Origin of the sequence: Sporosarcina sp. P20a (assembly GCF_002743175.1) — a bacterium.
Classification (GTDB): Bacteria; Bacillota; Bacilli; order Bacillales_A; family Planococcaceae; genus Sporosarcina.
In genome coordinates this window covers 56871-114541 of the sequence record NZ_PDYT01000005.1, presented here as the reverse complement: position 1 = coordinate 114541, position 57671 = coordinate 56871, and the positions used below count along the sequence as shown (strand labels likewise).

The following is a 57671-nucleotide window of genomic DNA, read 5'->3' as shown; positions in this document are numbered from 1 at the left end:
CTCCAAACCCACATGTTAAATTGGAAGAAATCACCTACAGTTCTGACGGTTTGCTTGTAAAAGGCCTGCTTGCTACACCAAAAGCAAAAGGACGGTACGATGGATTGCTATATTTACGGGGTGGCATCCAACATGTAGGGATGGTTAGACCGGCGCGTATTGCACAATTTGCATCTCATGGGCTTGTAGTGTTCGCTCCTTATTATCGCGGCAATCGTGGCGGTGAAGGAAAGGACGAATTTGCTGGAGAGGATCGCAATGATGCAGTGACAGGTGTAGAAGTTCTTAAACAGCAAAGCACTGTCAATTCAGATCGCATACATCTATTTTCTTTTTCCAGGGGCGGGATTATGGCATTATGGACAGCCATTATGCGCGATGATTTAACATCTATGGTGACATGGGCAGGCGTTTCAGACGTGGTCTTCACGTACAAAGAGCGACAGGATATGCGCCGTATGATGAAGCGTGTCATCGGTGGCACGCCGAATAATCAACCAGATGCGTATCGTGAGAGAACAGCCTTATTCCGCATGGAGGATATCGATATACCGACACTAATTATCCACGGAACTCTCGATACGAATGTGTCTTTTGAACAGGCGTTATTGCTGGAGAATGCATTACGTGATGCGAATAAAAAGTATGAAACTTGGTATTTGGAAGGCTATACGCATTACATTCCTCCTGAAATGAATCGGCGGCTTGTAAAAGATGCAGTGGATTGGATGAAGAGGCAATGAAGAAGATAGGCTAGGTTAAATGTGTTTGATCAGTTATTCAATGACAATTTGCGTACCTTACCCAACCTGGAAACGCGGTTGGCGGGAAGACTATGCGGCTGCGGGTCTTTTTCACTTTTGGTTGTGGTCGTTGCTCGACTGGTTGTTGTTTACTGAAGTTGGTGAGTGTCTGCTTTCTGGACTCGCGCAGGCACGTGGGGGATTGCCTACAGCCATGAGCCAGCTGGCAAAGTGCCGCCAGTTGTCTCATGGCCACGGCCTACCCCGCAGTTGTGCCTGCGCTGCTGAGCGGTATTTATTTTGGTTGTGTTTCTAAAAATGATAAATTGCGAACCTTACCCAACCTGCAAATGCGGTTGGCGGAAAGACTATGCCGCTGAGGGTCTTTTTCACTTTTCGGTAGGGTCGTTGCTCGACTGGTTGTTGGGGACTGAAGTTAGTAAGTGTTCGTTTTCTGGACACGCGCAGGCACGTGGGGGATTGCCTACAGCCAGGAGCCAGATGGCGATAGTGCTGCCAGTTGTCTCCCGGCCACGGCCTACCCCGCAGTTGTGCCTGCGCTACAGTGGGGTATTTAGTTAATTTGTGGTTCTAATAGGAAAAAGATCAGTGATTTGGTGATACTGATCTTGTACTTTTGAAATAGAAGTATACGAACTGCCCTATACCCAATCCAACGAAGGCGCCTGCTGTGGTAGGCGTAGCGATGAGACAAAGACAGGTGAACTTTCCTGTCTCTGGCTCATCGCGAAAGCCATCCACCAGCGCCGAAGTGGGGACAATGGACTTGCCACTTACATTGGTAGCTAAACCACAACCTCCCGATTGAACAGGAAAAAGAAAAGCACCTGCTAGAACCAAAACCCCGTGCTGCTTATTACGCACCCATTACAGAAACGTAATCCGATAGCACTTCCACGACTAAAAACACCTATCTAAACTGTTCTACCCGCAATCCAACGAAGGCGACTGCTGTGGTAGGCGTAGCGAGGAGACAAAGACAGGTGAACTACCTGTCTCTGGCTCCTCGCGAAAGCCATCCACCAGCGCCGAAGTGGCGACAATGCACTCTCCACTTATATAGGCAGCTAAACCACAACCTCCTGAACAAACAGGAAACAGAAAATGCACCTGCAAGAACCACAACCCACCGCCGCTTATTACGCACTCTTAACAGAAACGTAATCCGACAGCACTTCAACGAGTATAAACAACTAGCCAAACTGCCCTACACCCGAAGCTATAAGAAAATTAAAACCAAAAAAGAGGCTGACCAGGAATTCCTGGTCAGCCTCTTTCATATAACATTATTTAATGACGGGAGGTCCGCCTTTAATTGCGATGTCTTCTGAAACATGTGAGAATTTCTTGAAGTTCTCACGGAAAGCATCAGCTAAGCGATTTGCTTCTTTATCGTATTCATTCGGATCTTCCCAAGCGTAACGAGGGTGTAGAACATTACTCGGTACACCTTCGATTTCAAGCGGCATGTTCAATCCGAAGATTTCGTTCTTCTTTGTTTCTACATTATCCAATTTACCAGCGATTGCAGCGCGTACCATTGAACGTGTGTAGCCTAAGTTCATACGTGAACCTACACCGTAAATTCCGCCAGTCCATCCTGTATTCACAAGGAATACTTTTGAACCATGCTCATCGATTTTCTTTCCAAGCATCTCTGCATATGTTGCTGCAGGAAGTGGTAAGAACGGTGAACCGAAGCAAGTAGAGAATGTTGGTTCAGGAGCAGTAATTCCACGCTCAGTTCCAGCAAGTTTGGAAGTGAAGCCGCTCAAGAAGTGGTACATTGCCTGTTCTTTTGTAAGAATCGAGATTGGAGGCAATACGCCAGAAGCATCAGCCGTAAGGAAGATGATGTTCTTCGGGTGACCCGCAACAGACGGTGTCACAATATTATCGATATTTTCGATTGGATAAGCAGCACGTGTATTTTCTGTTAGTGATTTATCATCATAATCAGGAATGCGCGTTTCTTCATCCAGTACTACGTTTTCTAAAACAGCACCGAAACGGATTGCTCCGAAGATTTCAGGTTCTTTTTCGGCAGAAAGGTTGATACATTTTGCGTAACATCCACCTTCAATGTTAAATACGCCATTATCAGACCATCCATGCTCATCGTCTCCAATAAGTTTACGGTTAGCATCTGCTGAAAGTGTAGTTTTACCTGTTCCAGAAAGTCCGAAGAATAGAGCGACATCGCCTTCTTCTCCAACGTTTGCTGAACAGTGCATAGATAGAATATCTTGCTCAGGAAGCAAGAAGTTCATAACGGAGAAAATAGACTTTTTCATTTCTCCAGCATACTCTGTTCCACCGATCAAGACAATTCGCTTTTCAAGCGAAACAATGATGAACGTTTCAGAGTTTGTGCCATCCACTTTTGGATCCGCTTTGAATGAAGGGGCAGCCAAAATTGTGAATTGCGATTCATGTACTTTTAATTCTTCTTCGGTAGGACGGATGAATAGTTGGTGAACAAACAGATTTTGCCAAGCTAATTCATTAATTACTTGGATAGACAATTGTGAGTCTTTATCTGCTCCTGCAAACCCTTTAAATACAAAGAGTTCATCTTTTTCCTTCAAATGATCGATGACTTTCGTGTATAATGAATCAAAGATCTTTTCTGAAATCGGACTGTTCGTACTACCCCAATCTACTTTATCCTTAGACACTGCATCTTCAACGATGAATTTGTCCTTAGGTGAGCGTCCTGTATATTTACCTGTACGTGCAGTGATTGCACCATCAGCAGAAAGTTTAGCTTCGTCTCTTGCTACTGCTTTTTCTGTTAATTCCGCCACAGACGCTTGGATCGTCACGTTGCTTCCACTAAGAAGACTTTTTAAACTATCATCAATTTTTGCAGATATCATGTTTACATACCGTCCTTTGCGTAGTCGATTTATTTTTATTTTGATGAGAATATCCTAATTCGTAAATAGTATAACACATTAAGAATATTAATCTATACTAATGGAAAACTCAAGTGATTTAGGATAAATAATTTGACAAAATCCAAACTTTTTAATACGATGTGACATGAACGGATACTCTTATCCCGAGTTGGTGGAGGGTACAGGCCCTGTGAAACCCGGCAACCTGCAATAGACGGAAGTCTAACGCGAAGGTGCCAAACCTGAAGCAAGGTTTAATTCCTTGGACGATAAGAGTGAAAGGTGCTGCGCGTGAAATTTTGCCTTTTACTCATGGATTGAATATGAGTAGAGGGCTTTTTATATTGTCTAGCCCTGAATCCTTATGGTATATGCTTGACGTCTAGGCGTGGAACTTTACCAGGGACTTATGAGAGTACCGTATCATGATGCTTAATATAGGGGGAAACAAAATGACAAACCGTCGACTGTTTACATCAGAATCAGTTACAGAAGGCCATCCTGACAAGATGTGCGACCAAATTTCAGACGCAATTTTAGATGCGATCCTAACGGAAGATCCAAATGCGCGTGTGGCATGTGAAACGAGTATCACGACTGGACTCGTATTAGTAATGGGAGAAATCACTACGACAACGTATGTGGATATTCCAAAAGTTGTTCGCGATACGGTTAAGGAAATTGGCTATGTTCGTGCAAAATACGGCTTTGATTACGAAACATCCGCTGTACTTACTTCCATTGATGAGCAATCACCTGAAATCGCTGCAAGTGTTAACGTGGCGCTCGAAGCACGCGAAGGTTCTATGTCTGATGAAGAATTAGATGCAATCGGTGCAGGAGACCAAGGTCTAATGTTTGGATATGCATGTAATGAAACGCCGGAATTAATGCCTTTACCAATCAGCTTATCTCATAAATTGGCACATCGCCTGGCTCAAGCTCGTAAAGAAGAACTGATTTCTTATTTACGTCCGGACGGTAAAACGCAAGTAACGGTAGAATACGATCAAGATAATAATCCTGTGCGAATTGACACAATCGTTATTTCCACACAACATCATCCTGAAGCAACACTCGAGCAAATTGAGAAGGATATAAAGAAAGTTGTCATTGATGAAGTAGTTCCCAAAAACTTATTGGACGAGGATACTAAATACTTTATTAATCCTACTGGCAGCTTTGTTGTGGGTGGACCTCAAGGAGACTCCGGTCTGACTGGACGTAAAATCATCGTCGATACGTACGGTGGATATGCCCGTCATGGTGGCGGTGCATTCTCAGGTAAAGACGCTACAAAAGTAGACCGATCCGCTTCTTATGCAGCTCGTTATGTTGCAAAGAACATTGTCGCAGCAGGATTAGCTGAGCACTGTGAAGTTCAGTTGGCTTATGCTATTGGAGTAGCAAGCCCGGTTTCTATCTCGATCAACACATTCGATACGGGTAAACTATCCGAAACGCAATTAGTGGAGTTCGTACGTGAATTATTTGACCTTCGTCCGGCAGGAATTATTAAAATGCTTGACCTACGTCGTCCAATCTACAAACAAACAGCTGCATACGGTCACTTCGGCCGCACTGATATCGAATTGCCATGGGAGCAGACGGATAAAGTGGAAGCGTTGAAAGAACTTGCTAGTAAAGTACGTGTGAAACAATAAAGTCATGAAGTGCAGAAAGGGGATTACTACCTCTTTCTGCACTTTTTATTTGGTTGCAGGCGAAAAATGAAAACGAATTACTTCATAGTCTACCTCTGTATAAGCTACTTGCAATCCTTTATCCTTAATATCTTGTTTCAACACATTCTTTTGCTTCACTTCCATATCAAACGAACAGCAAAATGGATAATCCTCTACCTTAATAGTGTGTTGATCTGCAAAGTATATCCCAATTCGTCCTATCGGTAATGAATGGAAAATACCCGGGGAAGGAATGCCGTTACGAAAAAATGCATGTTCATTCGCTTTATCCACCCCAGAATCATTCACACAACAATATAAAGAAAAATTATCCCCAAGCTGAAGCAAAGCGAAATGTTTTTCAAATAATTCTTTAGTATAACCCTCGACTTCTCTAGATAATCGTTCCCGACGATTTTGTTCGCCCTCGATAAAAAGGTTTGCTGCTTTCTCATTGCTGCTTTGCATAAACTGTTCATAATGAAAACTGCAAAGCATAGCTGCGTAATGATCTATCTTTTCAACCTCATCGATTCCTTGACGATAAAGGACGGTTTTAGGGAGAAGAGGGAAGTCGGTGAATTGAAAAGGTGCAGACGTCGTATCATTCCAAAAAGGTTGTTCGTCAAAAGAAGACCAGCCGATGTCGTGGTTCCTAATGGCGGTTAGTACAGAAGGGCGCCATTGATCATCAGGAAACATATCCTTTTTCCAATGTTTCATTAATTCTTCAGCTAGGTGTCCATGATGATGTTGTTGTACGAAGATAAATGACTTCTCGTGTTCACGTACAATCATCTCAGTTCATCCTTTCTTGTCGGGTGGAAAGCCGTCATTTTGTATAATTGTTTCTTTGATCTTTTCTTCTATTCGCTCGATTTTCTCCACTTCTTCTTGATACATTTCATCTGCTTCTGTTGTCCCTGGAATGAGAGGTTCTTCATTGAAGTCGACACGTTTGCCGTATCGAAGAAGTTCATAAATAATCATACCGTTATTTGGTTTGCCATTGACCGTTTTCATTGGAATGGAGTCGTATAGCACAAAATAGAATGCGTAGAAAATAAAGCGATTCCAGAATGTCTTGGAATCTTCAAAGAATCCATTTGCGATTAAAGCATTCATCGTGAGAGCCACTACTACGTTAATTAATATAGGACCGGCATAAATACATATATATGCAAAATTGCTCTTTCTTTTAACTGAATCGAAGGAGAACCAGCTGTTGACATGATAATACTTACGTATATCTAAAACACCTAATTTTAAAAGTCTGGGTCCAGATCCAATCGTGAGTCTGGCATTTTTCACGCCAAAGAGCCCACTAATTAGGAAATAACCAGATTCTCTTAGAAACGTAACAACAGGTAAAATGATAAAACTAGAAATAACTAAGCCAATGAGATCTGATAAACCGAACATAATCACGTCGACTCCTTCTATAAAATCTATTTCATATAATAACTCTAAGGCTGTAATAGTAAAATACCCACTTCCTACAAAATGAATCGTCTAATTATTACCAGTCAAACACACATTGCATTAGACGCTATGTTTAATTTAATTGTGGGTGGGGAAATACAAAGTATTAACGAATATAATCATGAACTTAGGAGGAATAGAACATGGCGAAAATCGCAGTAGAAGTACCATTTGATGATGTGAAACAAGCACTAGAGGAAAAGGGTCACGAAGTAAAGATGTTTGAAAGTGATGAAAATTTAAGTGGATACGATATGGGAGTTGTACGCGCGTTGAGTGATGTCAACATCGACCAATTCGACTTCCCGGTAGTTAGCATTGAAGGGAACTCCGTACAAGACATCGTAGAAGATGTGGATAAGAGATTACATCGCTAATAATTGAATAATGATATCTTAGACTGAAGACGAGCCCAATAGGGTTTGTTCTTCAGTTTTTTTGTAAAGAAAATGATAGGTGTTGAATGTAGGGATCGAGTAAATCATTCTATTAAAAATGATTCCGCGTCATTTGGATGTTGACAAGATGCCAGTAAGACAGTAAACTGTTCAACATTGACTCGTGAGTCAATCAATAAAAAGAAGTGAGTTGAAAATCCTTTATGTCACCCCGAAAGAATGAAAAGGTTCAAGAAATTCGCGATACTCGGCAACATGATTTAAAAGAAGCCGCTATCGTATTATTTGGTACGAAAGGATATGCAGCAACAAAAATTAGTGACATTACAAACAAAGCTGAACAAAGTCATGGCTTGTTTTATCACTATTTCAAATCAAAAGAAGACCTATACGTCACAGTAATTCTTGAGTTACTTACTTTACTCATTGATACAGTGGATCAAGCAGAGGAAAAACATGACAGTCCTTTAAAGCAATTGGAATGGCTTACTGAAGCAACTCACTCCGGCTCATTGCGTGATGGAGTGCACCGCCATATCCTGATTATGCAAGCTTTGTATTCTGATTATTTAACACAAGAAGTAAAAGAAGAAATTGTGGAAAAATATCGATTCATGGTCGAAAGAATTGAACATATTATTATTAAAGGACAAATTGCTGAGGAGTTTATTGAAGGAGATGCAGAAGAATTAGCCGTGTATCATTTATCATTAGTGCATGGCTTATTATTAACAAATGCTCGCAAGATTTCACCTATTAAAGTATCAGCTGAAAAAGTATTACGCCAACTAAAACGTCATCCAGAACAGGGGGATGACCAATGAACCGCATGTTGAAACCAACGATCATATCCATTTCGATGGCCACGGTTATGGCAGGAGCCGCTATATCTCCAGCCCTTGGATTGATTGCCGCAAACTTCCCAGAGGCCAGTCCCGTATTTATCAAATTGATATTAACGGCACCTTCATTATTGATCATTCCATTTACATTCATCTCTAGTTGGTTAACGTCAAGGATACCGAAACGTACAGTTGCCCTAATCGGCTTATTCATATATGTCTTGGCGGGGGTAGGCGCACAGTTTACCAATACGATTGAAATGTTACTAGCCTTTCGATTCGTGCTAGGAGCTGGTGTCGGCTTAGTCATGCCGCTTGGGATTACGTTAATTAGTGATCATTTTAGAGGCCGTGAACAAGTGAAGATGATGGGGTATAATTCTGCATTCAGTAACTTCGGTGGAATCATCACTATGATGCTAGCAGGTTACTTAGCAGCTATCAGTTGGAGAGCTCCGTTTAATGTGTATTTAATGGGTGTCGTGATTTTCATTCTGGTCTTTATATTCTTACCGAAAGACACACCGGTTAAACAAGATAAGAGTGTAGAGAAACGGAAAATGCCGCTGACTGTTTTTGGCTATGCAGCTGCTTCCGCAGGTATTATGTTAGTTTACTATTCGGTTGCCACGAACATGGCACTCTACTTGGAGCAAAGCGATATAGGTGGCTCAGCATTGGCAGGAACAGTGATTTCTTTTACAACTGTAGGGGGAATGATTACTAGCCTGACATTGATTCAGCTACAAGATATCTTGAAATCCTATATCATGCCGATCAGTATATTCTTAATGGGGGTTGCATTCACTGGTTTGGCTTTAAGTCATTCTGTCCCACTAATTTTAGCCTGTACATGCGTAATTGGTTTTGGGCAAGGAATTTTGTTCCCATTGATCAACGTTAAAGCGCTCGGCCTAGTTAATCCTCTTCATAGTGACCGCGTGATTGCAATCGTATCTAGTTCGATTTTCATTGGACAATTTAGTTCGCCTTTAATATTGGACGGAATTGCAGCGATAGCAGGCTCTCCGACAATTCGTTTCCAGTATTCCGTGATAGGAATTGCGCTAGGAATCACGGTTTTACTCATTATTTTGTTTAAGATTTTAAGAAAGTCTAAAGTTTCAGCTATAGAAGCGTAAATAAAAATGAGACGTGCCCAATTGGGTACGTCTCATTTTTCATTACATTTGAATATCGGTTTGACCGAATGCTTCGTATTCTTTCATTAATAATTGAAGCGGTAATTCGTACAGTTGTTTCCCATCAATTTTAAATACCCCTTTTGAAACGAGTTCTTCAATCATTTTGTCTCGTTTTGACTCACATACCTTTTTGTTTGTTTTCATCGTACATTTCCTCCTTGATTCCCCCTCTAAATATAGCCGATATTTTTTCTAATTAAACCGAATAATCCATAGTTGAAACTTTCGAACCGTTCAACTAAATATTTTATTTCGTTTTGGTAGTGTAATAGGGACTTGTGATTTATAGTAGATTCACACTAGTGAAAGAATTCTGTGTGGATGTTGTCATATACGACACTGAATGACAGAATCATTCGATCGGAAGCGTATTTTGTCTGATTACGAAATGGACCTAAGAAGCGGTGAATCTGATGAAATGGCATCGATTGCCTCATAACTTACTTCGGTAGACGTGACAGTTGTGAACTGTAGTAATAGCAGGGCAGATGACGAATCAGTGGCATAGTAAGAACGGAGAAAAGGATAATTGCATTTTAGCGGCTATTTTTATGTTAAATGACGCTTAGGGGTACCATTATGAGGGAAGAATAGATATAATCTAGTTCGTGCATTAAATTGTTATTTACCATAGGAGGTCGCTATGTTTTTCATTGAAGCAAAACGGGTGACGGTTGTAATTTTAGGATCGCTACTTATGGCTCTGTCATTAAATTTCTTTCTTATCAATGCAAATGTCTATGCGAGTGGGTTTGCGGGTGCAGCCCAGTTAGTATCAAGTGTTCTAAAGGACCACTTGGATATGACCGTCAGTACAGGTATTTTATTATTACTTTTTAACATACCAGTCTTTATTCTTGGTTGGTTTAAAGTAGGGAAAGGTTTCACAATTTATAGTATTTTATCCGTTGCGTTCACTACACTATTTCTTGAATTATTGCCATTGCGTTCTATGTCGGACGACATTATGCTGAATGCGGTATTCGGTGGAGTGCTAGCAGGGGTTGGTGTAGGGATATCTTTGAAGCTAGGTGCATCTACCGGCGGAATGGACATCGTCGCCATGATTCTATCACGTATGCAAGATAAACCAATCGGTATATACTTTCTCTTGCTAAACGGTATACTTATCGTATTCGCAGGCATTCTATATGAACCGGAAAATGCACTGTACACAATGGTTGCGTTATATGTAACGACGTCAGTAATAGACATGATTCATACGCGACATGAAAAAGTAACCGCGATGATTATCACACGGCACGCAGACGATCTTCAACAAGCAATCCATCGTCAAATGGTACGTGGAATCACTATACTACCTGCTAAAGGTGCTTACTCGAAAGAAGATAAGAATATGCTGTATGTTGTCATCACAAGATATGAACTATATGATTTGGAGCGGATTATTAATGAAACAGATCCGCAAGCCTTTACTAATATCGTACAAACAGTAGGGATTTTTGGTTTCTTTAGAAAAGAAAATGAGAAGCTAGCCTAGATCAGAAAATCTATCGTAAATTTTCTCTATATTATTTTATAAGAAGGCAAACTCCTTAAAATGAGTTTGTCTTCATTTTATATACCGGGATTTTACTGTAAAAGTCTTAATCAAGTAATACCACTCTGTTTTTTCTTTTTACTCTGTAGATGAAACTTTTCTTTTCTATCGTAAGTCATTGATAGAGCGAAAACTTGTAACTGCTAGTTAGAATAGATAAAGTAAAACTCTTATCATTTATAAAAACAGCCTAAACGAACTGCAGGCGAATAAATGATATGTTAGTGAAGTGTGTATCAACAAAGGCGACTTGGCCAACATACGATTCATATGTTTGCATGATAGAGCGCAGAGTTCATGCATATATTGGAGAGGATGATATATAAGTAGTGACACTCAAAATGTCCGCAAAAATCGAAGGGTAACTAAAATAAGCACCCGCAAGTCACGGGCGCCTCGATTAATTCTCTTCTTGCAGCGCTTTATATAATTGACCCTTACGAGCATACTCATTGACGATTCTTGTCATGTCTGCTCGGTCTTCGTCAGTCAAATCACGAACGACACGAGCTGGAGAGCCGAGTGCTAATGTGTTAGGTGGGATCTTCTTGCCTGGAGTTACCAAGCTGCCAGCACCGATGAATGCACCTTCACCAACCTCAGCCCCGTCGAGCACGGTGGCGCCCATTCCAACGAGTGCACCTGTTTTAATTGTGCAGCTATGAAGCATTACTTTGTGGCCGATCGTCACGTTATCTTCTAGAATTAATGGAAACTTTGGGCTCTGATGTAGACAACAGAAATCTTGGATATTTACTTTGCGTCCAATAATAGTAGGCGATACATCCCCGCGTATAACGGTGTTGAACCATATAGATGATTCGGGTCCTATCGTTACATCTCCTGAAATCGTTACGTAATCTGCAACATAGACGGATGGATCAATCTCTGGTAATTTACCTTCATATGGATAGATCAATCAAATCTCCTCTTTTCTAAATAATCATGTATAATTTATCGTAACAAACATTTAGTTTTTGTGAAACATAAGAATGAAATAGATAGAATAAGATAGCTAAATAAGGAGTGATAACTTTGTGGAAATGGGAAGCAGAAGGTAAGGCAAAAGGTGTGATTGTTCTTGTACATAACGCCTATGAACATCATAGAAGATATGAATGGCTTATACAGAAATTTCAAAGTGATGGTTTTCACGTTGTAGCGGGAGATTTACCTGGTCACGGTAAAGAAAGTGTTGAGGTACATGCAGAAGCATTTAAGGACTACCGCAGATTTATCAAGAAAATGATTCGAAGCGGCTTAGATGATAATTTACCCGTATTTTTATTTGGTCATGGTTTAGGAGCTACATTCTTACTTCGGTTATTACAGATGGAACGTATCGAATGTGCGGGAGTGATCTGTACATCACCTTGGCTACACTTGGAACATCATCCACCAATACGGGCGAAAATGTTTACAAAATGGTCTCAATCGATGACTTTGGATCATGAAATTACGCCTGAACTTTTATCGCGTAATCCCGAATTCTTAGAGCAATACGCAGAAGATCCAATGTATGTTCCGATAGTGACAGGCGGCTGGTACCGAGAATTACAGACCCTTATGAAATCGGTCTTGCAGCCAGATTTAATTATTCAAGATGTGCCGTTATTACTTCATACGGGAGAAGCCGATCAAATTACGAATACCGATTACACACGGAAGTGGGCATTTGCTCAAAATTTATCTGAACTACAATGGAAGCGATGGAGAGATGTTGAGCATGATGTGATCCAAGCACCAGAGCGTGAAGGGGTTTATTTATATACACAATCATTCATCAATAATGTACTTCATTCACTCGGATATATTATCGAATGAAATAAGGTCGTGAACATATGAGAAAGCGTCTGTACATAGGTGTGGCTGGGGCTTTTGGAGCGAGCACAAGGCTGCTGATCGGTCAGCTGTTGATCGTCAGTGGTTCTTTTCCTGTCGCAACATTCTTAGTAAACATGGTCGGTACGTTTGTACTTTGCTATATAGTGGAACGTGCTCGTCTTGGAGGAAGTCTTAGCGCACTAGCAGTGACCGTAATAACTACAGGATTCCTCGGTGCATTCACGACGTTTTCAGCAGTCAGTGTAGAGACGGTTGAATTGCTACGTGACGGATTTTTTGGACTTGCTGGTGCCTACGTCGGTAGTAGTGTATTAGGTGGACTGGCTATGGCAGCGCTTGGTTTTTCATTTGCTAGGAGGCGATCGTCATGATCTGGCATCTCATAGCAGTGGGGTGTGGCGGATTTATAGGAGCACTTTTGCGATTCGAGGTATCTGCCAAGCTCAATCGTGATCGTTTCGCCTATGGAACACTAGTTGTTAATTCTATTGGCAGTTTCTTCATCGGCTGGATTATAGGTTCAAACCTTTCACTCGGTTGGACATTATTTTTGGCAACTGGCGTGGCAGGTGCTTTGACGACCTATTCTACATTAATGAAAGAGATTTGGACGTACTGGACTAAAGGTCAAAAACTCCAAGCCGTTGGTTATACACTTGTGACGTTCATAGTTGGAATAGGCTTGGCCTTTTTAGGTTTTAGCTTATAGGAAAGAGGTCCTAATGAATAACAAAAAAACTCAAAAAACGACACAAAACAAACGTAAGAAAATGATTACTTCATTGTTAATCGCAGTAGGGATTGCGATTGGCGCCATATATTTCCCTGAACTTTTTGAAGATGAGGAACAAGAACCGAGTCGTCAAGGTTTGATTCCTGTTGAATTAGTGAAAACAATTGACGGCGATACGATTAAGATTATGTATGAAGGTAAGGAAGAAAATGTACGATATTTATTAATTGATACACCAGAAACGAATCATCCACGTCTTGGCAAGCAGCCGTATGGACAACAAGCAAAGGTTCGTAATCAGGAACTGTTGCAAAAAGGTCAGCTCGAAATTGAGTTTGATGTTGGCGGGAAATATGATAAATACGGCAGATTATTGGCGTATATTTACATAGACGGAAAGAGTGTGCAAGAACAGTTATTGAAAGAAGGATTGGCGAGAGTCGCTTATGTGTATCCACCTAACACACGGCATCTAGATGCATTTGAAAAAGCGGAGCAACAAGCGAAGAAATCGGGTATCGGAATTTGGACGTTGGAAGACTATACAACCGACCGAGGTTTTGACAGTGAGAAATATCCTGCAGATTCTGTGAAGATTCCTGTATATGGTGAAACCCAGGACTTCAAGAACTGTACAGAGCTTCGTAAAGTATATCCGCAGGGCGTTAAAAAAGGCCATCCGGCATATAAAGAACAGATGGACGGCAATAAAGATGGACGAGCTTGTGAATAACATAAAAACTAAATAAGTAGTATGGCACCTTGATGCTATGTGACACTTACGATCAACTACCTAAGTGTTCTTATAGGCAAACGCTAATGAAAAAATAATAAGAATGAAGACAAGTCCTCGTTATCCAGGATTTGTCTTCATTCTTTTTTCATCAAAAGACTTCATTATAATTTGTCAGTTCTCGTAGTGCACGTTCTTCAGTAGGAATCCGGACGGACAACATCCAGATATTCAGCAATAGAAACAGTCCCGCCGTTAAGTACGCACTGAATAGTAAAGGCAATACAATTAGTTCGGTTGTTACAATGACATAATTGGGGTGACGAATCCAACGGTAAGGTCCTTTTTTCTGTACGTTCGCTCCAGGTAGTATAAGAATTTTAGTGTTCCAGAACTTCCCTAACGACGATAGACACCAGACACGCAGTACTTGCATCAATAGGAAAATTGCGAGTAAGGTCCCCCAGACGGGTAATAGTGAGCGATCGAATACAAGGACTTCGACTAGCAAGGAAATGAAAAATGCGATATGCATCAAAACCATCCATTTATAATGAGACGCGCCGATTTCTATTGCGCCTTGATTGCGGATCCACTTCTCGTTACGATTAGCGACGACCAATTCGACTAAGCGTTGAACGACGACGATGATAAAAACGAACAGGAAAAGCCTGCCCATCTTACTGCCACTCCAACAACAATAATTCTCCGCAGAAACCTGGACCAAGTGCTGCCATTAAACCGAATTCTCCTTCGGCAGGCTGTTGCTCGATAAAATCCTTGAGTACATAGAGCACAGTAGGAGACGACATGTTTCCATGATATTGCAGTATCTTTTTCGACGTAGCGGTTTGCTCTTGATCCATATCCAATGCTTTTTGATAGGCATCTAATACTTTTTTACCCCCTGGATGGGCAACAAAATGCTGTACATCCTCCATTGAAAGATCATGTTCTTCCACGAATTGATGGACAAATGGTCCTAACCAACTCTTAATGACGTTTGGAATGCTCTTTGAAAATACGACATGCAAACCATCATTTTTAATGTCCCAGCCCATCACATCCTCTGAATCAGGCATGAAACGTGAAGAAGTAGCACGGATATGAGGCATTGGATGTGTGCTTTTAACGGAAGACTGTTCTCCAGAAACAAGTGCGCAAGCTACACCGTCAGAGAATAACGATACACCGATCAAGTTACTTTTTGATACATCATCTCGTTGAAACGTTAAGCTGCAAAGCTCTATAGCGAGAACGAGAACATTCGACTCAGGATAGGCTTTACAGTAATCAAAAGCACGACTCATACCCGAAGCACCACCTGCACAACCAAGACCCCAAATAGGGATACGTTTAATATCATGTCGAAATGGTAATTGATTAATAAGACGCGCATCGATACTTGGTGTGGCGATTCCGCTACTTGAAACAAAGAATATCGCGTCTATTTCAGCTGCATTCACTGGACGCTCCAGTGTTGTCGTATTGTTGAGGCATTGCTCGACCGCTTGCTTACCAAGTGCAATAGCATGCTGAATATATAAGTTGTTTTTCGTTTCGAAATCATGTGGCTCCGCGTACCATTCCAACGGCATACATACTTGTCGTGAATCAATTTCACCGTTTTGAAACACTTGTAATAAGCGGTCGATATCCTTGAATGAATCCGAAAATAAAGAACGAGCAAATGTCATAGCCTCTTCCTGTGGCAGATCAACAGGCGGGCTTACTGTACTGACAGATTGGATGATTGGCATAGGGTAACCTCCGTTTATATTAATATCGAGCTTGAGCAGTGAATTATGCCGTGGCTTCTTGTAGACTATATGCAATAGAAGAGGAGGACTTGTCTTGAAGATACAATTAAGTATATTAGATCAATCTCCCATTACATCCGGCAGTGATGCTCATGAAGCTTTTCAGCAAACTACCTGCTTGGCGAAGAAAGCCGAAGAATTAGGCTATAGCCGCTTTTGGGTGTCTGAACATCACGATGCTCCAACACTAGCAGGTTCATCCCCTGAAATTCTGATGGCGCATTTGGCTACAGTCACTTCGACTATCCGAATCGGGTCAGGCGGTGTCATGCTACCTCACTATTCCCCTTATAAGGTGGCAGAAAACTTCAAAGTGTTAGAAGCCTTGTTTCCTGGGAGAATTGATGCGGGGATCGGGCGAGCTCCGGCAGGAATGCCTCGAGCAACTTATGCTCTTAACAACGGTGAATATCTAAATCGTGAGCAATATCCTCAACAAATTGATGAACTACACATGTATCTTCATGATACATTGCCTAAAGATCATCCATATGAAGGATTGAAAGCAACCCCTATCACAACTAGTGCACCACCCGTCTGGATGTTAGGCACAAGCAAAGAGTCAGCGAGTTTAGCTGCTCAAAAAGGTTTACCTTATATGTTTGCACAATTTATCAATAGTGAAGGGGGGAGGGAAGCAGCGAGATATTATCAAGATCATTTTCAAGCTTCTGTATATACATCTTCCCCTAAACAAGCGGTAGCGGTATTTTTGTTTTGTGCAGAGACTGAAGAAAAGGCGGATTGGATGGCGTCCTCCTTAGATCTGTTAATGATTATGCAACAACAAGGAATGAAAGTAGATGGTACACCTTCACCAGAACAAGCGGCAGCGTATCCATATAGTCAACTGGAAAGGGAACTTGTTCAATTGAATCGCGAGCGTATGATAGTAGGTACGCCAAAATCAGCTCGTAGGCAGTTGGAACAAATAGCGGAAGATTTTGGAGCAGAAGAAATCATGCTCATTTCAATTACATATAACTTTCATGATAAACTGAAGTCGTATGAACTGATTATGCAAGAATTTTTGAAAGGGGAGAAAAGTAATGAATTTGATTGATACAAAAAATCAGCTAACTGAAAAGAAAAAGCATGTGGAGAAAGTAGCGAATGTCGACAATGCAACCTTTATGAATATTCAATTGCGTGCAGGAGAGGAAGTAGCAGAGCATGATGCGAATAAAGAAGTATTCATCATCGTGCGTAAAGGAAAAGTGCGGTTCATAGTGGAAGGCAAGTCGGTTGATGTAACACCAGATAATGTCTTGCATATGGTGCCATTAGAAAGACATAGTTTACATGCGGTGGAAGACTCTGATGTTTTAGTTATTCAAGTAAAGCCGTAAAGATAATACAACAAGAGATCGCAAGGATTGTTTGCGATCTCTTGTTGTATGATATGGACTAATTTATGATTGAATGGTTTTACATAATTCACGCAAACTAGATATGAAACCTTCATTTTGTTCAGCAGTTCGTTTTTTGGGACCGCGCAAACGACCTCCTGCTCGACGGATTTTCTGAGCTTTATGACGTGCCGCAAGTAATTGATCAATATTGTCATTTGTATACCATCTGCCGTTCTGATCAAGTGGCAAACCTTGTTTTGCCAACGCCATAGCGGCCAATCCGTAGTCTTGAGTGACGACGATATCCCCTTTTTTTATACGGTTCACCAATACAAAATCGACTGCGTCTGCACCTTTGGAAACAGTAATCGTTTCTGCGCCTTCCCGGTGCATTTCATGTGCAGTGTCACATATTAACACACAAGGTATACCGTACTCTTTGGCAATCGTAATCGTTTCATTGATTACTGGACAGCCATCTGCATCCACTAAAATCGTTGTCACGTAGTACCTCTCCTTCCGCTACACTTAATAGGTTTAGTATAACAAATAACGGGAAACATAAGTGAAAATGTACGATTGAGGTGATGAAATGGCTGATTTATCAAAAGAACAACGAACGACTGTAGAACAACGTGAGCAATATGGGCGCCAAATGGATGCGAAGAATGCTGCCATGGAGAACATAGAAGTTCCACTTGAAAACAGAGAGTTGGCAGATCATGAAATTCCTCCGCCGTTAACAGAAGAGGAAGTGCGTGCTAAAGTCGGTAATCAGAACTTCCAAAATGCGACTGACGATAATGCACCCACATCAATAGGCAGTTAAAAAAGTCATGCGTAAAAAAGGACATCATGGATGTTCTTTTTTTGCGTTAAAAGCTAATAATGAAACTAACTTGTTAGGTAAATCGTATACATACTATACAACTAGATAACGGAGTGATAAATAATGAATGAAGGATATTTCGTAGGATGGGGTACGTTAGCTTTAATCAATGCAGTATTAGCGCAAGGAAAAAACAGAAGCGGATTGAACTGGTTTATACTTTCTTTGTTTCTAGGACCGCTGGCAACTCTCTTCTTAGCGCTATCAGGTAAAAAGTGATAGACTATTTAGGAAACTGAAATAGTGAAGGGAGCTATTATAACTATGAAAATTGATGTAGAAATTTTATTCGCAACTGATGCACAAATAACGAAGAACCTATTGGTGAAACAATTTGTCGACAATCAAGCTGGAGGATTTTCCACGTTTGTACATGATGGAAAACAGCTAGTCGTTATAAAAGATAAAGAATGGAAAACAGCAGATGCAATTCGCAGTATTGCAGGTGAAATCTCTCGCAGTCTTGCGTCACAAAAAGTAGATTCTGCTTCGATTCAAGCAGATCAGCTAGGACAAAAGTGGTCATCTCAAGATGAAGCAGTCACAGCTTTCGTCGAAGGATGGCATCTTGGTGCCTATAACTTTGACCGCTACCAATCTAAAAAAGCGGACCCTGTCACTACGTTAGATGTTAAAGGTGCAGACAATGCAGCGGTTAAATTAGGAGAAGTGCGTGCGGCAGCTATGGCTTTTTCTCGTGACTTGATGAATGAACTTTCCGATGTGCTAAATCCAGAGACATATCCAGAAGTATTAAAAGATCATTTCAAAGGAACAAAAGTGAAAATTGATGTACTCGGCAAAAAAGAGATTGAAGAACGCGAAATGAACGGTGTATTGACAGTTTGCCGTGGCAGTAAATATGAGCCTTCATTCGTAGAGATGACATTGCAGACAGATGCATCGAAACCACTTGTAGCTCTTGTCGGAAAAGGCGTAACGTATGATTCAGGCGGTATTAGCTTGAAAGGCGGACGCGACGACAGTGACATGCGTATGGATATGGGCGGTTCAGCAGCTGTGAGTGGTGCATTGTCACTACTAGCTCACTCAGATGCCAAAGTGAATGTAGTCGTGTTAATTCCAATGGTTGAAAATACACCGGGACCTGACGCTGTCATGCCGGGCGAAGTGATTCAATATAAGAACGGCATCAGTGTACAAGTCGGTAATACCGATGCAGAAGGCCGTTTGATTTTGGCCGACGGATTGATTCGTGCAGGTGAATTAAACGCAGACTACACTGTGGATATCGCGACATTGACTGGCGCAGTTGTCGCGGCGCTTGGTACGGAAGTCGGAGGAGTCTTTGGTGATGAAGAGTTGTCTAATAAACTGAAGAAAATTGGCGATCAAAACGGTGACTTCGTTTGGCCACTTCCTTTAATTGATGAGTATGAAGAAACACTTGATAGCGCCTATGCAGATTGTAACAATATGAGTTCTCTAACTGTTGCAGGTTCGATCACAGCTGGTCTCTACTTGCGTAAGTTCGCACCGAAGAACAACTGGTTGCATGTGGACATGGCGGGCGTTATGGATAAGCAGAAGTCAAAAGGGTATTATACGAAGTCAGCAACAGGCTACGGAGCACGTTTGCTTGCGGATTATACGGTGTCATTGACTAAATAAGTAATATTTAAAAGGATGCCCTAACTGGGCATCCTTTTTTGTGTTGGTTGGGAGTATTGGAAGAGGAGCGCTAAATAGTATCTGCGAGGGGATGGAAGCTCCAGTTGGCGGACGCTTTCCCATGGGCCTGCGGTGAGCCAACCAGTTCGCTAGTGCAAAGATGTGCTCCCAACACTTACTCCATGCTCTATATCTACAATCTGCAAATCATGTAATCAAGAACAAAAAAGTGATCGAAGTCATAAAATTACGACTTCGATCGCTTCTTTTCAAAGACTCATAAAAACAAGGTCAGGGAGGCGATTCCTGAGAGGATGATCAGCAGGGATACCGACGCAATAATGGCTGGCTTCATAAATGCAGGCTCTTCCTTCACGAGCTCCTTGATCGCATAAATTATAGAAATAACAAAAACGAACGGCCAGATGAACCATGTCCATAGATAAAGAACACTCAAAAGCTTCATAATACTAATAAACATAGACTTCACTCCTTGGAAAGTAATAAGAGCTCACTGTAAAAAAGAATGATGTGATAGATAAATGCTCTGATACTTTTGTTTCCCCTATATTATAAAATTCACACTCTTCCAATAAACTTTTTATAAGTAGGATATCCAAGTCAGTAGAACTACTATACTTTCTTTACTGTTTTTGTAAACTCAAACAAATCGCATTACTTCTCTAAATTTCTTGGTGTTTTATTACTGAAAGGTAACAACAGAAATGTATGAAAATAAATATTTGCTGCCATAAGACCAATACCGCCATATAAGACAATCAGCGACGCTAAATTCAGTCCAGGCAGTAGAGCAAGAGGGAATAGCGCACCAATTAGAAGACCAGCCACTGAATAGAAAACTAGCTTCTTTATGTACTGTGATTTGTTATTTTCTATTAACTTATCAATCATAATTGATAGGGGAGTTCCAATTAGTAAAAAGATAGGTCCCGCGTATAACATAACAAATACTATAGTTTCAGTGAATCCGAAATAATAGGTATTCGGTTCCCGCTGTGATTCAGGTGCATAGGAAATGGCGGAGTATACAATTGAAAATAAGATAGTAGCTATAATTGCTGATAAAAAACGTTTCATTAACGTCCCCCCAATCTTCCTTTATCATATTTTAAAAAGCCTTTAGATACAATAAAAAAACGAGTGAGAGAAAAATCCTCACTCGTCTTTTTTATTTACATAGCACTACTTCACGTGAAAAGGTTCCTTTGTGTGCAAGGCAACGATCCGCAATCTCAAATCCAGCAACTTCGAGCATTTCATCCATATTCTCTATCGTGATGATTAAACAGCTCTTAGCAAAACGACGAGCTTCTTTCAAAATCTCGAGTTGGCCTTCTGCTGTAATATGTGTAAATAAATTATAGGGCATATCGATAATTGCGACATCATACTCTTCGTCGACTTCAGCAATAGGACCTATAGTAACATTGCCTTCCAAATCGAAGTAGTCAATATTTTTCCGTGAACCATAGACGACAAGCGGGTTAATATCGCGACCTTCAATTGGGATACCCATAGATAGTGCTTCAACAAGGACAGTTCCGATTCCGCAGCAAGGATCGATGACGCGTTTCCCTTCAGGATGCGGTACTGCAATATTGACGGCAGCTCTGGCTAAACGTGTACCAAGCGCAGTGGAGTACATGTGCGGCTTCTGTTGGTGTACGTGCCAATCAGAAGAACTGTAAAGTACATTTCCTGCGTACCAACGACCGTCCAATTGCATGATGCCGATGAACACTTCAGGATGGTCAAGTTCAGGCTCGCCTTTGATCTGTAATCCAATTGTACGCTCAATATCACGACGAGTATCATGACCAATCTTAGCCGTTGTTGAAAGTGTCATATCGTTCAAGCAGACGGTTTTAAATAATTGATCGATCTCCAGCTTAGAAACATTTTCTGTCAGCAATTCTAGACTGTCTGCATCTAATAAGACCTCGAGTCGAGTTTGTATGAACGGACTTCGTGATGGATCAACGCCAATATCACTTACAATCACGTTGTCTTCTACGTCGTAACCGAAAAAAGCTCGCATTTCCATTCGACATAATTCCTGTTCATCTCGGTGTCGAATATACGTATATATAAATTGTGAAGCCATTAGTTATTTGCTCTCATTTTATGCAAATCGCCAAGTATTTCATACAGAAGTTGTAATGCATCTTGGATAGACATCGTCTCGTCAAAACCTTTAAGAGAATCAAACGGAACATTCAATTCCCAGAAACCTTCGTTATCGGAAAATGAAATACTAAAACCATGTAGATTATGCTGAAGTTTTTCTTCGATAAACGTACGAATTGTTTCGCCTTCTTTTTTCTTACCTTGTAAACCAAATAAAGCCATATACGTTTTGAACATGTCATCTACTTCAAGTGCCAGCGAATCCACTTTGATCTCATCGAAGTCAGGGGACTCGACAAAAAGAAATTCAGCTATATTAGATTTCAAATAAGAGATGGGTTTCTGTAAAAAATGCTCATCTGCAAAGCGTACGGTTTCCTCTGTTTCCTTTACACATACTTCAATTGTTTTGATTGTTACTGTACTCATTTTATTCACTCCTCGTTAGTAAGTATACCGGATTGTTTTTCGGGATACCACGGATTTAAGTGAATTAATACTTCATCGACGTCATCATTTTTCGCCATGATCAAATTACGTAATCTACTTGAGATGATATGGCCTTCTTGTATCGTTAAATCACCATTAATACCGATTCGAATATCCACCAATACATAATGTCCATGTTCTCTTGCGCGTAAGCGATCAATTCGTTTTACTTCCGGAATGGAATGAATCAATTCTTCAAATGCGATTAAACGCTCATCACAGACGCTTTTTTCCATCAATATATCAATACTATCCTTGCCGATATCCATAGCAAGTTTAAAGACAAGAATAGAAACGATAATCCCGGCGATCGGATCTCCATATGTGAGTAGCGGCCATGCGTAAGCATCTCCAATTAAGGCAAGTCCAATACCTATTACTGCGGCAAGCGAGGCATAGACATCAGCCAGGTGATCATAAGCCGTCGCGATCAGACCTTTACTGTTCTCGGCTTGACCGATACGAATTGTGTAGATATAGAGTAGATACTTCCAAATTAGTGACACGATCGCAGTGAGTAAGGCAATCTTACTTGCTGTAGCGGGATCTTCAAATAATGCCATGATTGCTTCGAAAGCAATATAAATCGCGGCTAACCCTAAAATAATAGCTACGATACTCGAACCAATTACCTCCGCTTTTCCGTGTCCGTATGGGTGATCTTCATCAGCCGGTCGTTTTGAAATTTGCATAGAAGTCAGTGCAGCTGCAGAAGCTACCACATCACCTGCGTTGTGGAAACCGTCTGCAAGTAAAACAGGACTTCGGAAAACGAATCCGACTATCAGTTTTAATACAGTCAAGATCACATTACTTAATAAACTGATCCAGATAGCTAAGATAGCAGAAGTGGAATGTTCGCGTACATGAATGGTCATAAAAGTTTCCCTCCTCTAACAGTGTTTCCTCTAAGCAACAAAAAAACCTCGCTTAATTTGGGCGAGGTCATACATAATTTTAATTGTTGGATTGGGACAAAGTTTCTCATTGTCATCACTCATTCATTTGTAGTTCAATTATTATCCCATAACTATGAGTTTTGTGCAAGTAAGTACCATATCATTCAAAGTAGAAAAATGTCGTCTACTGTGTCAAAATAAAAGAATAGAAAAGATACGAGATAATAATGAACATAATTTCTATACAATAATACGTATAAAAATACTATTCGAGAGGTTTGATGAATAATGAAACTTTGGGGCGGACGGTTTAGTAGTAAAGCAGATGAGATCATGGAGAAGTTTAATAGCTCTTTACCAGTTGATTATCGATTATATAGAGAGGATATCGCGGGTAGTATCGCACACGTAACGATGCAAGTTCATTCAGATTTATTGTCACCTGAGGAAGGTGAGTTGCTAGTGAACGGCTTGCAGTCGATTTTGGCGGATATCGAATCAGGAGAATTACAAATTGAAGGTAATTATGAAGATATTCATTCGTTTATTGAAATGAATCTGACGGAGCGAGTAGGGGAGACGGGTAAGAAATTGCATACAGCCCGCAGTCGAAACGATCAAGTAGCTGTCGATATGAGACAGTATGCTAGAAATCAAACTTCTGTTGTCATGGATGCGCTGCAGGTCTTAATTGATTCACTTGAGGCAAAAGGAAAAGCAAACAACGTCATTATGCCAGGCTACACACATTTGCAACGCGCGCAAGTCGTCACTTTCGGACATCATTTAGGTGCTTATGCACAAATGTTCAAGCGCGATAAAAAACGTGTACAAAATGCTGCTGAGATTCTGAATGAAAATCCACTCGGCTGTGGTGCGCTTGCTGGTACGACGCATGATATTGATCGCCAAGTGACGACCGCATTACTAGGGTTCGATAAGCCGGTAGATAACTTCCTTGACGGCGTCAGCGATCGCGACTATTTAGTAGAATTGATGTCAGACTTCTCACTCATTATGATGCATATGAGCCGTTTAAGTGAAGAACTCATTCTTTGGAGTAGCCAAGAGTTCCGTTTTATCACCATTTCAGATGCCTATTCAACAGGAAGCAGCATTATGCCACAGAAGAAAAATCCGGATGCAGCAGAACTAATCCGTGGTAAAACAGGACGAGTATATGGATCTTTATTCGCATTACTGACGACGTTGAAGGGTTTGCCATTAACATATAATAAAGACATGCAGGAAGACAAAGAACAATTCTTCGACGCACTAGATACTGTTCTTGATTGCTTGGAAATCATGTCTAAAATGATTGACACTCTACAGGTAAATGCAGAGCATATGAAAGCTGCAATTAAAGGTGGATTCTTGAATGCGACAGAAGTGGCGGACTATTTAGTCGCAAAAGGTACGCCATTCCGTGATGCTCATGAAATCGTTGGAAAAGTCATCATTTATTGTGAACAGGAAAACAAAGCAATTGAAGATCTGACAGTGGGAGAACTCAAAAAGTTCAGCGGCCATATCGAAGATGACATCTATGAATATATCGATTACGAATCTATTATTACAAAAGGGAATAAGGGATTGATGAAAGAAATGTAATAAGTATATAAAAAGCCTGCGGAATGTCCGCAGGCTTTTTACTATTCAACGCGTGGCTTACCTTGAACGGAAGCGACAATAAAACCTATTGCGCCAAACGCTATAGCAGGCAAAATCCAACCGACGCCTTGCTCATATAAAGGTAAGAATTCCAATATATATGTAACCGGTACCAGATCGATATTGAATGCTCGTAACACATCGAAGAACCCAATAAGACCTGCTGCTAGTAAACCATAATTATATACTTCATGATAGCCTTTAAATAACGGGTGTAACAATCTAAAGGTAATTAAGACAATGGCTAGAGGATATACTCCACCTAGTACTGGAATCATCACTGCAAGCAACTGCGTGAGGCCGACATTCGCGACTATCGTAGAAAACAAACAAATAATAAAAACGAACGTTTTATAAGAAATCTTAGGCGCGATTTTAGAAAGATAGGTAGCACTTGCAGTCGTCAATCCAACCGAAGTCGTTAAGCAAGCTAGTGTTACCGCAAGCCCAAGTAAGTATAAACCGTTATTACCCATCAAGGCATACGCAAGCTTTGCTAAAATATCTCCGCCGTTCGTGGCGCCTTCTGCTACAGAGCGGCTCGTCATCCCTAAATAGGCCAATCCAGCATAGACAAAACTCAGCCCGATGACTGCAATGGATCCGGCTTTCATCGTAATAGAAGTTATCGCTTTTCTATCTGTAATTCCTTTCGCCTTCACGGCATTAATGACGATAATAGCGAAGACTAGCGCTGCCATTGCGTCCATTGTTCCGTATCCTTCAATAAATCCTTTGTAAAAATAATCTTCTGCATAAGATCCTTGTGGCACGCCCGCTTTGCCTACGGGGTTGATAATACCCGTCACGACGATGAACGTTACGATAGCTAGCAATATCGGAGTTAAAATACTTCCGAAGCGATCGACTATTTTATTCGGCTTAAATGAGAGCCAAATCGTCACCGCAAAAAATACAATGGAGAAGAGCACCAATGCTAATCTAGAATACGAATCCGGTACAAATGGTGAAACGGCAATTTCGAATGAAACAGTCGCTGTACGCGGAACACCGAAGAACGGTCCAAGTGCTAAATATATAACTAATGGAAATATCATGGCGAATACAGGTGATGCTCTTCCAGCTAAATCATTTAATTGATTGCCACTCATAGTGACTGCAATTATGCCAAGATAGGGAAGACCGACTCCTGTAATTAAAAAACCAGCCAGCGTGATCCATGTTTGTGTTCCTGCTAGTTGACCTAGCAGCGGTGGGAAAATCATATTTCCAGCACCAAAAAAGAGAGCAAACATCGTCAGCCCCAATTTGAACGTATCGAATTTGGTAAATCTATTCATTTGGAATTCCTCCTGGAGTACTTTGAAAAGTGTATGTATTTAGATAATTAATTATATATAGTGGAAAGAGCTCATAAAAAAGGATTCTCCTAAGAGAATCCTCAATAAGATTACCCCATAATGTGGTAGCCAGCATCTACATAGATAACTTCACCTGTCACACCACTGGATAAACTACTTAGCATCGCCACAGTCATATCTGAAACTTCTTCAGGTTTGACGTTACGTTTTAGTGGCGCGCGTTCCTCAATTTGACTGAGGATGGTATTAAAGGAAGGTACACCTTTTGCGGACAATGTACGAACCGCTCCGGCAGAGATTGCATTGACGCGAATATTTTGTTCACCTAGCTCAGATGCCAAGTAGCGTACAGAAGCTTCAAGAGCTGCTTTTGCAACTCCCATTACGTTATAGCCCTCAAGAACTCGTTCCGCTCCTAAATAACTCATCGTAATGATCGCTCCACCTTCTGTCATATAATGACGGGCTTCACGTGCTGCCGCTACCAATGAATAAGCACTGGAATCTTGTGCGAATGCATATCCTTCACGAGTCGTTTCCACGAATGGATTATGCAAGTCTTGTTGATGTGCAAATGCGATAGAGTGAACTACGCCATGAATAACACCAACTTGTTCGCCAATCGATTTGAAAGCCTGCTCTATGCTTTGATCACTATTCACATCACACTGTACAATTTGTGTGGCTGTAAATTCACTTTTAGCTAAAGCTTTTTCTAATTTATCACGAGAGCGATCTTTACGGTATGTAAAAATGACATTCGCACCAACGGAGAATAATGCTTTTGCGACTCCCCAACCAATACTACGTTCATTTGCCACACCCATAATCACAATGTTTTTACCGGATAATTTTAATAAATCTACCATAATAGCCTCCTGAAAGTTTCTTATTCATTTGATCATATTATACTCTCCATAATAATAACATATAGTGAAGAGGAAGTTACAGATTTTCTATAGAAGAACGAAAAGAGAATTTACAAATAGACTGTTAATAAATAAAAATACAGTTGACTTTATAATTATACATACGTATACTTGTCTTTAATGAATAAAGAGGTGAGGGCGTTGAAGGTTGGAATCGTAGGAGCGTCTGGATATGGTGGCCTAGAGTTGTTACGGTTGCTGCAAAACCATCCGGAAATTGAACAGATAGATTTATTCACTTCCTCAGAAGTGGGGACGGTCTTTTCTCAAAAATATCCACATCTTGTGAATATTCACGATCAGCCGATGAAGGCTATAGAACCTGAACATATTAGCAAGTTGGACACAGTTTTTTTCAGTACACCAGCTGGCGTTACAACTAAGTTACTTCCTCCATTGGTGGGAGCAGGTGCTAAATTGATTGACTTATCGGGAGACTTTAGACTGAAAGATCAAGCGGCTTTTGAGCAGTGGTATCAAAAGGATGCACCACCACTTGAACACTTGGAGAAAAGTGTATACGGACTTCCAGAATGGAATAAACCGGACATTGCGAATGCAGAAATAATTGCGAACCCAGGGTGTTACCCGACAGCGGTTCTTCTATCTTTACTGCCGTTATTGAAAAATAATTTAATTGACGGTAGCCGATTAATCATTGATGCAAAAAGTGGTATATCTGGTGCAGGCAACAAGCCAAGCCAAGCGACCCATTTCAGTGAAACGAATGAAAATTTCTCTATATATAAGATTCATCAACATCAGCATATACCGGAAATTGAACAGGCAATGAATATATTTGCTGATCAACCCGAACCTATTACGTTCACAACGCATCTTGTTCCCATGACAAGAGGTATCATGACGACGAGCTATGCGAAAGTGAATGGACAAGTTACGGAAGAACAGCTTAGAAATTGCTTGCAAGAAACATATAAAGATAGTCCGTTCGTTCGTATTTTGACAGACGTACAAAAGGTCAGTACGAAACAGGTGTATGGCTCCAACTATTGCGATATCCATGTCAAGGTGGATCCACGAACGAATCAAGCAACGATTATAGCAGTCATTGATAATGTGGTGAAAGGCGCCGCTGGACAAGCTATACAAAATATGAATATTCAATATGGTCTACATGAAAAAACAGGAATCGATATTATTCCATTATGGATTTGAACTATTAATTTGAACACAAGAATTGAGGGGAGCACTACTATGGAAACCATCGAAAGCATGAAGCGCATCTCGCGTAAAAATATTATCTCACCAAAAGGATTCAAGGCAGTCGGCATCCACTGTGGGCTAAAACATAAGAAAAATGATTTGGCTCTACTAGTCAGCGAAGTTCCAGCGAGTGTTGCGGGTGTCTTCACAACGAATGTAATCCAAGCGGCTCCACTTCAAGTCACAAAAAAAGTCGTCTATGAAACGCAAAAGATGCAGGCGATTGTCATTAACTCCGGTAACGCGAATGCATGTACAGGTAAGCAAGGCATGCAAGATGCAATGACTATGCAACGAAAAACCGCAGAGCACTTAGGAATCGATTCCAATCTTGTAGGCATTGCTTCTACAGGTGTGATCGGTGAACAAATGAATATGGTCCCTTTACTATCTGGTATTGAAAAGCTTCAACCGATGGACTCATTAGAAGGTTCCATTCAATTTTCACAAGCGATTTTAACTACAGATACCGTAACGAAAAATACTGCCTATGCAACGGTGATCGATGATCGTGAAGTCGTGGTAGCGGGTGTTGCAAAAGGTTCAGGAATGATTGAACCGAATATGGCGACAATGCTTGGCTTCATCACAACCGATGCCAATATCGAATCAGAACATTTACAAACAGCGCTAAAAGAAATTACAGATGTGACATTCAACTCTATTACGGTAGATGGTGATACATCAACGAATGATATGGTACTTGTCATGGCAAACGGACTAGCGGGTAACCACTCATTAACTCCAGATCATCCCGAGTGGCAATCTTTCGTCGATGCATTACATGCTGTATCACGTGATTTAGCAAAAATGATTGCTAAAGATGGGGAAGGTGCTACTAAATTGATCGAAGCGAAAGTGACAGGTGCAGTTTCGGATGAACAAGCACGTCAAATCGCAAAATCTGTAGTAGGCTCACCGCTTGTCAAGACGGCGGTATTTGGTTGTGACGCCAACTGGGGAAGAATTATTGCAGCCATCGGATATTGCGGTGCCACAATAGATCCTGAAGATATCAAAATCTATATCGGCGATACAGTAGTAGTAGAAGGTGGGGAACCTATTCCATTTTCAGAAGAGAAATTGTTAATATATCTTAAACAGCATGAAGTGAAATTTGCAATTGAACTAAACCAGGGAGCTGGTCAAGGAATGGCATGGGGGTGCGATCTTACTTATGACTACGTCCAAATCAACGCAACATATCGTACGTAAAAGACAGGTTATTAAACTAGGTGGTAGTATGCTAGACGAATTAGGCGATAATTTTTTCCAGGGTGTGAAAAAATTACAGCAAGATGGTGTTCAAGTAATTATTGTTCATGGTGGGGGACCAAACATTAATCAAGAGCTTGAAAAGCGTGGAGTCACTTCGACTGTTGTTAAAGGGTTCCGTGTTACGTCTGCTGAAGCAATCGATATCGTCCAGTCGATCATGATTGGCCAAGTGAATCCAGCGCTCGTTCATCGCTTCAATAGCGAAGGGGTCAAGGCGGTTGGATTGAGTGGATTCGATGCAAACTTATTTACGTGTGATGTACTTGATTTTGCAACGTATGGTTATGTGGGAGAAATTAAAAACGTTAAAACAGAAGTTGTAGATACGCTTTTGGATGCAGGAATTATTCCAGTTATTTCGTGTATCGGTGCAACCGTATCTGGAGATCCATTGAACGTTAACGCGGATACAGTCGCGAGTCGAATTGCATTAGCTGTTGAAGCCGAAAGTTTATTATTGGTGACAGATACATCTGGAATCCGGATTCAAGATCAGCCTCAGACAGAAGTGCAACCGCAAGCTATTTACGGCTGGATTAAAACAGAAGATATCTACGGAGGAATGATTCCGAAAGTTATGGCGGCAATTGATTGTCTAGAAGCGGGTATTCCATCTGTACAAATCGTCTGTCAGGAATTAAAAGGCACGGTCATTACCAATGAGGAGGCAATTGTGTGACGTATTTATTCAATAACTATGCAAGACGTGCGGTACATCTCGTAAAAGGACAGGGGACCGTAGTGACAGACGATAAAGGGAAGAATTATTTAGACTTTACTAGCGGCATCGCGGTCGTCAGTTTAGGACATGCTCATCCTGCAATCGTTAAGGCATTGCAAGAACAAAGCGAAAAGCTATGGCATATTTCCAATCTATTTGAAAGTCCAGAACAGGAAAAACTTGCTGAATCATTAACAAAAGATACGGATCTATCGTATGCATTGTTTTGTAACAGTGGGGCCGAAGCGAATGAAGCAGCGATTAAATTAGCGCGTAAACATACAGGCAAGCACCATATTTTATCGTTTAAACAGTCATTCCACGGGCGGACTTTTGGCGCAATGGCTGCCACGGGTCAGGATAAAATTCAACAAGGATTTGGCCCGATGCTTGAAAGTTTTGAAGCATTGCCATTTAATGATGTCGAAGCTTTGAAACAAGCGACTAACGATAACGTGGCTGCTATCATGCTGGAAGTCATCCAAGCGGAAGGTGGAGTTAACACTATCGAACCGGCTTTCGCTGAAGCGGTAATGGCTGCATGTAATGAACATAATATCCTTCTCATTATCGATGAAGTACAGACAGGTATTGGACGGACAGGAACACGTTATGCCTACGAGCAAACTGCACTAAAACCTAATATCGTCTCATTGGCTAAAGGCCTCGGTGGCGGTTTCCCTATTGGGGCATTGCTGGCTGGTGAAGAGCTGTTCAATACATTCGGACCTGGTACACATGGTACAACTTTTGGTGGAAATCCATTAGCCGTTTCAGTTGCTCAAACAGTAGTCGATCATATATTTGATCCAGCATTCTTAAAGGATGTTCAAGAAAAATCTACGTATCTGAAGCAACAACTTCATTCAGAACTTCCAAAAGATAAGTATTCGATTCGCGGAAAAGGTTTATTAGTTGGGATTCATTCAACTAAGGAAATCGCACCATTTATCCAAGAGGCCGAAAAACAAGGATTACTGCTTGTACCTGCCGGAATGAATGTCATCCGTCTATTACCACCACTGACAGTTTCAAAAGAAGAAATTGACCAAGCGATAGCGATATTAAAGAATATATTAACGTAATAGCAAATTGAATTAAAGTAGTCTGCGAACTGCTATTCAGTAAACAAAAGATCTCCCTGAAGTCTCAACACTTCATGGAGATCTCTTTTTTGCATGGGTATAAGTTGAGTTCAGTTACACCTATTTGAATTCTTTCTATACAAAAAAATATCGCTCAGGTATAGTTAAGGCAAAACTACCTAAAAGAATGGAAGTGTACTAGACTTGAAACAGATATATGCAATAGCACTAACGATAATGCTGGTCCTATATGCAATCCCCACCACCTCACTTGCCAACGTCTTCCAAGATGTGCGTCCTCAGCATTCGGCGGCTGATGAAATACACTATCTAGTTGAAAAAGAAATCATCATAGAAAAACCAAACACTAAATACCGTGTAAACGAACCGATCACACGCCTCGAAGCATCAGGAATGATCCAACGTGCGCTGAAAATCCCTGTAGATAATAGACCAGATGCTAAACTGTCGGATGTAAAGCTATCTCATCCACACTACGCACTCATTGCCACAATGGTTGATGAAGGTATTTTCATGGGCAACGAGAAAAAAGAATTTCAACCGTATGGTAATTTGAAACGTGGGCAGATGGCGGCGGTATTCGTTCGCGCATTCAATCTGACAGGCAAATCGACGTATCGATTTCGTGATGTACCTGCAACGTATTGGGGGTTATCCGACATACAAAAACTATCTGTAAATGCGATTACGACAGGTTATTTGGATAACACGTTTAAGCCGAATCAAACGTTAACTCGTGGACACTTTGCAGTATTTCTGGCACGAATTATTGAGCCGGACTTCAGAGAGCAACCTGCCTGTTACAAGCCGAATAACACTCCCGTTCAAACAGTCAATGTACCTGTTACGACACTTTGGAAAGAGCCAGGAAAGTCGCGAACAGTAGATGCTTATGCTACAAACAAATCACCTGATATCACAAAATGGATTGCTGCAATGAGTTTACGTGAAAAGCAATGGCTAGTAGGTAAATTAGAAACCCAAGCACTATATGGTCAAACGGTTAAAGTCCTGCAAACAAAAGGGGACTGGGTTCAAGTCGTTGTAACAGATCAAAGCTCCCCAAAAAACGCAGCAGGCTACCCAGGATGGATGCCGAAGAATCATCTAACGGCAGTATATCCTAACTATGCAACATGCGACACAGCCATGGTGACGACGAAGTCAGCCATACTTACGATGGATAAAAACGGTAAACAACCTCATCGTTCAATTAGCTTCAACACGACATTGCCGATCATGGATGTTGTGGATAATAAACTTGCTGTCCAGACACCTGCCGACGGAGTGAAGTACGTGGATAAGAGTGCAGTGAAAATAGTAGGAGCGGATGGTGTCATGCCGAAGCCTACAACTCAGCAAATCATGGATACAGCCAAGATCTTCGATGGATTACCGTATTTATGGGCAGGTACATCAGGATTTGGCCTAGATTGTTCCGGATTCACATACTCGGTCTATCGTCAGCATGGAATTGATATACCGCGTGATGCATCTGTGCAAGCATTGAGCGGAACGTTAATACAGAAAAACGATCTACAACCCGGTGACTTAATGTTCTTTGCTTATAATAAAGGTAAAGGAATCATTCATCATGTAGGGATGTACGCAGGGAACGGTCAAATGATCCATGCGCCAAACCCTAAGCGTACTGTGGAAATCATCCGGATGACAGTGGAACCGTATAAGTCAGAATATGTTTCAGCTAGAAGATATTTAAAATGAAAAAGCGCACAGACAACTGATGTCTGTGCGCTTTTCATCTATATCACAAGTTTCCTTCATACAATATATTATCGTCATTCAAATCAATAACTTTTAAATAATTATCTTCTTTTATGAAGATACTCTTATATACCTTTTGTCCGCTTTCATTTTCATACAGGATGATACGTTTGTTCTGATTATCCACTTCCACTTGAGCTATTAACTCATCCATCGGAATATGCTCTGCTAACACTTCAGCTTCTTCATGTCCTAACAAGTTAGAATTTGAAGGTTCGTATGAGGCTTTTGGTTCTTCACCAGGCACATCTTCTACAGGTGCTTCTTCTGGAGGAGCTTTAGTGTCGGCAGGTTTAGTACCTTCAAGTTCTGCAGATTCTTCCTCAGGCTCTATCTCATCAACTGAAATGTCTTTATCTTCTACAGGTTTTGCTTCCTGATCGTTACTGCACGCAACCAAAAATACAGCGAGTGCAGGTAAAAGCCACCATTTTTTCATATACATTCACTCCCGTTTATCTTATTTCATGTGTTGACAGTGTAAAAGCTTATGTTAGATAAATCAATTAACTCAACTTAAACGGTCATATTAAAGAGGAAATACTACTGTAAAAATAGAATGAGTAAAGTAGGATATAAATATAAAAAGTTCCAATATTTCATGAATAACACAAGGGGAACTATTATGAAAATTATTGTGCCTTTAGATGGAACGAATATGGGGTTTAAAGTTTTACATCAAATAAACAAAGACACATTCCAAATTCTTGGAGTGTGTCTTTGTTTTTATAAGTTCATCTAATATAGTAGATTTCTAATGTTGAATTAAACACTAGGCTGCATACTATGTTTTTTATATTGACGTGCTTCATCTTTGCGTTTTTGCTGAATACGAAGAAATATATTATTTCCTAATAGTGCCGCGATGATAAATACCGTACCAATATAATCAAAAATAGTTAACTGATATCCTTGTGTATATGAAATCACCAGTGTGGTCACCGGCACGAAATTAATAAACAACAGGCCATTTAATGGAGACAAGATACGTACGCCAACATTCCAACCTACTAACGCAATAATACCTGGGAATACAATCATAAACAACATGTGTGGTGTTACCACTTGTAATGTTTCCACAGTTGGAACAGAAATATAACCTGTCAACGTCACGAAGAATACCACTATACATGCAGTTAATGTTCCGAGTAAACAGCTCAATGTAGAATAACGCAATGCGGACCATTCACTAAATCGATTTCCACCCATTGTATAAATGACCCAGCCAATTACCGCTATGAAGATCAGTAATGAAGGGACGATGTCATCTGTTGCTGTGAAGAATGTGCGTAAGTCACCTTTTGTGATCACAAGCATTACACCGACAAATGCAGTAAACACACAAGTCAGTGTAAAGCCGTGCGGTTTGTGTCTACTAATCATCCATACAATAACAATAGAAATCATCGGCATCATAGCCTCAGAAATAGACGCGACCATCGTTCCAGGTTGTCCCATTAAATCTTGCCCCCAGAAAATAAAGAGGTTATAGACAACGAATGCCATCGTTCCGAAGAACCAAAGAGATAAACCTCTCTTTTCAAATCGAAAAGCTCCCTTTCCTTCTTTAAACCATAGTATGCCGACAAGTAGTAGTGTTACCGAAACATAACGAATTAATGTGAAATAAAATGGGTCGATATTTTTGAACGCGCTATTGGCAACTGGGAACATTGCACCCCATGACACACTGGCTATAAAGCATAGAAACGCTCCCCAGATAATTTTGTTTTTCAACAGACTGAACCTCCTTGAAGTACTATCTCTAGTAAACACTATATTGGACATCACGTAAAACGAATAATAATGATGACTACTATCGATTTTATTGATATCATATAAATAACAGTACTTTACTAGGAGGCTAACTATGGAATTCAAAGACTTAGAGATATTCCAGATGGTCGCAGAGAAGGGAACGATCACGGCGGCGGCGAAAGAATTAAGCTATGTACAATCAAATATCACATCCCGTATACAGAAGCTCGAAGCTGAACTAAAGACGCCATTGTTTAATAGACATAACCGAGGGATGATCTTGACGCCAGAGGGGAAACGTCTTCTCATATATAGCGAGAAAATTTTATCGCTAACTAATGAAATGAGAAAAGTCGTGCAGAATGACAAAGAGCCTTCTGGAAAGCTCGAGCTAGGCTCTGTAGAAACTGTAATCAAATTGCCCATTATTCTATCGAGATATAATAAGAAATATAAACAAGTCGATATTTCATTATTGACAGGTGTAACAGAAGGATTGCAGTTTAAGGTTCTTAACCATCAACTTGACGGGGCTTTCATATCGGAAGGTACGATGCATCCTGACCTGGCTGTACATGATGTGCTCGAAGAAGAGCTCGTGCTACTTTCGAGTACACCCTTCCAATCGATTGACGATATTAAAGATGAGCCAATCCTTTGTTTTAGAAAGGGTTGTGGTTATCGGGCACGCTTAGAGTCATGGCTCGAAGATGAGCAATTTAAGCCAACGAAAATGATGGAGTTCGGAACATTGGAGACGATCCTTGGAAGTGTAGCAGCAGGATTAGGTGTGACATTCGTTCCAAGATCAACAGTTTCCCACCTGTTAGATCAGGGGTTAGTTTATTGCTATCATCTGCCGCCCAAATACAGCCAAATTAAAACGGTTTTTGTACGACGTGCAGATTCCTATTTGACACCTACTATTGCCAAGTTTATAAAAATTATTGATGAATTCAGAGAAGAAGCAGATGAGCAATTTCAAAAATCGACACAAATTTGACCTGCATAGCGTGTTACGTATGATACGATATAAGGTAGTTATGAATATAGAATTAGGAGTGCTACTAGATGAACTATACGAATCAAACAACACCGCCCGCAAATTTCAAAAAACGGAATTACCGTCCGGCGATTATCATTATTTCGGTCATTCTCATCGGTGCAATTGGCATCTTGGCAGGCATGCCGGGTGTAGAGAATTTCACAGCATTCGATATTACAATCTTACCTCTATTGAATGCCATATTTAACAGTTTCACTTTCATATTTCTCGTCTGTGCATTAGTGGCGATTTTGAAAAAGAATATCAAACTGCATGAACGCTTTATCTATGCAGCGTTTAGCACAACCGCTTTATTTTTAGTGACGTATGTCGCATATCACTTTTTATCGGAGTCTACACCATTTGGCGGTAGTGGTTTCTTAGCTGGATTCTATTACTTCATCCTGTTCTCACACATTGTGTTAGCTGCTGCAATCGTTCCATTAGCATTAACAAGTGTCGCAAGAGCATGGAATATGGAGATCCCGCGTCACCGCAAAATTGCACGCTGGACGATGCCTATTTGGTTATATGTTAGTTTCACCGGAGTACTTGTGTATATCTTGATTTCACCTTACTATTAAGTAATCAGATAAATAGCGTAGGGCATCAGTCAAAAGAGAGTGAACGACTGATGCTCTTTTTTACAATAGGGTAGTCTGAATAATCAAATTTAAAAGAAGGAAGTGCTACAATGAAAATACCGAACTTCATGTCAAATGAATCATTTGATGAAGTGTTTAAACAAGAATCTGATCTAATTAACGAGCAATTAACAAAAGAAATTCTTATTGCATTGGTCGGTGACGTCAATGCAGGGAAGTCATCTACACTGAATCGTCTTATGCAAAAAGATGTAGCGGAAGTGGGAGCACAACCTGGGGAAACGAAGGAAGTTAAAAAATTTTATTACACAGATAATATACTGTTTGTTGATACACCAGGCCTTGATGATATTTATCAAGAACATTCAAATGAGACGCTAAAATTTTATAATCAAGCAGATTTGATTCTTTTCTTCTTGAATGCTGCGGGTACGGTATTGTCAGATACGGAACTAAAATCATTGAATAAAATAGCCACGCTTAACAAGAAAATCATTCTCGTACTCAATAAAATAGATGCAGCTGATGATGTTCCAAGTTTAGTGAACTATGTTTTGGAGCATACTGGGTTTGCCTATCCAGTTATTCCTATTTCATCAAAGACAGGGGAGCAAATGGAATTCCTGCAAAAAGAAATTCTTCAGCAATTAAAAGATGCCAATAAAGATCTTTTACTCGCAGCAAATATGGCCGATAAGTCGTCCATTGCCAAACGATGGATTCTCGCGGCTGGTGCATCAGCCGCTGCAATCGGAGCAGTTCCCATTCCAGGTGCTGACTTTATCCCGTTGACAACATTGCAAGTGGGCCTCATGTTGAAGTTGTCTACATTATATGGAAAACCGATTACGAAAGACCATGCTAAGGAGCTTATTATTGCAACGATCGTGGGGAATGTCGGGAAAACAGCTTTCCGTCAAATTGTTAAAGTAATTCCAGGGGCAGGAATGGTCGTTGCCGCAAGTGTGGCTGGATCTATGACAGTGGCGCTAGGTTATGCAGTGAAATACATGTATGAAAATAATATGGAACTCACACCTGACACATTGAAAAAAGTATATGAAATATTTTTGAAAAAACAAAAGTAAAAAGGGGCGGAATGTATGGAGTGGTTTAACTACGCAACATTTGTGGTCGCTTTACTAGCGGGTTTGTATTCAATGGAAAGTATGAAACGAAATAAGGAATTAGAAGATCGTGTAGAGGAGTTAGAGAAGAAAAATACGTCCGAGCTGGACAAGCATCGGTTGTAGAAAGGGGAAAAGATGAAAAGAGAATGTCCGATTTGCAGGGGGAATAACTTGTGTGGTACTACAATCGAGAGTGATGAGCGTTGTTGGTGTACTAAGAAGCTCTTTCCGGAAGAAGTGTTTCGACAAATACCAGAAGAACAACTGCACAAACAGTGTATATGTGAAACGTGTTTGAACCATATCACGGAAATCGAACAGGCAAGCAAGAGGTCTATGGACCGCTAGCTTGCCTGTTTTTTTATTCGGCTTCAAATGAACGTGTAGAAAGTTCTTTCTCGTATATGAACAGTGCGTTCTTATCTTCCCGGATACGCTTTAAATACTCGATATGTCTATCGAATGTCGCTTCCTCTTCTACTTGCTCGTCAAGGAACCAGTTCAAGAAAGAAATCGTTGCGTGCTCTTTTTCTTCCCATGCCATATCCATGATTTGATAAAATGATTTTGTTACTTCTTTTTCTTGTAATAATGCCACTTCAAACGTGTGTACTAAGTTATCAAAAGAAGTAGCTGGCGCAGGTGTTTCTGTAATAATCGCACGGATCCCACGATCATTCAAATAAGTGTAAATTTTCATTGCGTGATGGCGCTCCTCTTCTACTTGTTGTAGGAAGAAGTGCGCAAATCCACTGTAATTGCGATATTCACAGTAAGATGCCATGGATAAGTAGGTTTGTGCTGCGGCGAATTCATTGTTCATTTGTTCATTTAACGCTTGTGCTAATTTTTCACTAATCATGTGGATCGCCCCTTTTCTGATAGTAATGTAACTAGCGTAATGTGTGCCATATCCGCTAACTTCAGTATACCTTTAAACGACATTCTTTGCATACTAGATATTAAATTGGATACACATAATGGTCTACTGATATACTTAAAAGAGAACTAGAAGAATACTTATACATATTTAAGAAAGAAGGTCATCACTTGAAACAGTATACGATCCCTGCTTTAGACACATCAGCTGGAGTGGAAGCGAAGGCATATGTAGATACATTGACGAAACCTATTGGAAGTTTAGGGAAACTTGAAGAAATTGTGATTACATTAGCTGAGATACAAGGTCGAAAAATACCTAGCATTAATCAATTAGGTGTAGTAGTATTCGCAGCAGATCACGGAATTGTAGAAGAAGGGATTTCCGCATTTCCGCAACTTGTTACACGTCAAATGGTAGAGAATATGGCAGTAGGTGGCGCAGCAATCAATGTATTCAGCAGACAGCAACAAGCAGAATTTTCATTGGTTGACGTGGGTGTAATAGGGGACTCATTTTCAGAACCGGTGAAAGATCGGAAGATTCGACAGGGATCTGAAAACTTTCTACGCACCGAGGCGATGACCCAGGAAGAAGTGGAAAAAGCACTGAAGATTGGTTATGAAGAAGCGATTGCACTATTTGAAAAAGGTGTGGATTGCCTAGTAGTAGGGGAAGTTGGAATCGGTAATACAACGACAAGCAGTGCTGTAGTGGCGGCTATAACAGGACTAGATCCGGCAGAACTAGTTGGTTACGGAACAGGAATATCGTCTGATCAACATCTTCATAAAATTAAAGTAGTTCGGAAGGCACTAGCTCTTCATCAACCTAATCCTTCAGACGGCTATGATGTGCTACGTAAGGTCGGTGGTCTAGAGTTGGCTGCCATGGCAGGGGCAATGCTCGCGGCTGCTTCTGAGCGCGTACCTATCATTTTAGACGGCTTTATCTCGACTGCGGCAGCTTGTGTGGCGGAAACTATAAGCCAAGGCGCAACTGGATATATGTTACTTGGTCATCAATCGATGGAACCGGGACATCAAAAGGCATTTCAATATTTAGGAAAAGAACCTGTTTTGTCCTTGTCCATGCGGCTAGGCGAAGGTACGGGGGCAGCAGTTGCATTCAGTATCATTCAATCGGCTGTTTTGATGGTCAATGAAATGGCGACCTTTGAAAGTGCTGGCGTTTCGGGGAAGAATTAATAAAAAAGGGAAGAATGAGCAGCGATGCCCATTCTTCCCTTTTTGTTATTCAGTTACTTTAACTGTTTCGACGGGTGTAATCAGTATTTCCTCGTCTTCCTCTTCATCATCAGCGGAGTTGCTAATAATGCTTGAAAGTACATGAACCCGTAAAATAATACCTTCAATACGGTTCGTTTCATCTATAACGACAAGTGGATATTTAGAATCCAGTACACGTGGAATAATATCTTGAACATATTCCTCCGGAGTAGCGGTCAATACATCGGTTGTCATCACTTCTTCTAATGTTTTTTTGTTTTTGACACCTTCGATCGCACCGTCAATTGTTACCAATCCAAGCAACTGTCGTTCGCGATTTGTAATGAAGACACTGGAAATGCCGTGCTCTTCCATATTCTTAATCGCTACATGCAAACCATCTTTGCCGTTCATGACACTTAATGGTTTTGACATGATATTCATTGCTTGTAACACTTTCGAACGGTCAATTTCGCGAGTAAAGTCAATAATATAATCGTTTGCGGGTGTTTCTAGCAACTCTTCCGGTGTACCGATTTGCTCTACGTGACCATCTTTCATAACCGCTACGCGGTCACCGATACGGAATGCTTCGTTGACATCATGCGTGATGAAGATGATAGTTTTTTGGAGGCGTGTCTGGATATCTAAAAGTTCCATTTGCATCTCTCTGCGAATGAGCGGATCAAGCGCACTGAATGGTTCGTCCATCAAAAGAATATCAGGATCATTCGTCAAAGCACGGGCAATACCTACACGTTGACGCATACCGCCTGATAATTCATCAGGATACTGATTTTCATATCCTTTCAGTCCAACCGTATCGATATGCTTTTGTGCTATATCGCGGCGTTCGCTTTTTGATAAACCTCGGATTTCCAGACCGTATTCAATGTTCTCTATAACCGTTCTATGGCTGAATAATCCAAAGTGTTGGAAGACCATTGCGATTTTCTTCTGACGGAAGAATTTCAATTGTTCTTTATTGTATTTGACAATATTCTCACCATCTACATAGATTGCGCCTGACGTAGGCTTGTTCAATAAGTTGAAGCAACGGATCAGTGTTGATTTACCACTTCCGGATAGGCCCATAATTACGAAAGTTTCACCTTCCATGATTTCCATGTTGGCGTTATAGACACCTACAGTATGTCCAGTCTTTTCGAGGATTTCCCGCTTAGAAGCCCCTTTTTCAATCATTGGAATGATTTTCTTAGGGCGAGGACCAAAGATCTTGGTGACATTTTCTACTTTGAGTTTTACGGTCATGCTGATCTCCTCCCTGTACTTTGTAGGCGGTTTGCCACTCCATTTGTTAAACGGTCAATAATAATCGCTAAGAACACGATACTGATACCCGCTTCGAATCCTAGTGAAATATTAATTTGGTTAATCGAGAATAGTACACGTTCACCCAAACCGTGAGCACCAACCATAGAACCAACAACGGCCATGGATAAAGCCATCATCGTGGTTTGGTTAATTCCTGCCATCATAGTAGGCAGTGCCTGTGGTAATTGTACTTTCATCAACATTTGGTTTCGAGAAGAACCGAATGATTCTGCTGACTCAATCACTTCAGAATCAACGTTTCGAATACCGAGTTCTGTTAGACGGATAACTGGTGGTAACGCGTAAATGATGGTCGCAATAATTGCGGGAACGTTCCCAAGAGGGAAGAAGAATATTACAGGTATCAAGTAGACAAAAGTAGGCATCGTCTGCATAGCATCCAATAGAGGACGCATGATGACAGAAAATGTTTTGCTAAATGCCATCAAGATACCGACCGGAATACCGATTGCTAGGGATAGAACAACAGAAATGACGATAATAGCAACTGTTGTCATCGTATCTTCCCATAAATTAAAGGAACCAATCAAAAAGATAAAGGCGGCAAACATGATACCATTTAAAATGGAGTTTAAATACCAACCAAGTAGGAAAACAATAATCATAATGGCCCACCAAGGTGTTGCGAGTAAAGCGGTTTCAATCGTTCGGATAGTAGTGGAAGCAATAGTGAAGATAAAATCAAATAACCAACCAAAGTTCATTGCAAGAAAATCAATAAACTTCTCCACATAATCTCCTATAGGTATTCTAACGTTAGGGAATTCATTCATAGGCAGTAAGCTAGGACGTACTAGCTTGTCCCTCTCTTTCTCTACTTTTAGTATTAGTGCAAATTAAAAAGGGTGGAGCGGAAAGCGTCCACCCCGTAAATCTATGAAGTATTACAGTGCTGCTCTTACTTTCTCAGCAACATCTTCAGGCACCCATGAAGTCCAAAGTTCTTCATTTTCTTTCATGAACCATTTTGCAGTATCTTCTGGACTCGCTTCATTATCACCCATATACTCTAATGCTTCTTCTGTTAATGCACTGCTAGTTTCGTAATGGCTTAAGAACTCTACTACTTCAGGAGCTTGTGTTTTCAAGTCTTTGTGAACGCTGACGAAAACATCATTCGGAGGGAATGTGCCAGACTTGTCTTTATCCCAAGCCTCTTGATCAAATGGCTCGTCTTCAAGAAGAGTTAAATCGTATGTTGCAGTCACCCAAGTAGGGGACCAGTAATATCCAACCCAAGGCTCACCTTTTTTATATGCACTAGCTAAGTCCGCTACGATAGATGAGTCTGAACCTGGAGCTAAATACGTAAACTTTTCATTTAATCCATAAGTAGTTAACTTTTCATCTAAGTGTTTACTAACTATCCAGCTAGATGGTGCACCGATGATCCGTCCTTTATCCTTGTTTTCAGGATCTCTGAATAGTTCGGGATACTTTTCTAAGTCTTTAATAGTTTTCAAATCTGGAGCTACTGCTTCAATATTGCGCTCTGGATCGCCTTTAATAACGTATGTAGGAACATACAGGCCTTGTGAGTTATCGTCGAAGTTTGTCGAAACGGATTCAATGTCTCCGCTGTCAATTGCGTTTGTATACGCATCACCCAAGTTATCAGACCAAACTTCCGTATACACTTGTAGATCACCTTGCTGCAACGCTTGCAATGTTGCAGAAGAAGTACCATTTACTATCTCCGTGTCATAGCCATAGCCTTCTTCTAATATAATTTGTGCAATGCCGTTGTGGATACGAATACTATCCCATCCTGCATCTGCCAGTTTAATTGTACTAATTGAATCTTTGCTGTCACTATTACCGCACGCTGTTAATAGTAGTAATGTAAAGACAGATAAAAACAACATAATCCTTCTCAAAAAATCAAACCCTTTCTTTTTTATATTTTTTCATCACGAAATGCTGTTTTTTGCTCAGATCTCTTAAAATCAGACATAAGATATAATGTGCAGATAGTTCAAGAGATCAAGGAAAAACCATCATTTTTCTCGTGGTACTATTAAACGAGTTTACAGGATAATTAAATTAATATCAATTTAATTATTTAGAAAACTATTGATTACATGCGCTTTTAAAGAGATGTTTAGCTGTTTTTTTGTAATGAAAAAAGTAAACAGTGTTCGATGGATCATGGTGGGTGAACGGAGGTGCTAGCCTATAAGGGGTATAGGGTCAGGCTTTGTCGAATAAAGGAGACAAATGATAATTTATAGTATGCTGACTGTGTATAAAAAAGGGAAATTTATCATACAATATGTTTATTTATGCACTTCGGACAAATCTTTGTAACAGTTTATAAGGAATTGTCCTGATTTTTTGATTTTGCTTTTAAGAAAATGATATAGTTATATGTATCAATGGAAAAAATATTTAAATGTAACGTAAAAGGAGAACGGACCCATATGACGAAAGAAGCCCATATTGTTTCGAGTACGACTCAAAGCCGCTCGGCGTCTACCTTCTTCTCGGATATTAAATCATTAGTTAAAGGACCTGTACTCATCGCGAATATATTTCCGGTTTTTACGGGGTTTTGGTTGGCACTATATTTTTCAGGTATGACACTCACCGGTAACTGGGGTGTGTTTCTGCTAACCATGATAGGTAGCGCCTTTCTTGTTGCAGGTGCGCTTGTAATGAATAACTGGTTTGATTCTGATATTGATACGGTGATGGAAAGAACAAAAAACCGTCCGACTGTGACTGGTAATTTTGCTTTAAAAACCGTATTAAATATTGGTTTGATATTATCGGGAATTGGAATGTTATTATTATTATTCACTACATTAGAAGCGGCGATTTATGCATTTATCGGATGGTTTACGTATGTAATACCCTATACCATGTGGTCTAAACGCAAATATACTTTAAATACGGTCATAGGCAGTGTGTCAGGTGCAGTTACCCCTCTCATTGGGTGGGCAGCTATAATGCCGGCGGATCATGTTGTACCGATTGTTTTGGTCGCTATACTATTTATTTGGCAAATGCCTCATACATTTGCGATCGCTATGAAGAAGTACAAAGATTATAGTGCGGCTAATGTAGCGATGTTGCCTGTCGTTTATGGCTTTAATTTCACTAAACGCCAAATGCTCGTGTATGTACTATGTTTATTGCCGTTACCATTTTTATTAACAATGTTCGGCACTACATTCATTTTCATCGCGACATTGATGAACCTTGGATATATTGCGGCTAGTATCTACGGGTTTTATGCAAAAGATGATTATAAGTGGGCTAACTTCATGTTCTTATACTCAGTCAATTACATGACGTTATTATTTGGCATGATGATTCTTTGGACTTTTTAAACCATACGAAAAGACTTCCTTTCGCACGACGTGAAAGAGAAGTCTTTTTTATGTTAGAATTATTGAGAAGTTTGAAAAGTCAGGATTAAATAATTCAATATATGACAATGAATAGTAGATTTTGGGAGGCGCTTTAATGAATGAGCAAGTACAGTTACTGAAGCCGAAATTGGATGAAGTGTTTGCGCATTTGCATAGTCATCCGGAAGTGAGTTGGAAAGAAACAAAAACAACGGCATATTTGAAGGAATATCTTGAGCGTGAAGGATTTAATGTACATGTATTCGACGGAATAACAGGTTTATCTGTGACGATCGGTGAAGGTAAGCCGGTAGTCGGATTACGAGTAGATATAGATGCATTGTGGCAAGAAGTGGACGGTGTCTATCGAGCGAATCACTCATGCGGACATGATGGACATATGACAATGGGAATTGGCGCGTTGCTTATGGCTAAAGAACGCGGAATACCTCAAAAAGGAACATTAAAAGTATTCTTCCAACCTGCAGAAGAGAAAGGGAAAGGCGCACTAGCTGTTCTTGAACAAGGGCTGATCGATGATATCGATTACTTATATGGCGTTCATCTACGGGCTGAAGATGAAATGGCTGACGGTTGCTCCGCTGCCTCACTGCGTCACGGTGCAGCTAAAATGATTAGTGGAACGATAAAAGGAACGGAAGCACATGGCGCAAGACCGCATCAAGGAAAGAATGCCATTGAGGTTGGAGCTTCGTTAGTGGGAGGTTTACAGTCCGTTCATTGTAATCCAATGGTTTCTCATACAGCGAAGATGACGATGTTCCAAGCGGGAGGCGAATCTGCGAATATTATACCGGGAAATGCAAAATTCAGTTTGGATTTACGCGCACAGGAAAATGATGTGATGGATGAATTATACGAAAAGGTAGAACGTGTAATTCAAGCGATAAGAAATCAATACGATGTAGAAATCAACTATGAAGTAATGGCAGAAATGGTCGCAGCGGAAGTAAATTCTGAGGCAGAAGATCTAATGTATCAGGCGATTGCTAAAGTAGTGGGTGAAGAGAAGACTACACGTACCGTTGTAACACCTGGAGGAGAAGATTTCCACTTTTATTCTGTAAAACGCCCCACTGTCAAAAGTACAATGCTAGGTTTGGGGTGTGGCTTAACGCCAGGACTTCACCATCCGCAAATGACATTTAATCAAGACGCGCTGGCAACGGGAGTTGAAATTTTGACTACTGCCATCGAATTAACATTCCAATCTAAAAAATAGAAGGTGCCAGTATGATGAAGGATTTAGAGGTCAGAAAAGTGACGGCTATCGCAGATATTCATTCCATGCAAATGCTTGAGAAACAAATTTGGGGAATGGAACCAATCCCTGTCCATCAGACCATTACAGCGGTCAAAAATGGTGGATTGATTGTTGGGGCGTTTCTAGAAGAGCGAATGATCGGCTATTCTTATAGTTTTGCAGGTTATTCGAATGGCCAAATATATTTGTGCTCTCATATGCTTGCGGTTGATGAAGAATTTCAGATGAGAGGTATTGGCAAGTTGTTAAAAGAAGAGCAACTACGTCTTGCGCGCGAAATGGGCTATCGGTTAATCGTCTGGACATTTGATCCTCTTGAAAGTCGCAACGCCTACTTGAATACTTCAAAATTATACGGTGTGTGTTATGACTATATAGTGGATTGCTATGGGAAAATGGACGATGGGTTAAACAAAGGCTTGCCGACTGATCGTTTTCAAGTTGCCTGGTGGATTGATAGTCCGCGTGTGTTGGAGAAATGGCAACCTAATCTTGAATATAGTCGTCCCTTTCCAATTCACTTGAGTGATGAGGCGCACCCGGTCATACAATTGCCAGAAACGAATGAATGGTTACAGGCGGAAGCGATAGAAGTACCAGTTCCTAAACATATTCAATTGATCAAGCAAGAAGATCCGTCATTGTCTTATGAATGGCGAATGAAGACGAGAACTATATTTCAGCAACTGAGTGGCGAAGGATTTGCTTTGATTGATGTATGCAGAACAGAAGAATCTGTACAATACTATCGGTTCTGCAAGAAATCCATTATTCCGTTGCAAAATTAAAGGAGCTTATCCAATGAAAATTAATTCGGTTACACTTCGTAGAATGAACATGACGATGAAACATCCGTTTACTACAAGTTTCGGAACGATTCAGAAGAAAGACTTTCTGTTGGCGACTGTCGCAGACGCGGATGGTCATGAGGGATGGGGAGAGTCTGTCGCGTTTACGGCACCTTGGTATAGTGAAGAGACGACAGAAACGACGATTCATATGCTGCGCGATTTCTTGATTCCAGCAGTACTTGGCAAAACTATTACACATCCCGATGAAGTAAGTGGCTTATTTGGACATATCCGCAAAAATAATATGGCTAAAGCAACAATTGAAGGGGCGATATGGGATGTATATGCGAAGCATCAACATATGACGCTCGCCGCAGCACTCGGAGGGAAACGTCAACGTATTGAAGTCGGTATCAGCATTGGAATTGAAGAAAATGTTGAAGATTTATTGGCCAATATTACAGACTTTATAGAAGAAGGATATAAGCGCATTAAAGTGAAAATTAAACCGGGGTATGATGTGGAAGTGATTCGCGCCATTCGACAAGCCTATCCTGATGTACCATTAATGGCGGATGCGAACTCGGCTTATTCGCTAGACGATGTAGAGTTGTTGAAAGAACTGGACCAGTTTAATTTGATGATGATTGAGCAACCACTCGCTTCCGATGATATTATCGATCACGCAACACTGCAAAAACAAATTAAGACACCGATTTGTCTGGATGAAAGCATTCATTCGTTGGAAGATACACGTAAAGCTATCGAATTGGGTAGTTGTAGAATTATTAATGTGAAAATTGGTAGAGTGGGTGGCTTATCAGAAGCGAAGAAAATCCATGATTATTGTGCAACAAAAGGTATCGATGTATGGTGTGGCGGCATGCTGGAATCGGGTATTGGCCGAGCGCAAAACATCGCCTTGACGACATTACCTAATTTCACGTTGCCAGGCGATACAGCAGGGTCTTCACGTTATTGGGAACAAGATATTATTACACCAGAAGTAGTGGCTACTGAAGGTTATATTACAGTTCCGACCGAAGATGGTATAGGGTATATTCCTAACATGGAAGCAGTGGAACAATTTACAGTCGACAAATGGGTATTTTTATCTGAATAATTATTCAGCTGTTGTTATTTAGTCATCATATGTGCTAGACTCTTAATTAATCGAATATGTTTCCTTCGGGGCAGGGCGTAATTCCCTACCGACGGTGATGAGCTTACAGGCTCTTAGTCCGTGACCCGGATGCTTTATATAAAGCAGAAGGTGGATTTGGTGAAACTCCAAAGCCGACAGTTAAAGTCTGGATGAGAGAAGGAACAGTGCGTATATACTACATGTAATGAATTTTTCATTACTGTTTATAACGTTTATTTAGTCATGGTTACAAGCCCCGCATAGTCTTTTGCGGGGCTTTTTGTATGTAGAATTGTCACTAGAGGAATACCGTAAGTGGAGTGTTGCTCAATGAATCAGAATCATATGGAAATGGCTTTGCAACTCGCAGAAAATGTGGCAGGTCAAACCTCTCCTAACCCTCCAGTAGGTGCAGTCATCGTAAAAGATGGCCGAATTATTGGAATGGGTGCACATTTACAAGCGGGAGAGCGCCATGCAGAACGAGTCGCACTTGATATGGCGGGAGCAAATGCAACGGGTGCTGATTTGTTTGTAACGCTGGAACCTTGTTCACACACTGGTAAAACTTCACCTTGTGCTGATGCCGTTATTCAAGCGGGTATCAAACGTGTCTTCATCGCAACAACGGATCCGAATCCGCTTGTAGCAGGTAAGGGCATTGCAAAACTTCGTGAGGCAGGAGTAGAAGTAACCGAATCGGTTTCCGTTGAACTTGCTAAAAAACTATACGAACCATTTTTTCATTTTATTAAAACTAAAACACCTCATGTGACAATGAAAACAGCTATGACGATAGACGGTAAGATTGCGACTTCAAAAGGAGATAGTAAGTGGGTGACGAGTGAGCAAGCACGACTCGATGTCCATCAGCTTCGCCATACGCAAGATGCAATTTTAGTAGGTGTGCAAACGCTTCTTCATGATAATCCTCTTCTCACCACCAGACTGCCCCTAGGTGGACAACATCCTATTCGAGTTATTTTAGATACATCTTTACGAACGCCGGAATCTAGCCAGATCATTCAAAATGCAGAAGCACCGACGTGGATTTTTTGCGGAAAATATGCGGAATTATCACGTGAAAAGTTACTCAAGAAACCGCATGTCCAGATTATCCGAATGCAGAAACCTCAACTAATTGTAGAGGATATTCTACTAGAGCTAGGAAGACGTAGTGTCATGACGTTGCTCGTAGAAGGTGGGGCGGCTATTAATGCTTCATTCGTAAAAGCGCGAGCCGTGCAGAAAGTCATTTGCTATGTAGCGCCCAAATTACTTGGTGGAATTGGATCTTTGACACCGATTAGTGGACTGGACCCCCTATTGATGAGTGAGGCTCTTCCATTAACATTTGAAAGTGTGGAAATGATGGGTCCGGACATTAAAATCACAGCTGTACTGAAAGAGAGTGATTGAACAGTGTTTACAGGAATAATTGAAGAGATTGGTTTAGTTCAGCAAATACAACCTGGCGCTCAATCTATGACTCTAACGATCTCTGCATCTCTTGTATTGACAGATGTGAGAGTTGGAGACAGCATCGCGGTCAATGGTGTCTGTTTAACGGTAAAGAGCTTTTCAAAAGATCGGTTTGCGGCGGACGTTATGCCTGAAACCGTATCCTCTACATCCTTACGACAATTAGCAACGGGAAGTCCTGTGAACCTAGAGCGAGCACTCGCAGCAAATGGCAGATTGGGTGGACATTTTGTCACGGGACATGTAGATGGAATAGCTACAATCCGTGACAAGCGAACTGTTGATAATGCGTTATATATACGCTTGTCCTTGCCGCAAGGATATAATCCCTATTTATTACATAAAGGCTCAATCGCGTTGGATGGTACTTCATTGACGATCTTCGAAGTGAAAGATACGGATATAACGATTTCGTTAATTCCGCACTCACAGGAAATGACCGTCATTGCGAAAAAGCAAGTAGGGGATATAGTCAATTTCGAATGCGATATGCTCGCTAAATATGTTGAGAACATGTTGCGAAAAAGATTAGATACAGATCAAACGATGTCGAAAGACTTTTTACAACAACACGGATTTATGTGAAGGAGTGAATGAAGATGTTTCATACAATCGAAGATGCGTTAGAAGATTTACGTCAAGGTAAAGTTGTCATCGTGGTGGATGATGAAGACCGAGAGAATGAAGGGGATTTCGTGGCATTGGCCGACAAGGTTACACCTGAAATTATCAACTTCATGGCAACAAAAGGTCGAGGCTTGATTTGTGTACCCGTAACAGAACAAAAAGCAAGACAACTAGGTTTGCAAATGATGACCGATAATAATACAGATTCACATGGTACTGCGTTCACGATTAGTGTCGATCACAACTCTACACATACTGGAATCAGTGCGTTTGAACGAGCAGATACAATCGTTAAAATGATGGAACCGAATGCAACAGCAGGCGAATTCAAACGTCCAGGGCATATATTTCCACTTGTAGCGAAGTCAGGTGGTGTACTAGAACGTACAGGACATACTGAAGCTGCAGTGGATTTGGCACGACTGGCAGGCAGCGCGTCGGCCGGTGTGATTTGTGAAATCATGAGTGAGGACGGAACGATGGCGCGTGTACTGGAGTTACGTCAGATGGCGGAAGAGCTAGATTTGAAACTAATTACTATTCAAGACCTCATTCATTATCGTCTACAACGAGAGCAATTAGTCATTCGTGAAGCAGAGATTAAGCTGCCTACAGATTATGGCGATTTCCGGTTGGTCGGCTATACCGAAACTATGACAGGCAAAGAACATGTTGCATTAGTAAAAGGCGACGTTACGACAGAAGAGCCGGTCTTAGTGAGAGTTCATTCAGAATGTTTAACAGGTGACGTTTTTGGATCATGCCGTTGTGACTGTGGTCCCCAACTGCAAGCTGCTCTTTCTCAAATTGAAGAAGAAGGGCGCGGTGTATTGTTGTATATGCGACAAGAGGGCAGAGGAATAGGTTTGATCAATAAACTAAAAGCCTATGAACTGCAAGAACAAGGCTATGACACGGTAGAAGCGAATGAAAAACTCGGTTTTGCTGCTGATTTACGTGATTACGGTATCGGTGCACAAATTCTACGGGAACTCGGTATTACGCAAATGCGTTTGTTAACGAATAATCCAAAGAAAATCGCCGGTTTAAAAGGGTATGAATTAGAAGTGGTTGAACGCGTCGCAATCCAACTACCGTTTAATAAAGCGAACGAAAAGTACTTACACACAAAGGCGGAAAAACTAGGTCATTTATTAACTTTATGAGGAGAGATGAAAATGGGTAATTTATTCGAAGGACATTTAGTAGGTACGGGTTTAAAGGTAGGCATCGTCGTTGGACGGTTTAATGAGTTCATTACAGGGAAGTTACTTTCAGGTGCACAGGACGCGTTCAAACGTCATGGTGTAGACGAGGCAGATGTAGACATAGCATGGGTGCCAGGCGCATTTGAAATCTCATTGATCGCAAAGAAAATGGCGGATTCAAAAAAGTATGATGCAGTCATTACACTAGGCACGGTCATCCGTGGTGCGACTCCTCATTTTGACTTTGTTTGTAATGAAGTGGCAAAAGGTGTTTCACAAGCTGGCATGCAATCGGGTGTCCCGGTAATCTTCGGCGTACTCACAACGGATACGATTGAGCAATCAATCGAGCGTGCAGGGACTAAGGCGGGGAACAAAGGCTGGGACGCAGCAGTGTCTGCTATTGAGATGGCGAACTTGGCGAAACAGTTTGACTGATTAGTGAGTAGAAATAAAAAAGGATGTTCCTGAAGTTACTAACTTCATGGGGCATCCTTTTTTTGTGTTGTTAAGTTTAGAAGTATGTTTAAGTTTAAAAGCGAGTGCTTGGGAAGGGTTAGTGAGTTTGTGTGTGCGAAGGGATGAAAGCTCCAGCTGGCGGACGCTTTTCCATGGGCTCGCGGTGAGCCAACCAGGTCGCTAGCTCCCTTTTGGTTGTCTCACCGCGGGCCCTCCAGAACGCGTCCCCTCCGAAGCGCAAAATCCCTTTCGAACACCAATGCCAGCTACTCTTTAAGTAAACTCTCCATGAAAAAACTATCTAAGAAACCAGTATAGTTTCTTAGACAGTTCTAAATTCATTATTTTACCCCAACTACGCCTAGCTTTTCACGTGCTTGTACAGTAGCAACCACCATATTCTTTAACGCGGCAATTGTCTCTTCGCGCTTTCTCGTCTTCAAACCACAATCTGGATTGATCCAAAACTGGTTAGGCTCTAGGACTTCAAGACCTTTATTGATAATTTCTGTCATCTCTTCGACTGCAGGGACGCGTGGGCTATGGATGTCATAGACGCCTAGACCGATTCCTTTATCGTAATGGTACTCATTGAAAGCCTCGACCAAGTCGCCGTGACTACGAGAAGTTTCGATAGAGATTACGTCTGCATCAAGTGCGCTAATCGCTTCGATAAAGTCGTTGAAATCACAATAGCACATATGCGTATGAACTTGTGTCGTATCCTCCACTGAAGCAGTAGATACGCGGAATGCATTAACAGCCCAATCTAGATAGTGTTTCCATTCTGTTTTCTTCAATGGTAGACCTTCGCGAAGTGCTGGCTCGTCGACTTGGATCATATGAATACCAGCTGCCTCAAGCGCTTCGATTTCCTTACGCAAAGCAAGTGCGATTTGGTTTGTCACTTCTTCTCTGGACAAGTCATCACGAACGAATGACCAATTTAAAATGGTTACAGGCCCTGTAAGCATTCCTTTTACTTCATGATCAGTAAGAGATTTCGCGTAAACAGATTCTTCAACAGTCATTGGCTTCGTGAACGCAACATCTCCAAAGATAATTGGTGGCTTAACACAACGTGAACCGTAGGATTGTACCCATGCTTTTTCAGTAAAGACAAAGCCGTCTAACTTTTCACCGAAATATTCCACCATGTCCGTACGTTCAAATTCACCATGCACCAAGACATCAAGTCCCAAGTCCTCTTGAATATCAATCCATTCTTTAATTTCAGCATGAACGAAGTCTTTGTATTGCTGATTCGTAATTTCGCCTTTTCTCCATTTATTCCGTGTAGCCCGTACTTCTGGTGTTTGTGGGAAACTACCGATTGTAGTAGTGGGAAGGAGCGGCAATTGGAATTTTTCCTGTTGCTTTACTTTACGCTCCGCAAATGGAAGATTCCGCTTACTATCAGAAAGTAGACTTCCGGAAGTCGCTTCACGGACTTCTTTATTATTGCGTGCGGGAAGGGCGTTAAATGCAGTCAATGCTGCTTCACTGTTTTCAAATACATTAGTGAATTTTTCTTTTCCGTATTGTAGAGCTGTTTGAATAGCTTTTATTTCTTGCAACTTCTCGTCGGCGAATGCTAATGCGTTCAAGATAGTTGGATCTAGTTTCTGTTCCGAGCGAGTCGTCACAGGTGAGTGGAGCAAGCTGCATGAAGGTTGAATCCACAATTTATCAAGTGAGACTTGCTGATGGATAGTTTCAGCCAATGTTAGTTTTTCATGTAAATTTGATCGCCATACGTTTCGTCCATCTATAATCCCTGCTGCAAGCACTTTGTCTCCAGGGAAACCATATTGCTTCAGATTTTCCAGATTTTTCTCGAGCCCGTGGACGAAATCGAGCCCGATAGCTGCAACTGGTAACGCGATTGTTTCTGTATAATGTTCTACTGAATCGAAATATGTCTGTAGAAGAATGTTCAGTCCGCTCAGATTCTTCGTCAGCTGTGAATAAATTTCTGTAACGGTCTTCATTTCATCTGAGCTAATCGATGTACATAGAATAGGCTCGTCGATTTGAACCCATTGTACACCTTCATCCTGTAATTCCTTTAGTACTCTTTGATAAAGTGGAATCAGTTGTAGGATGATGGATGGTACATCTTTATCTTCAAACCCTTTAGATAATTTAAGTAATGTATAGGGGCCAAGTAGAACAGGTTTACCTTCAATACCTAGTTCTTTCTTTGCTTCACGATATGCAGCTAGTGGTTTGTTTTCAGTCAGTTCAAAACGCTGACGTTCGTATTCTGGCACGATATAGTGATAGTTCGTATTGAACCATTTTGTCATTTCGGAAGCGACTGCCTCGTCATTACCGCGAGCCATCGAAAAGTATGTCGAAGTAGAAACTTGTCCGCCTTTCCAGTTATAACGTGAAGGAATAATTCCGAACATCGCAGACGTATCCAGTACGCGATCGTACAATGTAAAGTCGCCTACAGCAATGACATCAACCCCAGCATCTTGCTGTTTCTTCAAGTTCGCTAAGCGAATCTCTTTCGTTGTTTGAAGAAGCTCATCTTCTGAAATCTTCTTTGCCCAAAATGCCTCAAGTGCACGTTTCCATTCACGATTTTCACCTATTACGGGATAGCCCGCTATACTGCTTTTTACCATGGATAATTTCCCCCTTAAAATTTTTTGCAATAAAAAAACATTTCTAGGGGAAATGTTAGAAATGCGAGTACATATAAAATAACATGCTATAAATAACATGCGTTTATAGACTGCGTCTGTCTAACACTTCCCTATTCACCGTAGGATTAAGCGTCATGAAAAATAGGCAGGTGTCTGGCTGGACGCATCAGCGTCTTCACAGTGGCGGGACCGCTCCGAGGAAAGGATTCCCTTTTAAGAAATGAAAGTATTTTCATTCCACCTACTTTTCAAACTATTCAATTCAGATGATTGTCTCTAAAGCTATCACATGCAAAATAGTGTGTCAACTTGCTATCAGAATTTAATCAAGGATACTTTTTTTAAAAAATAGTGGACTTAAATAATGAAACGGAATAGTAGCTCTACTGTTATATAACTGTTGAAAATAGCGCGTGTCAAATCCAAATAGCTATGATGTGAAAATTTTCACAATTCAGTTGAAAGTAAACTAGACTTTAGGTATGATATGTACTAACACGTCTTCAATCGAAGAAGTCATTCGTCTTTTATGTGTCGATTTTTGATCGACAGGCTATGGGGTGTTGCCGAATACTAGACGATGATAGGTGTTCATCGCTATATGTTATACAACAGAATAGCGCAAAAAATATTAAGGGGTGGCTTTTATCCATGACAAACTATGAAAAAGTAGGTAAATTGCAAGTCGCAACAGAACTATATAACTTCGTTAAAGAAGAAGTTCTTCCGGGCTTAGAAATTCAAAATGAACAATTTTGGACAAACTTTGATTCGCTCATTCATGAACTTACTCCTGAAAACAAAGCGCTATTAGAAAAACGCGATGAATTGCAAAAGACCATTAGCGAATGGCACCAAAATAATAAAGGCGAGATTGATTTCGCTAAATATAAAGAGTTTTTACAAGAGATTGGCTATTTAGAGCCAGTTCCTGAAGACTTCAAAGTGACAACAGCTAACGTTGACAATGAAGTCGCAAACCAAGCAGGCTCACAATTGGTAGTACCGATTGATAATGCTCGTTATGCATTAAATGCAGCGAATGCTAGATGGGGAAGTCTGTACGATGCACTTTACGGATCGAATGTAATTAGTGATGAAGCGGGTGCTGAAGCTGGTGTTCAATACAATCCGATTCGTGGACAGAAGGTTATTGATTTTGCGAAGAACTTATTAGATCAAGCAGCGCCTTTAGCTGAGGGTTCTCATGCAGAGGTAACAGCTTATAAAATTGTAGAAGGCAAACTTCAAATGAAGCTTGAAAGCGGTAACACAGCTCTATTGCAAGATGAGTCCAAGTTCGTTGGATATAACGGCAGTGAAGACGCGCCGACTGCTGTATTGTTAGTGAATAATGGATTGCATATCGAAATCGCAATCGACAAGAATAATCCAATCGGTAAAAGTGATAAAGCGGGCGTGAAAGATCTAGTACTTGAAGCGGCACTCTCTACGTTGATGGACTGTGAAGATTCGATTGCCGCAGTGGATGCTGAAGATAAAGTTGGCGTATACCGTAACTGGCTTGGTCTAATGAAGGGTGACTTGGAATCTACATTCAAACGCGGTAGTAAAGCAGTTACAAGAAAACTAAATGCCGATCGTACGTATACTGGTGGTGATGGCAAGCAGTTGACGCTGCGTGGTCGTTCATTGATGTTCGTACGTAACGTAGGTCACTTAATGACTAACAATGCGATCCTCGACGAAAATGGCAACGAAGTACCTGAAGGCATCTTGGACGGTGTTCTTACATCTTTGATTGCTACGCATAACTTTAAAGAAAACGCAGAGTTTAAAAACTCGCTTCACAACTCCATTTACATCGTAAAGCCGAAAATGCATAGTCCAGCTGAGGCGGCATTTGCAAACAAACTATTTGATCGTATTGAAGATCTACTAGGTGTTGAGCGCAATACGATTAAAATTGGGGTTATGGATGAAGAGCGCAGAATGTCACTGAATCTGAAATCTGCAATTAATGAAGTGAAAGAGCGTATTGCATTTATCAATACTGGATTCCTTGACCGTACAGGTGACGAAATCCATACATCTATGGAAGCAGGCCCAGTCATTCGCAAAGCGGATATGAAGACATCTAACTGGCTATCTTCTTATGAATCTGCAAACGTGGCAGTAGGAATTGGAGCGGGTCTACCTGGACACGCGCAAATTGGTAAAGGAATGTGGGCTATGCCTGACTTAATGGCTGCGATGCTTGAACAGAAAATCGCTCATCCAAAAGCGGGAGCGAGCACTGCATGGGTTCCATCACCAACAGCTGCCATTTTGCATGCATTGCATTACCATGAAGTAAATGTTAAAGAAGTACAAGCCGGAATCGATAGTTCAATCGATTACCGCGATGGTATCCTTGATATTCCATTGGCACCTAATGCGGACTGGTCTGTTGAAGAAGTACAATCGGAACTAGATAACAACGCACAAGGAATCCTAGGTTATGTAGTTCGCTGGATCGACCAAGGAGTAGGGTGTTCAACAGTTCCTGATATCAATGATGTCGGATTAATGGAAGACCGTGCGACATTACGAATTTCGAGTCAGCACATTGCAAACTGGTTACGTCATGGCGTTTGTACGAAAGAACAGGTCCAAGAAACTTTGGAGCGAATGGCAAAAGTAGTGGATCAGCAAAACGCGGATGATGAATTGTATCAGCCGATGGCACCGAACTATGATGATTCCATCGCGTTCCAAGCGGCATGTGACCTGATCTTTAAAGGAGCAGAACAGCCGAGTGGATATACGGAGCCAATCTTGCATGCTCGACGTATTGAAGCTAAAGCAAAAGCAAAACAAAAAGCGACAGTACAAAACTAATAACCATTCCAAACCGTCTCTCTTTCACTAACGAAAGAGAGACGGTTTTTTTATGTAATTAAACAAAGATGGATATTTTTCTAATAAATCTGTAAACATGCTATACTAGCAGGAATATAGAAAAGGGGATGAATAAAACGTGTTGCAAACAAATCAAACGGTTTTCGTACTAGTAGATGTACAAGGAAAGCTCGCACAAATTGTCAATGAAAGTAAGGAATTGCATGATAACCTGGAAAAACTGATTAAAGGATTACAAGTATTGGATGTGCCAATTCTATGGCTAGAACAATACCCTGATGGTCTAGGGCCGACTACTGAATCGTTATCGAACTTGCTTGAAGGCCAGCAACCGATTGCAAAAATGACATTCAGCGCAATGGGCAATGAAGAATTTGTTAATCGACT

At 40.9% G+C, this 57671-nt stretch carries 59 protein-coding genes and 3 riboswitches (2 of these 62 cut by a window edge); of the genes, 37 read left to right on the top strand and 22 right to left on the bottom strand.

The genetic code is table 11. The features are described 5' to 3' along the window. Positions 1-743, top strand: partial view of an alpha/beta hydrolase family protein gene (locus CSV72_RS07590; protein ID WP_099677867.1) — the 3' portion only. 49 nt of this gene lie to the left of the window's left edge; only the last 743 of its 792 coding nucleotides appear in the window; its start codon lies off the left edge, out of view; it ends in the stop codon at positions 741-743. Positions 744-2050: 1307 nt separating this feature from the next. Here the strand turns inward: CSV72_RS07590 and pckA are convergent. Continuing rightward, positions 2051-3643: a phosphoenolpyruvate carboxykinase (ATP) gene (gene pckA, locus CSV72_RS07585; protein WP_099677866.1), complete on the bottom strand. Its 1593-nt coding sequence runs from the start codon at positions 3641-3643 to the stop codon at positions 2051-2053. 177 nt (positions 3644-3820) lie between these two features. After that, positions 3821-3940, top strand: a riboswitch (SAM riboswitch). A gap of 176 nt (positions 3941-4116) precedes the next feature. Between pckA and metK the strand changes: the two genes are divergently transcribed. After that, the gene (metK, locus tag CSV72_RS07580; RefSeq protein WP_099677865.1) at positions 4117-5328 is read left to right on the top strand and encodes a methionine adenosyltransferase; all 1212 of its coding nucleotides are present in this window, start codon (positions 4117-4119) and stop codon (positions 5326-5328) included. Between the two features lie 45 nt (positions 5329-5373). Here the strand turns inward: metK and CSV72_RS07575 are convergent, their stop codons facing one another. Together CSV72_RS07575 and CSV72_RS07570 are read right to left on the bottom strand one after the other, a co-directional pair. Then, the gene (locus tag CSV72_RS07575) at positions 5374-6147 is read right to left on the bottom strand and encodes a DUF3891 family protein (protein ID WP_099677864.1); all 774 of its coding nucleotides are present in this window, start codon (positions 6145-6147) and stop codon (positions 5374-5376) included. Between the two features lie 6 nt (positions 6148-6153). Further along, positions 6154-6771: a hypothetical protein gene (locus tag CSV72_RS07570; protein WP_099677863.1), complete on the bottom strand. Its 618-nt coding sequence runs from the start codon at positions 6769-6771 to the stop codon at positions 6154-6156. A gap of 203 nt (positions 6772-6974) precedes the next feature. On the opposite strand from CSV72_RS07570, the gene CSV72_RS07565 reads away from it, so the two are divergent. The 3 genes from CSV72_RS07565 (at position 6975) to CSV72_RS07555 (ending at position 9213) form a co-directional block, all read left to right on the top strand. Continuing rightward, positions 6975-7208 (top strand): YkuS family protein, encoded by a 234-nt coding sequence (locus tag CSV72_RS07565; RefSeq protein ID WP_099677862.1) that lies wholly within the window; start codon positions 6975-6977, stop codon positions 7206-7208. 224 nt (positions 7209-7432) lie between these two features. Continuing rightward, positions 7433-8053 carry a TetR/AcrR family transcriptional regulator gene (locus tag CSV72_RS07560; RefSeq protein ID WP_099677861.1) on the top strand — a complete coding sequence of 207 codons (621 nt, stop codon included), beginning with the start codon at positions 7433-7435 and terminating at the stop codon, positions 8051-8053. After that, positions 8050-9213, top strand: coding sequence for an MFS transporter (locus tag CSV72_RS07555; RefSeq protein ID WP_233191167.1), 1164 nt, complete (start codon positions 8050-8052; stop codon positions 9211-9213). The genes CSV72_RS07560 and CSV72_RS07555 overlap by 4 nt, the downstream gene beginning before the upstream one ends. 42 nt (positions 9214-9255) lie before the next feature. Here the strand turns inward: CSV72_RS07555 and CSV72_RS07550 are convergent, their stop codons facing one another. Beyond that, complete coding sequence (locus CSV72_RS07550; RefSeq protein ID WP_099677860.1) at positions 9256-9420, bottom strand: Fur-regulated basic protein FbpA; 165 nt, start codon at positions 9418-9420, stop codon at positions 9256-9258. 499 nt (positions 9421-9919) lie between these two features. Here CSV72_RS07550 and CSV72_RS07545 point away from each other — a divergent pair, with 499 nt between their 5' ends. Continuing rightward, entirely contained in the window at positions 9920-10777 is an 858-nt protein-coding gene (locus CSV72_RS07545; RefSeq protein WP_099677859.1) for a YitT family protein, read from the top strand. 460 nt (positions 10778-11237) lie between these two features. Here the strand turns inward: CSV72_RS07545 and CSV72_RS07540 are convergent, their stop codons facing one another. Then, entirely contained in the window at positions 11238-11756 is a 519-nt protein-coding gene (locus tag CSV72_RS07540) for a gamma carbonic anhydrase (protein WP_099677858.1), read from the bottom strand. 107 nt (positions 11757-11863) lie between these two features. Between CSV72_RS07540 and CSV72_RS07535 the strand changes: the two genes are divergently transcribed. From CSV72_RS07535 to CSV72_RS07520, 4 genes are read left to right on the top strand one after another with little or no spacing between them, the layout of a single operon-like run. After that, positions 11864-12661, top strand: coding sequence for an alpha/beta hydrolase (locus CSV72_RS07535; RefSeq protein WP_233191165.1), 798 nt, complete (start codon positions 11864-11866; stop codon positions 12659-12661). A 17-nt stretch (positions 12662-12678) separates the two neighbouring features. Beyond that, the gene (locus CSV72_RS07530) at positions 12679-13053 is read left to right on the top strand and encodes a fluoride efflux transporter FluC (protein WP_099677857.1); all 375 of its coding nucleotides are present in this window, start codon (positions 12679-12681) and stop codon (positions 13051-13053) included. After that, positions 13050-13391, top strand: coding sequence for a fluoride efflux transporter FluC (locus tag CSV72_RS07525; protein WP_099677856.1), 342 nt, complete (start codon positions 13050-13052; stop codon positions 13389-13391). Before CSV72_RS07530 ends, CSV72_RS07525 begins: the two co-directional genes overlap by 4 nt. Before the next feature lie 13 nt (positions 13392-13404). Beyond that, positions 13405-14148 (top strand): thermonuclease family protein, encoded by a 744-nt coding sequence (locus CSV72_RS07520; protein WP_099677855.1) that lies wholly within the window; start codon positions 13405-13407, stop codon positions 14146-14148. 151 nt (positions 14149-14299) lie between these two features. On the opposite strand, the gene CSV72_RS07515 is transcribed toward CSV72_RS07520, so the two are convergent. Together CSV72_RS07515 and CSV72_RS07510 are read right to left on the bottom strand one after the other, a co-directional pair. Beyond that, positions 14300-14827 carry an isoprenylcysteine carboxyl methyltransferase family protein gene (locus CSV72_RS07515; protein ID WP_099677854.1) on the bottom strand — a complete coding sequence of 176 codons (528 nt, stop codon included), beginning with the start codon at positions 14825-14827 and terminating at the stop codon, positions 14300-14302. 1 nt (position 14828) lies between these two features. After that, positions 14829-15908: a type III polyketide synthase gene (locus tag CSV72_RS07510; RefSeq protein ID WP_099677853.1), complete on the bottom strand. Its 1080-nt coding sequence runs from the start codon at positions 15906-15908 to the stop codon at positions 14829-14831. Between the two features lie 94 nt (positions 15909-16002). Here CSV72_RS07510 and CSV72_RS07505 point away from each other — a divergent pair, with 94 nt between their 5' ends. Together CSV72_RS07505 and CSV72_RS07500 are read left to right on the top strand one after the other, a co-directional pair. Further along, positions 16003-17031 carry an LLM class flavin-dependent oxidoreductase gene (locus CSV72_RS07505; RefSeq protein ID WP_099677852.1) on the top strand — a complete coding sequence of 343 codons (1029 nt, stop codon included), beginning with the start codon at positions 16003-16005 and terminating at the stop codon, positions 17029-17031. After that, positions 17018-17317, top strand: coding sequence for a cupin domain-containing protein (locus CSV72_RS07500; protein WP_099677851.1), 300 nt, complete (start codon positions 17018-17020; stop codon positions 17315-17317). Before CSV72_RS07505 ends, CSV72_RS07500 begins: the two co-directional genes overlap by 14 nt. Before the next feature lie 63 nt (positions 17318-17380). On the opposite strand, the gene CSV72_RS07495 is transcribed toward CSV72_RS07500, so the two are convergent. Beyond that, positions 17381-17824, bottom strand: a complete 444-nt coding sequence (locus tag CSV72_RS07495; protein ID WP_099677850.1) for a YaiI/YqxD family protein — start codon at positions 17822-17824, stop codon at positions 17381-17383. Between the two features lie 88 nt (positions 17825-17912). Between CSV72_RS07495 and CSV72_RS07490 the strand changes: the two genes are divergently transcribed. From CSV72_RS07490 to CSV72_RS07485, 3 genes are all read left to right on the top strand, one after another. Beyond that, positions 17913-18149 carry a hypothetical protein gene (locus CSV72_RS07490; protein WP_099677849.1) on the top strand — a complete coding sequence of 79 codons (237 nt, stop codon included), beginning with the start codon at positions 17913-17915 and terminating at the stop codon, positions 18147-18149. Between the two features lie 123 nt (positions 18150-18272). After that, positions 18273-18428, top strand: coding sequence for a hypothetical protein (locus tag CSV72_RS16880; RefSeq protein WP_169535198.1), 156 nt, complete (start codon positions 18273-18275; stop codon positions 18426-18428). 45 nt (positions 18429-18473) lie between these two features. Then, complete coding sequence (locus tag CSV72_RS07485) at positions 18474-19841, top strand: leucyl aminopeptidase family protein (RefSeq protein WP_099677848.1); 1368 nt, start codon at positions 18474-18476, stop codon at positions 19839-19841. A 277-nt stretch (positions 19842-20118) separates the two neighbouring features. Here the strand turns inward: CSV72_RS07485 and CSV72_RS07480 are convergent, their stop codons facing one another. From CSV72_RS07480 to CSV72_RS07460, 5 genes are all read right to left on the bottom strand, one after another. Beyond that, positions 20119-20322: a hypothetical protein gene (locus CSV72_RS07480; RefSeq protein ID WP_099677847.1), complete on the bottom strand. Its 204-nt coding sequence runs from the start codon at positions 20320-20322 to the stop codon at positions 20119-20121. A gap of 194 nt (positions 20323-20516) precedes the next feature. Next, complete coding sequence (locus CSV72_RS07475; protein ID WP_099677846.1) at positions 20517-20939, bottom strand: hypothetical protein; 423 nt, start codon at positions 20937-20939, stop codon at positions 20517-20519. Positions 20940-21030: 91 nt separating this feature from the next. Next, a complete protein-coding gene (locus CSV72_RS07470; RefSeq protein WP_099677845.1) occupies positions 21031-21966 on the bottom strand; it encodes a TRM11 family SAM-dependent methyltransferase in 936 nt (311 codons plus the stop codon). Next, positions 21966-22418, bottom strand: a complete 453-nt coding sequence (locus CSV72_RS07465) for a protoporphyrinogen oxidase (protein WP_099677844.1) — start codon at positions 22416-22418, stop codon at positions 21966-21968. The genes CSV72_RS07470 and CSV72_RS07465 overlap by 1 nt, the downstream gene beginning before the upstream one ends. 5 nt (positions 22419-22423) lie before the next feature. Continuing rightward, positions 22424-23356 (bottom strand): cation diffusion facilitator family transporter, encoded by a 933-nt coding sequence (locus tag CSV72_RS07460; RefSeq protein ID WP_099677843.1) that lies wholly within the window; start codon positions 23354-23356, stop codon positions 22424-22426. Positions 23357-23665: 309 nt separating this feature from the next. Between CSV72_RS07460 and argH the strand changes: the two genes are divergently transcribed. Next, positions 23666-24988, top strand: coding sequence for an argininosuccinate lyase (argH, locus tag CSV72_RS07455; protein WP_099677842.1), 1323 nt, complete (start codon positions 23666-23668; stop codon positions 24986-24988). A 41-nt stretch (positions 24989-25029) separates the two neighbouring features. Here the strand turns inward: argH and brnQ are convergent, their stop codons facing one another. Continuing rightward, the gene (gene brnQ, locus CSV72_RS07450; protein ID WP_099677841.1) at positions 25030-26349 is read right to left on the bottom strand and encodes a branched-chain amino acid transport system II carrier protein; all 1320 of its coding nucleotides are present in this window, start codon (positions 26347-26349) and stop codon (positions 25030-25032) included. Positions 26350-26459: 110 nt separating this feature from the next. Then, on the bottom strand, positions 26460-27239 hold the full coding sequence (locus CSV72_RS07445; protein ID WP_099677840.1) for an enoyl-ACP reductase FabI: 780 nt from the start codon (positions 27237-27239) through the stop codon (positions 26460-26462). A gap of 201 nt (positions 27240-27440) precedes the next feature. Here CSV72_RS07445 and argC point away from each other — a divergent pair, with 201 nt between their 5' ends. From argC to CSV72_RS07420, 5 genes are all read left to right on the top strand, one after another. Then, positions 27441-28475 (top strand): N-acetyl-gamma-glutamyl-phosphate reductase, encoded by a 1035-nt coding sequence (argC, locus tag CSV72_RS07440; protein WP_233191163.1) that lies wholly within the window; start codon positions 27441-27443, stop codon positions 28473-28475. A gap of 39 nt (positions 28476-28514) precedes the next feature. Further along, positions 28515-29738, top strand: coding sequence for a bifunctional glutamate N-acetyltransferase/amino-acid acetyltransferase ArgJ (argJ, locus tag CSV72_RS07435; protein WP_099677838.1), 1224 nt, complete (start codon positions 28515-28517; stop codon positions 29736-29738). Next, on the top strand, positions 29701-30480 hold the full coding sequence (gene argB / locus CSV72_RS07430; RefSeq protein WP_099677837.1) for an acetylglutamate kinase: 780 nt from the start codon (positions 29701-29703) through the stop codon (positions 30478-30480). Before argJ ends, argB begins: the two co-directional genes overlap by 38 nt. Continuing rightward, positions 30477-31607, top strand: a complete 1131-nt coding sequence (locus CSV72_RS07425; protein WP_099677836.1) for an acetylornithine transaminase — start codon at positions 30477-30479, stop codon at positions 31605-31607. Before argB ends, CSV72_RS07425 begins: the two co-directional genes overlap by 4 nt. A 204-nt stretch (positions 31608-31811) precedes the next feature. Then, on the top strand, positions 31812-33353 hold the full coding sequence (locus CSV72_RS07420; protein ID WP_099677835.1) for an NlpC/P60 family protein: 1542 nt from the start codon (positions 31812-31814) through the stop codon (positions 33351-33353). 43 nt (positions 33354-33396) lie between these two features. On the opposite strand, the gene CSV72_RS07415 is transcribed toward CSV72_RS07420, so the two are convergent. Beyond that, complete coding sequence (locus CSV72_RS07415; RefSeq protein WP_099677834.1) at positions 33397-33852, bottom strand: hypothetical protein; 456 nt, start codon at positions 33850-33852, stop codon at positions 33397-33399. 326 nt (positions 33853-34178) lie between these two features. Next, positions 34179-35150: a DMT family transporter gene (locus CSV72_RS07405; RefSeq protein WP_099677832.1), complete on the bottom strand. Its 972-nt coding sequence runs from the start codon at positions 35148-35150 to the stop codon at positions 34179-34181. A gap of 133 nt (positions 35151-35283) precedes the next feature. On the opposite strand from CSV72_RS07405, the gene CSV72_RS07400 reads away from it, so the two are divergent. The 5 genes from CSV72_RS07400 (at position 35284) to CSV72_RS07385 (ending at position 38299) form a co-directional block, all read left to right on the top strand. Beyond that, complete coding sequence (locus CSV72_RS07400) at positions 35284-36174, top strand: LysR family transcriptional regulator (RefSeq protein ID WP_099677831.1); 891 nt, start codon at positions 35284-35286, stop codon at positions 36172-36174. A gap of 68 nt (positions 36175-36242) precedes the next feature. Then, complete coding sequence (locus CSV72_RS07395; RefSeq protein WP_099634984.1) at positions 36243-36800, top strand: DUF420 domain-containing protein; 558 nt, start codon at positions 36243-36245, stop codon at positions 36798-36800. Between the two features lie 110 nt (positions 36801-36910). Continuing rightward, a complete protein-coding gene (locus CSV72_RS07390) occupies positions 36911-37909 on the top strand; it encodes a YcjF family protein (RefSeq protein WP_099677830.1) in 999 nt (332 codons plus the stop codon). 15 nt (positions 37910-37924) lie between these two features. Next, positions 37925-38074, top strand: a complete 150-nt coding sequence (locus CSV72_RS16720; protein ID WP_158232174.1) for a hypothetical protein — start codon at positions 37925-37927, stop codon at positions 38072-38074. A gap of 12 nt (positions 38075-38086) precedes the next feature. Beyond that, the gene (locus tag CSV72_RS07385; RefSeq protein ID WP_099677829.1) at positions 38087-38299 is read left to right on the top strand and encodes a cysteine-rich CWC family protein; all 213 of its coding nucleotides are present in this window, start codon (positions 38087-38089) and stop codon (positions 38297-38299) included. A gap of 13 nt (positions 38300-38312) precedes the next feature. On the opposite strand, the gene CSV72_RS07380 is transcribed toward CSV72_RS07385, so the two are convergent. Beyond that, positions 38313-38813, bottom strand: coding sequence for a ferritin (locus tag CSV72_RS07380; RefSeq protein WP_099677828.1), 501 nt, complete (start codon positions 38811-38813; stop codon positions 38313-38315). Positions 38814-39001: 188 nt separating this feature from the next. Between CSV72_RS07380 and cobT the strand changes: the two genes are divergently transcribed. Then, a complete protein-coding gene (gene cobT / locus CSV72_RS07375; protein ID WP_099677827.1) occupies positions 39002-40039 on the top strand; it encodes a nicotinate-nucleotide--dimethylbenzimidazole phosphoribosyltransferase in 1038 nt (345 codons plus the stop codon). Positions 40040-40084: 45 nt separating this feature from the next. Here the strand turns inward: cobT and CSV72_RS07370 are convergent, their stop codons facing one another. The 3 genes from CSV72_RS07370 to CSV72_RS07360 all read right to left on the bottom strand — a co-directional run bounded on the left by CSV72_RS07370 (position 40085) and on the right by CSV72_RS07360 (position 43293). Continuing rightward, positions 40085-41332, bottom strand: coding sequence for a quaternary amine ABC transporter ATP-binding protein (locus tag CSV72_RS07370; RefSeq protein ID WP_099677826.1), 1248 nt, complete (start codon positions 41330-41332; stop codon positions 40085-40087). Continuing rightward, on the bottom strand, positions 41329-42147 hold the full coding sequence (locus CSV72_RS07365; protein ID WP_483315627.1) for an ABC transporter permease: 819 nt from the start codon (positions 42145-42147) through the stop codon (positions 41329-41331). The genes CSV72_RS07370 and CSV72_RS07365 overlap by 4 nt, the downstream gene beginning before the upstream one ends. A 153-nt stretch (positions 42148-42300) precedes the next feature. After that, a complete protein-coding gene (locus CSV72_RS07360) occupies positions 42301-43293 on the bottom strand; it encodes an ABC transporter substrate-binding protein (RefSeq protein ID WP_233191161.1) in 993 nt (330 codons plus the stop codon). A gap of 543 nt (positions 43294-43836) precedes the next feature. Here CSV72_RS07360 and cyoE point away from each other — a divergent pair. The 8 genes from cyoE to ribH all read left to right on the top strand — a co-directional run bounded on the left by cyoE (position 43837) and on the right by ribH (position 51744). Then, positions 43837-44748 carry a heme o synthase gene (gene cyoE, locus CSV72_RS07355; protein ID WP_099677824.1) on the top strand — a complete coding sequence of 304 codons (912 nt, stop codon included), beginning with the start codon at positions 43837-43839 and terminating at the stop codon, positions 44746-44748. A 136-nt stretch (positions 44749-44884) separates the two neighbouring features. Further along, positions 44885-46012, top strand: a complete 1128-nt coding sequence (locus tag CSV72_RS07350) for a M20 peptidase aminoacylase family protein (RefSeq protein ID WP_099677823.1) — start codon at positions 44885-44887, stop codon at positions 46010-46012. Between the two features lie 11 nt (positions 46013-46023). After that, complete coding sequence (locus tag CSV72_RS07345) at positions 46024-46842, top strand: GNAT family N-acetyltransferase (protein ID WP_233191159.1); 819 nt, start codon at positions 46024-46026, stop codon at positions 46840-46842. Positions 46843-46855: 13 nt separating this feature from the next. Further along, on the top strand, positions 46856-47968 hold the full coding sequence (gene menC, locus CSV72_RS07340; protein ID WP_099677822.1) for an o-succinylbenzoate synthase: 1113 nt from the start codon (positions 46856-46858) through the stop codon (positions 47966-47968). Between the two features lie 57 nt (positions 47969-48025). Then, positions 48026-48175, top strand: a riboswitch (FMN riboswitch). Positions 48176-48319: 144 nt separating this feature from the next. Beyond that, positions 48320-49408: a bifunctional diaminohydroxyphosphoribosylaminopyrimidine deaminase/5-amino-6-(5-phosphoribosylamino)uracil reductase RibD gene (gene ribD / locus CSV72_RS07335; RefSeq protein WP_099677821.1), complete on the top strand. Its 1089-nt coding sequence runs from the start codon at positions 48320-48322 to the stop codon at positions 49406-49408. Positions 49409-49411: 3 nt separating this feature from the next. After that, positions 49412-50056, top strand: a complete 645-nt coding sequence (ribE, locus tag CSV72_RS07330; RefSeq protein ID WP_099677820.1) for a riboflavin synthase — start codon at positions 49412-49414, stop codon at positions 50054-50056. A 14-nt stretch (positions 50057-50070) separates the two neighbouring features. Next, on the top strand, positions 50071-51264 hold the full coding sequence (locus CSV72_RS07325) for a bifunctional 3,4-dihydroxy-2-butanone-4-phosphate synthase/GTP cyclohydrolase II (protein ID WP_099677819.1): 1194 nt from the start codon (positions 50071-50073) through the stop codon (positions 51262-51264). A 12-nt stretch (positions 51265-51276) separates the two neighbouring features. After that, positions 51277-51744, top strand: coding sequence for a 6,7-dimethyl-8-ribityllumazine synthase (gene ribH / locus CSV72_RS07320; protein WP_099677818.1), 468 nt, complete (start codon positions 51277-51279; stop codon positions 51742-51744). 362 nt (positions 51745-52106) lie between these two features. Here the strand turns inward: ribH and metE are convergent, their stop codons facing one another. Continuing rightward, positions 52107-54401: a 5-methyltetrahydropteroyltriglutamate--homocysteine S-methyltransferase gene (metE, locus tag CSV72_RS07315; protein ID WP_099677817.1), complete on the bottom strand. Its 2295-nt coding sequence runs from the start codon at positions 54399-54401 to the stop codon at positions 52107-52109. 148 nt (positions 54402-54549) lie between these two features. Next, positions 54550-54682, bottom strand: a riboswitch (cobalamin riboswitch). 391 nt (positions 54683-55073) lie between these two features. On the opposite strand from metE, the gene CSV72_RS07310 reads away from it, so the two are divergent. Next, on the top strand, positions 55074-57263 hold the full coding sequence (locus CSV72_RS07310; protein WP_099677816.1) for a malate synthase G: 2190 nt from the start codon (positions 55074-55076) through the stop codon (positions 57261-57263). Between the two features lie 139 nt (positions 57264-57402). Continuing rightward, on the top strand, positions 57403-57671 hold the start of the coding sequence (locus CSV72_RS07305; protein ID WP_099677815.1) for a hydrolase. 271 nt of this gene lie beyond the right edge of the window; 269 of the gene's 540 nt are visible here — the first part of the coding sequence; its start codon is at positions 57403-57405; its stop codon lies off the right edge, out of view.

Coding starts and splice junctions, on each gene's coding strand:
- pckA (WP_099677866.1), bottom strand. CDS start 3,643: ATGATATCTGCAAAAATTGATGATAGTTTAAAAAGTCTTCTTAGTGGA.
- metK (WP_099677865.1), top strand. CDS start 4,117: ATGACAAACCGTCGACTGTTTACATCAGAATCAGTTACAGAAGGCCAT.
- CSV72_RS07575 (WP_099677864.1), bottom strand. CDS start 6,147: ATGATTGTACGTGAACACGAGAAGTCATTTATCTTCGTACAACAACAT.
- CSV72_RS07570 (WP_099677863.1), bottom strand. CDS start 6,771: ATGTTCGGTTTATCAGATCTCATTGGCTTAGTTATTTCTAGTTTTATC.
- CSV72_RS07565 (WP_099677862.1), top strand. CDS start 6,975: ATGGCGAAAATCGCAGTAGAAGTACCATTTGATGATGTGAAACAAGCA.
- CSV72_RS07560 (WP_099677861.1), top strand. CDS start 7,433: ATGTCACCCCGAAAGAATGAAAAGGTTCAAGAAATTCGCGATACTCGG.
- CSV72_RS07555 (WP_233191167.1), top strand. CDS start 8,050: ATGAACCGCATGTTGAAACCAACGATCATATCCATTTCGATGGCCACG.
- CSV72_RS07550 (WP_099677860.1), bottom strand. CDS start 9,420: ATGAAAACAAACAAAAAGGTATGTGAGTCAAAACGAGACAAAATGATT.
- CSV72_RS07545 (WP_099677859.1), top strand. CDS start 9,920: ATGTTTTTCATTGAAGCAAAACGGGTGACGGTTGTAATTTTAGGATCG.
- CSV72_RS07530 (WP_099677857.1), top strand. CDS start 12,679: ATGAGAAAGCGTCTGTACATAGGTGTGGCTGGGGCTTTTGGAGCGAGC.
- CSV72_RS07525 (WP_099677856.1), top strand. CDS start 13,050: ATGATCTGGCATCTCATAGCAGTGGGGTGTGGCGGATTTATAGGAGCA.
- CSV72_RS07520 (WP_099677855.1), top strand. CDS start 13,405: ATGAATAACAAAAAAACTCAAAAAACGACACAAAACAAACGTAAGAAA.
- CSV72_RS07515 (WP_099677854.1), bottom strand. CDS start 14,827: ATGGGCAGGCTTTTCCTGTTCGTTTTTATCATCGTCGTCGTTCAACGC.
- CSV72_RS07510 (WP_099677853.1), bottom strand. CDS start 15,908: ATGCCAATCATCCAATCTGTCAGTACAGTAAGCCCGCCTGTTGATCTG.
- CSV72_RS07500 (WP_099677851.1), top strand. CDS start 17,018: ATGAATTTGATTGATACAAAAAATCAGCTAACTGAAAAGAAAAAGCAT.
- CSV72_RS07490 (WP_099677849.1), top strand. CDS start 17,913: ATGGCTGATTTATCAAAAGAACAACGAACGACTGTAGAACAACGTGAG.
- CSV72_RS16880 (WP_169535198.1), top strand. CDS start 18,273: ATGAATGAAGGATATTTCGTAGGATGGGGTACGTTAGCTTTAATCAAT.
- CSV72_RS07485 (WP_099677848.1), top strand. CDS start 18,474: ATGAAAATTGATGTAGAAATTTTATTCGCAACTGATGCACAAATAACG.
- CSV72_RS07480 (WP_099677847.1), bottom strand. CDS start 20,322: ATGTTTATTAGTATTATGAAGCTTTTGAGTGTTCTTTATCTATGGACA.
- CSV72_RS07475 (WP_099677846.1), bottom strand. CDS start 20,939: ATGAAACGTTTTTTATCAGCAATTATAGCTACTATCTTATTTTCAATT.
- CSV72_RS07470 (WP_099677845.1), bottom strand. CDS start 21,966: ATGGCTTCACAATTTATATATACGTATATTCGACACCGAGATGAACAG.
- CSV72_RS07465 (WP_099677844.1), bottom strand. CDS start 22,418: ATGAGTACAGTAACAATCAAAACAATTGAAGTATGTGTAAAGGAAACA.
- CSV72_RS07460 (WP_099677843.1), bottom strand. CDS start 23,356: ATGACCATTCATGTACGCGAACATTCCACTTCTGCTATCTTAGCTATC.
- argH (WP_099677842.1), top strand. CDS start 23,666: ATGAAACTTTGGGGCGGACGGTTTAGTAGTAAAGCAGATGAGATCATG.
- brnQ (WP_099677841.1), bottom strand. CDS start 26,349: ATGAATAGATTTACCAAATTCGATACGTTCAAATTGGGGCTGACGATG.
- CSV72_RS07445 (WP_099677840.1), bottom strand. CDS start 27,239: ATGGTAGATTTATTAAAATTATCCGGTAAAAACATTGTGATTATGGGT.
- argJ (WP_099677838.1), top strand. CDS start 28,515: ATGGAAACCATCGAAAGCATGAAGCGCATCTCGCGTAAAAATATTATC.
- argB (WP_099677837.1), top strand. CDS start 29,701: ATGACTACGTCCAAATCAACGCAACATATCGTACGTAAAAGACAGGTT.
- CSV72_RS07415 (WP_099677834.1), bottom strand. CDS start 33,852: ATGAAAAAATGGTGGCTTTTACCTGCACTCGCTGTATTTTTGGTTGCG.
- CSV72_RS07400 (WP_099677831.1), top strand. CDS start 35,284: ATGGAATTCAAAGACTTAGAGATATTCCAGATGGTCGCAGAGAAGGGA.
- CSV72_RS07395 (WP_099634984.1), top strand. CDS start 36,243: ATGAACTATACGAATCAAACAACACCGCCCGCAAATTTCAAAAAACGG.
- CSV72_RS07390 (WP_099677830.1), top strand. CDS start 36,911: ATGAAAATACCGAACTTCATGTCAAATGAATCATTTGATGAAGTGTTT.
- CSV72_RS16720 (WP_158232174.1), top strand. CDS start 37,925: ATGGAGTGGTTTAACTACGCAACATTTGTGGTCGCTTTACTAGCGGGT.
- CSV72_RS07385 (WP_099677829.1), top strand. CDS start 38,087: ATGAAAAGAGAATGTCCGATTTGCAGGGGGAATAACTTGTGTGGTACT.
- CSV72_RS07380 (WP_099677828.1), bottom strand. CDS start 38,813: ATGATTAGTGAAAAATTAGCACAAGCGTTAAATGAACAAATGAACAAT.
- CSV72_RS07370 (WP_099677826.1), bottom strand. CDS start 41,332: ATGACCGTAAAACTCAAAGTAGAAAATGTCACCAAGATCTTTGGTCCT.
- cyoE (WP_099677824.1), top strand. CDS start 43,837: ATGACGAAAGAAGCCCATATTGTTTCGAGTACGACTCAAAGCCGCTCG.
- CSV72_RS07350 (WP_099677823.1), top strand. CDS start 44,885: ATGAATGAGCAAGTACAGTTACTGAAGCCGAAATTGGATGAAGTGTTT.
- CSV72_RS07345 (WP_233191159.1), top strand. CDS start 46,024: ATGATGAAGGATTTAGAGGTCAGAAAAGTGACGGCTATCGCAGATATT.
- menC (WP_099677822.1), top strand. CDS start 46,856: ATGAAAATTAATTCGGTTACACTTCGTAGAATGAACATGACGATGAAA.
- ribD (WP_099677821.1), top strand. CDS start 48,320: ATGAATCAGAATCATATGGAAATGGCTTTGCAACTCGCAGAAAATGTG.
- CSV72_RS07325 (WP_099677819.1), top strand. CDS start 50,071: ATGTTTCATACAATCGAAGATGCGTTAGAAGATTTACGTCAAGGTAAA.
- ribH (WP_099677818.1), top strand. CDS start 51,277: ATGGGTAATTTATTCGAAGGACATTTAGTAGGTACGGGTTTAAAGGTA.
- metE (WP_099677817.1), bottom strand. CDS start 54,401: ATGGTAAAAAGCAGTATAGCGGGCTATCCCGTAATAGGTGAAAATCGT.
- CSV72_RS07310 (WP_099677816.1), top strand. CDS start 55,074: ATGACAAACTATGAAAAAGTAGGTAAATTGCAAGTCGCAACAGAACTA.